Source organism: Nocardia elegans NBRC 108235 (genome assembly GCF_001612845.1).
Classification (GTDB): Bacteria; Actinomycetota; Actinomycetes; order Mycobacteriales; family Mycobacteriaceae; genus Nocardia; species Nocardia nova.
Genome location: NZ_BDBF01000014.1, coordinates 115,343 through 170,219, shown reverse-complemented (window position 1 = coordinate 170,219; position 54,877 = coordinate 115,343). Strand labels below are relative to the sequence as shown.

The window sequence follows — 54,877 nt, the reverse complement described above, 5'->3', positions numbered from 1 at the left end:
GGTGGCCCGCCGCGGCGTCCCGCGAACCCGGCATCGCGTCCGGGTGCGGGGGCAACGCAGAAGATCGCCAAACCGGGCGAGCAGAAACCTCAGGCCACCCAGAAGATCGCGGCCGGAACCCTCGGTGAGGCGATGGCGCAGCGCGGCCCGCGCTCGACCGCGGCCAACCGGTCGGCTCCCGGTGGCGCCGGGACGCGCCCCGGATCCGGTCCGGGCACCGGCGGCCGCCGCGCGGTCGCCGGAGGTACGCCCCCGTCGGGTCCGCCGCCGCGCAAGGGCAACGGCGGCGGTGACGGTCCGGGTGGATCGGCGGGCAGGGGCCCGAAGACCAAGAAGAAATCGCCGTGGCGCATCGTGCGCCGAGCGATCTATGTCCTGGTGGCATTGGCCATCGTGGTGCCGAGCGCGGTCTTCCTGATCGCGTACACGACGGTCTCGATACCCCAGCCGGGCGATCTCAAAACCCCTCAGGTCGCCACGATCCTGGCCTCCGACGGCACCACGCAGATCAGCAGAATCGTTCCGCCGGAAGGTAACCGGACCGACGTCACCATCGACCAGATCCCGCCGCACGTGCGCAATGCGGTGATCGCGGCCGAGGACCGGGACTTCTACTCCAACCCGGGCTTCTCCATCAGCGGTTTCGCCCGCGCCGCGCGCGACAACCTGATGGGCAAGGACACCGCCGGTGGTGGTTCGACGATCACCCAGCAGTACGTCAAGAACGCGATGGTCGGCAATCAGCATTCGCTGAGCCGCAAGATGCGCGAGTTGGTGATCTCGGCGAAGATGGCGCGGCAGTGGAGCAAGGACGACATCCTCACCGCGTATCTGAACACGATTCCGTTCGGTCGCGGCACCTTCGGTATCGACGCCGCGGCCAAGGCCTACTTCGGCAAGTCGGTCGAACAGCTGACCGTCGAAGAGGGCGCGATGCTGGCCGCCACCATCAACCAGCCGTACGGCCTGGACCCGGAGAACAACCCGAAGGGCGCCGAACAGCGCTGGAACTACGTCCTCGACGGCATGGTCAAGGCCGGTTCCGTACCCGCCGCCGAACGCGCCAAGATGGTGTATCCGAAGGTCCTGCCGTCCAGCGCCAACAGCGACAGCGAGAACAAGACCGCGGGCCCCAACGGCTTGATCAAGCGGCAGGTGCTCAGCGAGCTGTCCGAGGCCGGCATCAGCGATACCCAGCTGAACACCGAGGGTCTGCAGATCACCACGACCATCGATCAGAAGGCCCAGCAGGCGGCGATCGATTCCGTGCACAAGAACATGCAGGGTGAACGCGACGAGGTCCGGACCGCGGTCGTCTCGGTCGATCCGAAATCCGGTGCGGTGCGCGCCTATTACGGCGGCGACAACGCGACCGGCTGGGACTTCGCCAACGCCGGGTTGCAGTCCGGCTCGACCTTCAAGGTCTTCGGCCTGGCCGAGAATCTCGAACTCGGCAAGCCGCTGTCGACGATGTACGACAGTTCCGATCTGACCGTCAACGGCATCAAGATCACCAACGCCGAAGGCGAAACCTGCGGTACCTGCACCATCGCCGAGGCACTCAAGCGGTCGCTGAACACCAGCTTCTACCGCATGGAACTGGATATGCCGGACGGCCCGGCCAAGATCGCGGCGATGGCGCATCGGATGGGCATCCCCGACACGATTCCGGGTGTGGGCCAGACCCTGACCGAACCCGATGGTTCCGGGCCGAACAACGGCATCATCCTGGGTCAGTACCAGGTGCGGCCGCTGGATATGGCCTCCGCGTACGCGACCATCGCGGCCTCGGGTGTGTATTACAAGCCGCATTTCGTGCAGAAGGTCGTCACGGCCGACGGTCAGGTGCTGCTCGACCGCGGACAGGTCGCCGGGGAGCAGCGGATCTCCGCAGCGGTCGCCGACAACCTCTCGTCGGCGATGCAACCGATCGCCGCGTCCTCCCGCAACCACGGCCTGGCCGGCGGCCGGCCGTCCGGCTCCAAGACCGGTACCACCCAGCTCGGTGACACCGGTCAGAACAAGGACGCGTGGATGATCGGCTTCACCCCGTCGCTGTCGACAGCGGTCTGGGTGGGTACCGCGGACGGTGTCGCGCTGAAGACGCCCGGCGGCTCGATCATGTACGGCTCCGGCCTGCCGTCGGATATCTGGAAGGACACCATGGACGGCGCGCTCGAGGGCACGCCGAAGGAGAACTTCCCGAAGCCGGCCGCGATCGGCGGTCAGGCCGGTGTGCCGTCCTTCTCGGCGCCCTACACCGCGCCGAGCACCACGCAGCAGGAGTATCAGCCGCCGGTCGTGGTGAAGCCGTCGCAGGTCGAGATCCTGCCGGGCATCACCATTCCGGTGCCGGGCATCCAGCCGAACCCGCGCTCACAACCGCAGCAGAACCAGCCGCAGTCGCAGGACACGGGCCCGCTGCCGGGGCAACCGGTGGCGCCCGCCGACGGCACGTCACCGAGCACCTCCAACTCCGGTGACACCAGCGGCAATTCACGGTCCCAGCGTCCGGGCGCGGGCGTCGGCACCAGTACCGACGGCACAGGAGACGGGTACACCAACAGTCACCGGTAGCCTCGGGTGGCGTGAGTGAACAACAGCCGGTGGCGGCCTCGACGTTCGGTGACGAAGGTGTCGAGACCGCCACCGGTTTCGTTTCCGCGGCGCCCCTCGCGGCGGATCGGAGGTCGGCGGTCCGCCGGGACAAACCCAGCCGCACCGATTCGATGACCGCGCAGTTGAGCAGCACGATCGGGGGCCCGGTCGGCGACCACGCCCTGATCGGCCGGGCCCGCTTCTGGACTCCGCTGCGCATCCTGCTGGCCTTCGCGGTGGTGTTCCTCGCCTTCGGCTGGGCCGGTAAGGCCGGCTGCATCCAGCAGACGACCACCTCGGAGGGCCATCTCACCCTCGACTGGAACAACGGCCGCCAGTACGTGGCCATGTGCTACTCGGATACGGTGCCGCTCTACGGCGCCGAACATCTCGACGAGGGCGCGTTCCCCTACAAGAAGAAGTGGACCGAGGTCGGTCCCGACGGCAAGCTGCAGACCCGGTACATGGAGTATCCGGTGCTGTCGGGCCTCTACCAGTACCTGGCGATGGAGGTCGCCAACATCTGGATGTCGCTGCCGTTGCCGAAGGCGCTGTCGGTGGTGGTGTATTTCAACGTCGTCGCCGTGGGACTGGCACTGGCCTGGCTGGTGACGGTGTGGGCGTCGGCGATGCTCTCGGGCCGCCGCATCTGGGATGCCGCACTGGTCGCCCTCTCACCGCTGGTGCTCGTGCACATCTTCACCAATTTCGACGCCCTGGCAACGGCTTTCGCGGCCACGGGCCTGCTGGCGTGGGCCAGGCGGCGACCGGTCCTGGCCGGGATACTGCTCGGGCTGGGCGGTGCGGCCAAGCTGTATCCGCTGTTGCTGCTGGGCCCGATCGTGGTGCTGTGCCTGCGCGTCGACGGCCGCGACCGCTTGCCGGGCCTGCGAGAACAGCTGCGGCGCAACGGCAACAACGTGATCGGCGCGCTGCGCGACTATCTGGCCGGGGCGCGGATCAGCCCACTGCGCGCGGCGCTGGTGACGGTGGTGTCGGCGGTGCTGGCCTGGCTGGCGGTGAATCTGCCCATCGCCGTGCCGTTCACCGAGGGCTGGTGGGAATTCTTCCGGCTCAACAGTGAACGCCATGCCGATCCTGACTCGCTCTACAACGTGGTCACCTCCTTCACCGGCTGGCAGGGGTTCGACGGACCACTCGCCTCCTCCGACACTCCGACCGCACTGAATCTGGTATCGCTGCTGTTGTTCGCGGCCGCCTGCGCGGTGATCGGCTACATCGCGCTGACCGCCGCCCGCCGGCCCCGGGTCGCACAGCTGGCCTTCCTGGTCGTGGCGGCGTTCCTGCTGACCAACAAGGTGTGGAGTCCGCAGTATTCACTGTGGCTGGTGCCGCTGGCGGTGCTGGCACTGCCGCACCGGCGAATCCTGCTGGCATGGATGACGATCGACGCGCTGGTGTGGTTCCCACGCATGTACTACTACCTCGGCACCGAGGACAAGGGCGTCCCCGAACAGTGGTTCACCAGCGCGGTCCTGATCCGCGACCTCGCGGTCGTGGGCCTGTGCGCGTTGGTGGTCCGCCAGATCTACCGGCCCGACCTGGACCTCGTGCGAAGCGACGGCGCCGACGATCCGGTGGGCGGAATTCTGGACCGCGCGCAGGACCCGGCGCTGCCGTGGTTGCCGTCGGCCCTGCAACCCAAGGCGCCGTATCCGGCCTCTGGCGCGAACACCCGCTCATGGGCCAGGATCGACACATGACCGCATTGAGCGAGCAGGCGACCACCTTCCTCGAGTTGCACCGCCCCGGCGCCCCGGCGATTCTGCCGACCGTCTGGGACGCGTGGTCGGCGAATCTGGTGCAGGCGGCCGGTTTCGCCGCATTGACCGTCGGCAGCCATCCGCTGGCGGATTCGCTGGGCAAATCGGATCAGGAGGGGATGACCTATCCCGAGTCGATGGCCCGGGTTCGCGAGATCACCGCGGCGGTGGACATTCCCGTCTCGGTCGATATCGAATCCGGCTACGGCCTGAAGCCCGCACAACTGATCGACGGACTGCTGGAGGCGGGCGCGGTCGGCCTCAACATCGAGGATTCGGTGCACAGCGAGGGTGGCCGCCTGCGCGAGCCGAGCGAGCACGCCGACTTCGTTGCCGGACTGCGGCAGGCGGCCGATGCCGCCGGTGTGCACGTGGTGGTCAACGCCCGCACCGATCTGTTCCTGCGCGAGGACCAGAACACCCCGGATCGCGTGGAGCGGGTGCTGGAGCGGATGCGGCTGGCGGCCGATGCGGGTGCCGACGTGCTGTATCCGGTGGGCCAGCGTGATCCGGAGATCTTGCGCCGGCTCTGTGCCGAACTTCCGTTGCCCGTCAACGCCATCGGTCTGCCGGATCAGGGCGATCGAGCCTGGTTCGCCGAATTGGGTGTTGCCCGAGTCAGTTTCGGGCCTTTCCTGCAACGCGCACTGAGCACCGAGGCGAACCGGTTGCTGGCACGCTGGCAGTAATCCCGGAACCCCGGCACCGAACCGGGTGCGGTTCTGTGACAATGGAACACGCCGATGCCCGTCGCAACGCATGCCACGAAGCCCGAGATGAGCGAGCCGACGGCATGCGAACGGGGCGGTCATCGGCGCTGTGATTGCCCTTCAAGCGACCCGTTCGTCGCGGTCGGTCCAGGACGGGTAGTCCGTGTATCCGATCGGTCCCCGGCCGTAGAGACCGTCCTCGCGCACCGGTGCCGGCGCTCGCCCGTGCCGAATCCGCGACACGAGATCGGGGTTGGCGATGAAGGCGCGCCCGAAGGACACCAGATCCGCTCGGCCCTCGGCGAGTACCCGCTCGGCCGCCGCCGGTGTGGTCGGCGCGCGGTTCTCGCCGACATTGGCGAGGAGTGTGCCGTTCCAGCGCGGGCGCAGATCGTCGAGCGCCGGATAGTCGTCGTTGTCGGTGAGGTGCAGATAGGCGAGATCTCGCCCGGCGAGTTCACCCACCAGGGCGCGATAGAGCGGCGCCGGATCGGCCTCGCGCATCCCGAACTGCGGATTACCCGGGGACAGCCGGATCCCGACTCGATGCGAACCCGCCACCGCGGCAACGGCATCGGTGACCTCGAGTGCGAATCGCATGCGATTGGAGATCGTGCCGCCGTATTCGTCGGTGCGCAGATTGGTGTTGTCGGCCAGGAACTGATGAACGAGATAACTGTTCGCCCCGTGGATTTCGACACCGTCGAATCCGGCCGCGAGCGCGTTGGCGGCGGCATCGGCGTAATGCTGGACGGCCTGTGCGATCTCGGCGCGGGTCATGGCACGAGGATGCGGCGCCGGGGCCTTCCCGCCGTCGAGCAGGTGGACCGGATCGGATGCCGGCACCGCGGACGGACCGGCCGGCAGGGTGCCGTCGATCCGGGCGAGCGGATGGCCCCACCGGCCACCGTGCATGAGCTGGGCGAAGATCCTGCCGCCCGCGCCGTGGACGGCCTCGGTGACCCGGCGCCATTCGGCGATGTGCGTCTCGGTGGCCAGGCCCGGCACCCACGCCTCGCTCTGCCCGCTGGAATGCGGCCAGATGCCCTCGGTGACAATGAGTCCGGCCTCCGCACGCTGGGCGTAGTAGGTCGCCACATCGGCGGTGGGTGAACCGTCGGGACGGGAGCGCAGCCGAGTCATCGGCGCCATCACGACGCGATTGGGCAGATGCAGGTGGTGTGCGTGATAGTCGGTCAGCAACAGCATGCGCGTACCGTAGAACCTGACATCAATGTGAGGTGCAAGGAGAAACCGGTGCGCATCGGTGAACTGGCACGACGCACGGGCGTCAGCGTGCGGTCGTTGCGGTACTACGAGAGCCAGGGTCTGCTCGCCTCGACCCGGACCTCCGGCGGTCAGCGCGAATACCCTGAGCAGGCGGTGGACCGTGTCGTTCGTATTCAGGAGATGTTCGCCGCGGGACTGCACAGCCGCACCATCGCCGAACTGCTCCCGTGCATCAACGACACCGACGGCACACCCGCGGCGACCGCGACACCGTGGCTCACGGAAACCCTTGCCGCCGAACGCAAGCGCATCGACGCGTGCATCAAGGATTTGGTCCGCACCCGCGACGTGCTCGACGGCGTGATCAGCGCGGCGCAGGGCGAGCCGCAGTAACGCCCGATCGGGCGCGCCCGCACGTCAGGCGGCCACGCCCGCCCGATGCTCCCGGACACCGCCGGGTACCGGCGATGTCGGCTCCCCGACCGACGCGGCATCCCGCCGGGTTCCGGACCGCAGCGAGGCCAGCACCATCCCGATCAGGCCGACGCCGAGGCCAGCAATCGTCAACGGGCGCAACGGTTGTGCGATCAGCAGCCAGGCCAGCACCGCCGTGACCAGCGGGGTGACGAAGAACAGCTTGCCGACACGCGTGGCGTCCCAGCGCCGCAGCATGGCATTCAGCAACAGGAAGCACGCGACGGCGTTGATCGCCACCATCCACACCAGCGAGCCGGCGAACCGAAGGGGATCGGCGATATGGGTACTGCCGCTCGCGAGCATGAAGATTCCGGCCACCGGCGCGCTGACCAGAACGTGCACAGCGGTATTGGTGCGAGGGTCGACCTGCGGCACGAAACGCTTCTGATAGACCGTGCCGAGACTCAGTCCCAGCAGGCCGACCACGCACAGCACCAAACCCGTTGCGGAGAAGTGGGATTGATCGAAGACGGCCAGTCCGACACCGATGCCGCCGACACCGAATCCGATCCATTGCCGCACGGTGACCGACTCCCCGAGCACGGTCCCGGCGAACAGTGCGATCACCACCGGATTCAACCCCTGTACCAGGGAAATCACCGCCGCGGAGACATGATCGGCCATGGCCGTGTAGAAGGCCCCGAACTGCACCATTTGCATGAGCAAGCCGGCGACGGCGACATGCAGGAGTTCCCGGCCACGCGGCCATGACGCCCGCACGGCAACGGCATACGCAGCCAAGGCCACCCCGGCGAAGGCGAAGCGTGCGAACAGCACCACCATCGGCGGCGCCGCGCCGACGCCGATGATGCCGGCGATGAACGCGCTACTCCACATCACGACGAAGGCCGCGGGCGCGGCCGTCTCCATCAGTCGGTTCCGCACGACACCTCCCAAGTAACCGCTTCAACTGGTTATCAACCCTGACATCGGTGCAACTAACCTGTCAAGGGGGTTACTATGGGAAAGGTGTTCACCTTCGTCAGCGGCAACCTGGCCCTGGATTTCGCCGGCACGGTCCAGGAGCGCAACGCCGGTTTCATCGATCTGCTGACGGCTCCCGCCGCACTCGACGAATGGCTGATCGCGGCAGGACTACTGGACTCCGCGGCACAGTGCGACGCGGCCGCGCTCGCGCGGGCGGTCGAACTGCGCGAAGCGGTGTACCGCCTGGCCCTGGCCACGAGCGTCGGCGAGCCGTGGCGCGATGCCGACCGCGTCCTGGTGAATCGGATCGCCGACGGGCCGAAACCCTCGATCGCCCTGCGTGCCGACACCGGCGTGACCCGGCGCGGCGATTGCGATCACGCCCTCGCCCGGATCGCGACCGAGGCGATCGAACTCCTCGGCGGACCCGATCGCGATCGGATCAAACAGTGCGGCCGCGACACCTGCACACGCCTCTACCTCGACACCTCCCGCGCGGGTTCGCGACGCTGGTGCGATATGACGCTGTGCGGCAACCGCGCCAAGAGCGCGTCGTTCCGCGCTCGCCACGGCAAGCCGTAAGTCACCGCGCGGGAACGAGTTCGCGCGCTACCGGCGACACCATCGGCCGGTATCCGCGCGGGCGGGCGCGGACGAACGCGAAGAAGAAGAACACCAGCAGTATCGCGCGTCCCCACACCCCGAACTGCACGAGCTTCTCGTAGAAGTCCGCACCCGTCCCGCTGCCCAGGGCATGGAAGTAGCGGAAGACCCCGATGCCGAGCGCCAGATCGGCCAGCAGATAGGCACCGATCGCCGCCCACGGCACCTCGAGCAGGACGAAGAACGGCAGTATCCACAGCGTGTACTGCGGTGAGTGGACCTTGTGGAACAGCAGGAATCCACACAGCATCGCCGCGCTCACACCCACCCAGGGGTAGTAACCGAGTGCGGGAAAACGCTTCCACCCCAACCAGATAGCCAGCGCGAACGAAACGACCACCAGGATCGGCGAAGCCGTCGCCACGACGTCCTGGAACGACGCCTCCCCGCTCTGCCCCTGCGCGAACATCGGCCGCAGTCCCCAGTACCAGACGGAGTTGGTGGTGATATCGGCCTGGCGCATCTGCTGGAAGATGAACGAGGCCCGCCAGCCGTCGTAGCCGAGCAGCGCGAAGGGCAGGTTGATCGCCACCACCGTCGCGATCGCCGCACCCGCGGCCGCGAGCGCACCGCCCGGGTCGTAGCCGCGGCGGGGGCGATCCGGCCGCGGCTCGCCGAGGTCCGGCTCACCGAGAAATATGTGGAGCATCAGCGGCAGGACGAAGATCCCCGGATACAACTTCAGGCAGAACCCGATGCCCAGCAGGACCGCCGCGGCAATTCCCCTGGTGCGCAACGAATATCGAGTCAGCGTCGTCATCACGTAGACCGCGCCGACCGCCGTGCACACCACCGGGAGTTCCCAGTTGTGGAAGGCGTAGAGCACCAGCGGCGGGCCCACCGACCACAGCAGCGCGACGGCTCCCGACATCCGGCCCAGCATCCAGGCGGTCAGCAGGGCGAACGGCGCCAGCAGCAGGGCCGAATGCAGCAGGAAGCCGGCGTCGTCGTGCACCCCGGCCGCGCCGAGCCACATCAGCAGCCCGCTGAGCACCGGATATTCCACGGCGCCGCCGGTCAGCGTGCCGTCGGGGGTGATGCCGCCGCCGACGTACGGAAACAGATGCTCGTCGATGCCGCGGCCGAGCCAGAGGAACTGGATGTCGGAATAGCAGACCTCGGCATCCTTGATGCGGTCGAAGATCAGACTTCGCCCGTCGCCGTCGAACGGCGCGCCCGCGCAGCGGGCCTTGTTGAGATAGGCGAAGATCAGCGTCACCGCGCAGGCCAGCACAGCGGCCGCGGCCGCGACCCGGCCGGCGGCGCGCGCCCGGACTACGGCATCGGCCACGCGGCCACCTCCGCGGCCACGCCGTCGCCGCCGCCGCGGTCCCAACGATCGGCGGGTCGAATCGGCATATGCACCACGATAGGTGGGCTACCCCGCGAACGGCGTTATTCCCCGGGAAGGAGACCCATTTCGCACCCGGTGCCCCGGATTCGGGCCCGGACCGGCCGTTCATGTAGCCTTATCGGGTTGCTGACGCAACGACCCCTCCTGCCACGGAAAGTCCGTGGCCGTTCACAGTCCACAGGAGGTGATGGGTTCCCGTGCGTCATTACGAAGTGATGGTCATCCTCGATCCGAACCTGGACGAGCGCACTGTCGGTCCGAACTTGGACAAGATGCTCAGTGTGGTCTCGCAGCAGGGCGGCAAGATCGACAAGGTCGACCTCTGGGGCCGCCGCCGGCTGGCCTACGAAATCGAGAAGCGCGCCGAGGGCATCTACGCCGTCGTCGACCTGACCGCCGAGCCGGCCACGGTCAGCGAGCTCGACCGTCAGCTGGGCCTGAACGAGTCGGTGTTGCGCACCAAGGTGCTGCGGCAGGACAAGAAGTAAGACCCCTGGCATACCTGTCGGAAAGCAAACCGCACTTGTCGTTGCCTGGCCTTAGGCTCTAGCGCAACAGGCGAGTGCACAGCTGATCGCACCGGAGACCAGGAGGAACCATGGCAGGCGACACCGTAATCACCGTCATCGGCAATTTGACGGCAGATCCGGAACTTCGATTCACGCCCGCGGGCGCGGCGGTGGCCAATTTCACCGTCGCCTCGACTCCCCGGGTGTTCGACCGCAACGCCAACGAATGGAAAGACGGCGAGGCACTGTTCCTGCGCTGCAACATTTGGCGTGAGGCCGCGGAGAATGTCGCCGAGAGTCTGACCCGAGGCGCTCGCGTGATCGTGAGCGGACGGCTCAAGCAGCGCTCCTACGAAACCCGCGAGGGTGAGAAGCGCACGGTCGTGGAACTCGAGGTCGACGAGGTCGGTCCCTCCCTGCGCTACGCGACCGCGAAGGTCAACAAGACCTCGCGCGGCGGTGGCGGCGGTGGTGGTGGTTTCGGCGGCAATTCCGGCGGCAGTGGTGGGGGCTTCGGCGGCTCCAACGGTGGCAGTCGCGGCGGACAGGGTTCCGCCGGCGACGATCCGTGGGGCAGCGCTCCCGCGGCCGGCTCCTTCGGAGGCGGCCAGATGGACGACGAACCGCCGTTCTGAACGGCTCACATATCGGGGCCCGCGCTATGCGGCTCCCAGGCAAACGGAGTGAAGACCCATGGCCAAAGCACCGGCACGCGAAAAGGTGCTGAAGAAGAAGGCTTGCGCGTTCTGCAAGGACGACAAGAAAGCCAAGAAGGACGGCTCGAGCACCGGGGCCGTCATCGACTACAAGGACACGGCGTTGCTGCGCAAGTTCGTCAGCGACCGCGGCAAGATCCGCGCCCGCCGCGTCACCGGCAACTGCGTGCAGCACCAGCGGGACATCGCCGTCGCGGTGAAGAACTCTCGCGAGGTTGCGCTGCTGCCCTACGTGTCCACGGCTCGCTGAGAACGGGAGGCAGACGATGAAGCTGATTCTGACTGCTGATGTGGACAACCTCGGTGCGCCCGGCGACACCGTGGAGGTCAAGGACGGCTACGGCCGCAACTACCTGCTGCCGCGCGGCCTGGCAATCGTCGCCACCCGTGGCGCCGAGAAGCAGGTCGAGGGCATCCGCCGGGCGCAGGACGCTCGCCGCGTGCGCGACCTGGACCACGCCAAGGAGCTCAAGGCCGCGATCGAGGGCCTGGAGGGCGTGTCCCTGTCGGTGAAGACCGCCGGCACCGGCAAGCTGTTCGGTTCGGTCACCACCGCCGATGTCGCCGGTGCGGTCAAGGCCGCCGGCGGCCCGGTGCTCGACAAGCGCAGCATCGAGCTGCCGAAGTCGCACATCAAGAGCACCGGCAAGCACAACGTCACCGTGCACCTGCACCCCGACGTGATTGCCAAGTTCGATCTGCAGGTTGCTGCCGCGGAGTGATATCCGCTCCGCCGTCCGGCGGGGTCCCGCATCGGTTCGCCGATGCGCTCGCTCCGGACGGTGGATCACAGTTCTTCGAAGACCATCCCCGTAGTCACTGCGGGGATGGTCTTCGCCTGCGCGCGTTCGCCCGGGCCGGACAGGCCCGTCAACGGCTCTTGTCGCATTTCGGGGCGGAATCGGATCCGACACGATAGAGTTGCGAAAGATTTGCTAGATGGTGACGGCAGGCACCGGATCCGGCCACCGACGCATCGTGCGCACTTTTTACCCAGCTCCTGGGGATTTGTGGACAAGTAGCCGAACCGACCGTCTGGAATGTGATCTGCGCCATAGCGTGAGAGAGCGGTGTTTACCCAACACGCCCGGCTGTTCATCTTGAATGACACGCCGACGGGATTTCGATCCACATGTGGGAAATCGAAAAAACGTGGTTCCACCTGGTCATAGCCACTGCGCATACCGGGTTATCCCCAGTTGATGCACAAGGCCTACACAACAGCGGGTGAACTGTGCCCAGTTTATCCACAGTTGTTTCCACAGGACGGTTTGGCGATCCCCAACTCGGTCCCTTAGGTTCTTCCAGGCGCCGTCATCACGCGCCGGGAACGCCGCGGTTCTCGCTGCGAGAAATCGTTAGCTACAGCGGGTTTCCGATCATGGGGTGGCCGCGCCGACGTCCGGTGTGCCATGTTCCGACGTGTCGGTACCCGGGCGTACAACAAGTCATCAATAGGGTCGAAGCCGGGTGGGATCAGGCCGGGTGCGATGAGAGAGGACGGTCGAGTGGCAGTCGTCGACGATCGCGGGCACTCGGACTACAACGATCAGCCCGGCGAGGATTTCGGTCGGCAGCCGCCGCACGATATGGCCGCGGAACAGTCGGTTCTGGGCGGCATGCTGCTCAGCAAGGACGCCATCGCCGACGTCGTCGAGGTCATCCGTCCCGGCGACTTCTACCGTCCGGCGCACCAGGCGGTCTACGACGCGATTCTCGACCTCTACGGCCGTGGCGAACCAGCGGACCCGGTCACCGTCGCCGCCACCCTGGATCGCCGCGGCGAACTCAAACGCATCGGCGGCGCGCCGTATCTGGTCACCCTGACCCAAACCGTGCCGACGGCGGCCAACGCCTCCTACTACGCCGAAATCGTCGCGGAGAAGGCGATTCTGCGGCGCCTGGTCGAAGCCGGCACGCGCATCGTCCAATTCGGCTACGCCGGCTCCGAGGGCCAGGACGTCGCCGAGGTCGTCGACCGCGCCCAGGCCGAGATCTACGAGGTCACCGAACGCCGGTCCACCGAGGACTTCCTGCCCCTGGAGGAACTCCTCCAGCCCACGATGGACGAAATCGACTCCATCGCCAGCCGCGGTGGCATCTCCCTCGGCGTACCGACCGGCTTCACCGAACTCGACGAGGTCACCAACGGCCTGCACCCCGGCCAGATGATCATCGTCGCGGCCAGGCCTGGTGTGGGTAAGGCACTCGCACTCGATACCCCGCTGCCCACTCCGGCCGGCTGGACGACCATGGGTGAGGTGGCGGTCGGAGACCACCTGCTCGACGCGCACGGACGGCCGACTCGGGTCGTGGCCGCCACCGAGACGATGTACGAACGCCCTTGCTACGAGGTGGAATTCTCCGACGGCACGGTGATCGTCGCGGATGCCGAACATCAGTGGCTCACCGAAACACGCGCCTCACGGCGCTCTGCGCAGCAAGCCGCGGCCGGACGCAATCGGTACCGGAATCAGCGGACATTCGCCGAGGTTCGGACCACTGCGGACATCGCCGGAACGCTTCGCTGCGCGACCGCGGACGGGCGTCTCAACCATTCGGTCACCAACGCGGCGGCGCTGCAGCTGCCGGAGCGTGATCTGCTGGTTCCGCCGTATACCCTGGGCGCCTGGCTGGGCGACGGCACCTCCGCCTCCGCCCAACTGACGACCGCGGACCCGGAAATCGTGCTGCGCATCGAGAACGAGGGGCTGATCGCAGTCCCATCGGCGAGCGCCCCGTTGCGCTACAGCCTGCGGTTGCCCGAATCCGACCCCATCGCTACTCGCAACTGCGTTGTGTGCGGGACCGAGTTCGTGCCGTTGACCTCCGAGGTGAAGACCTGCGGCCGATCCTGCGGTGGTCGATCACGATTCGTATCCGCCCCCTCGCCCCGGCCGACCTGCCCGCAGTGTGGCCGACCCTCGACAGGTCTGCGGATGTGCCAGAGCTGCCGCGATACCACCGGCACGGTGCAAGCACGGTTGCGCACCATCGGGGTGCTGGGGAACAAGCACATCCCCAGCGCCTATCTGCGTGCCTCCGAAGCACAGCGGCGGGCGCTGCTGGCCGGTCTGCTCGACACCGACGGCACTGTGACCCACGGCGGTTCGGTGCAATTCACCGTGACGAACGAACGACTGGTCTCCGACGCGGAAGAACTGATCGTCAGCCTCGGATATCGATGCCACCGATCGACCAAGAGCGTTCGCGGACGCACCGCGGACAGTTCGGTGGCGTATACCCTCACGTTCGCCACCGACGACGAGGTGTTCGGTCTGAGCCGGAAGAATCTGCTGCACAAGCAGCGTCGGCGCGCGGCCGGAACGGCCCGCTCGCACTCACGGTTCATCGTCGACGTCCGGCCGGTCCCCAGCGTCCCGGTCCGCTGTGTCGAGGTCGACAACGCCGACCACCTCTACCTGGCCGGGCGCTCGATGGTTCCCACGCACAACTCCACTCTCGGAATGGATTTCATGCGGAGTTGTTCGATCAAGCACGGCTTGGCGAGCGTTATTTTTTCGCTGGAAATGAGTAAGACCGAGATCGTGATGCGTCTGCTGTCGGCGGAGGCGAAGATCAAGCTCGGGGATATGCGGGCCGGGCGGATGAGCGACGACGACTGGACCAAGCTCGCGCGGCGGATGAGCGAGATCAGTGAGGCGCCGTTGTTCGTCGACGACTCGCCGAACCTGACCATGATGGAGATCCGGGCCAAGGCGCGGCGGCTCAAACAGCGCCACGATCTGCGGCTCGTCGTGGTGGACTACCTGCAGCTGATGACATCCGGTAAGAAGGTCGAGTCTCGCCAGCAGGAAGTCTCGGAATTCTCCCGAAGCCTGAAACTGCTGGCCAAGGAGCTGGAAGTTCCGGTGGTCGCGATCAGTCAGCTGAACCGTGGTCCCGAACAGCGAACGGACAAGCGCCCCATGGTCTCCGACCTCCGCGAATCCGGTTCACTGGAACAGGACGCCGACATGGTGATCCTGCTGCACCGCCCCGACGCGTTCGAACGCGACGACCCGCGCGGCGGCGAGGCCGACCTGATCCTCGGCAAACACCGAAACGGGCCCACCGCGACGATCACCGTCGCCCATCAGCTCCACCTCAGCCGCTTCGTGGACATGGCTCGCGGGTAGCGGGCAGCCGCCGCGGCCAGGCGATGTGGTCGACCGAGAGCCACGGTGCGGCGGCGACGGCCGCGGAGGTCATTCCCGCGAAGTCGACGATGTCGCGATGGAGATGGGACTGATCGACGAAACCGGCGTCGGCGGCGACCCGAGCGGGGCGGTGGCCGGCGGCGAGGCGATGGGCCACGTGGTCGAAACGCACCAGGCGGGCGCACTGTTTGGGCGTGATCCCGATCTGGGCGCGAAAGCGCGACCACAGCCGCTGACGGCTCCAGCCGACCTCGGCCGCCAGCGGTTCGATCCGGGCCCGGCCGTGGCTGTATGCCAGTCGCCGCCAAACGAATTCGACCTCCGGATCCACCTCCGGACCGGTGGCGAGTCGCCGAGCCAGTGCGGCGTGCGCGAGCGCAAAGCGCGTATCCCACGACCGGGCGGCCCGCAGTTGCTCCTGGATTCGCGGGGCCTCACCACCCCACAGCTCGCCGAGCCCGACCACCATGCCGTTCAGTTCCGCACTCGCACCGAGCACCGCGTGGGCGATCACGGGCGAGAGCCGGATCTGCAGCAGGTCGACCCCGCGGCCCGAGCCCCGGAGCGCGCCGCGAGGCAGGCCGACCACCAGAGCACCGCCCGTGCGCTCACCGTTCACGACCAGCGCGTCACCGACATCGATGAAAACGGTCAGCGCCGGATACGGAATCATCCGTAACGCGACCGATTCCCCGGCTCTGCCGCGGAACCCGGCCATACTCACTCCCGGCATACCCGGCCCCGCCGGCACCGCGACATCCATCACGGCACCGGCCAGCGACACCGGCTGGACAGGCATGACGCCATGGTACGAGCGATTCATCGATCCGCCGCGCCCGGCGAATTCAGTTCGGACGGTAGCGCGCTCGCAGGTGGAAACGTTCGCCCTGGGGACCGAGGATGCTCAGGAATTCCACCGGGCGGGCGTCGGCGTTGCCGAACCAGTGCGGGAGGTGGGTGTCGAATTCGGCGACCTCGCCGGTGCCGAGTATCAGGTCGTGGTCGCCGAGCACCACGCGCAGTCGGCCGTCGAGCACATACAGCCAGTGGTAGCCCTCGTGCGAGCGCGGCGCCGGCTCGCGGTGGCCGCCCCCGGCGGGCAGGATCTGGCGGAATACCTGCAGGCCACCGGGATTGCGAGTCAGCGGGATGACGGTCATGCCGTCGCGTGTGAACGGTTGCGGATAGACGCGGGGGTCACCGCTCGCCGGGGCGCCGATCAGTTCGTCCAGCGGAATCCGGTAAGCCCGGGCGAGTGCCAGCAACTGTTCGAGTCCGGGTTTGCGCTGCCCGGACTCGAGCCGCGACAGGGTGCTGACCGGAATCGCTGTTCCGGCCGAAAGCTCGGCCAGCGTCCTGCCGCTGCGGCGGCGCAACTCACGCAGCCGTGGTCCCAGCGCTGCCACTACCGGTTCGAACCCGTCGTCCACGCCTTCACCGTGACCGGTGCCGCGCCCCGAACGCAAAGAAATTTGCCGGATCGTCAAAGTGGTCGTCGATCGCGTCAGAGGAAAAGGCCTTATCGCTGCGGGAAGGCTTCGTGTTTACACGTCGCGGTTCAGATCACAGAACTGTTCCGGCTGGTAACACCGGGCCTGTGGTTCCCGACACCTCTCGTGACACACACGGCCCGTCGGGGGGCCTGTCCCGCTTTCTTGTCGGACCGAATTGGGGATCAGGACATGGCTCTTCGCGAGTTCATCAAACGGCACCGCATCGCCTCCGCGGCCGCCGGACCAGCAGTTTTGGGGGTGGCGGCCATTGTCGCGGCCTCGTGGGGCCTGATGGCGACGCCCGAGAGCCGCGATACGCGGCTCACCTCGTCGGTCACCGAATGTCATGACATGGTGACCATCTCGGTGGCCGGTCGCAACGACAGCCCGGACCCGAACAAGACGGCCATGCTGGTCGACGCGAACGGCAATGCGCTGCCGGCGGCGCTGTCGAGTGATTACAGCAGTCACTGGGTCGATCCGGTGGTCAACGCACCCGCCGACAAGGTCGATCCGGGTTCCTATGCCGCGGTGTACATCGCGTATCCGGCGAATATGAGCACCTACGAGCAAGCGGTCGACACCGGTGTGGCCAATGCCGAGAAGGTCATGCACGACATCGCGCAGGCCTGCCCGGACACCAAGTTCTCCATCGTCGGCTACAGCGAGGGCGCCGACGTCGCGCGGCGCGTGGCCATGGGTATCGGCCACGACCAGCCGGGCGCCGACGGCAAATACGATGTCGTCGACCCGAAAAACGTTCTGGGCGTGGTGATTCTGGCGGATGCGGGTCGTACCGCGGGCGATGGCCCGTTCCCCGGCGCCCAGGATCCCAACCATCCCGACGGTTTCGATCAGAACTACCAGAACGGCAACAAGCCGATCTCCGGACAGGGCGCGCTGCCCGACCAGGCCGGCGACTTCGGTGCGCTGAACGGCAAGGTCGCCTCCTTCTGCTCCGAAGGCGACCTCACGTGCGCTGCGCCGCAGAACATTTCGCTGCTGCAGCTGGCCGCGAACGTGGGCCGGCAGTTGAACGTCGACGCCTTGCAGAACGAGGGGCTGACGCCCGCGACGGGTCAGGACGTGGCGGTCACGCTGGGCCGGATCGCGATGAACGCCTTCTCCTACATCGCGTCGCAGCCGAATTGGATGGCCAGTAACGAGACCTTCCTGCAGGTGCTGCTGAAGGTGTCCGAGCCGGGCTACAAGCCGGGCGACAATCCGCCCGCACCCGCTCCGGCACAGTCGATTTCGACCGACCAGATGGCGCCACTGGCCTATCTGCCACAGAAGGTGCTCAACGAGATCATCGGCCTGATCGTCACCAACCAGAACACGATCCCGGTGCTCATGAGTGATCCGTACCAGCTGACCCTGGGCCCCAACGGCACCGGTCACCACTTCGATTACTGGCGCGATTCGGATGCCGCGAACGGCAAGCCGATGACCTCGGCCGAGTATGCGGCGGCGTGGCTCACCCATCTGGCTCAGCAGGCGCAGGCGGGTCAGCAGATCGACCCGAAGTCGCAGCCGACCCAGGCCGACGTCCAGGCGGCGTACAAGACCGTCCAGGACAGCAAGGCTACGGACGCCAAGGCGGCGACCACCACCACGAGCCCGGCGCCCACCACCACTCAGCCCGCGCCGACAACCGCGACGCCGACGACCACCAACAGCAGCACGGCGCCGACCACCACGCAGGCCCCGGCCACCACGACTACCACCGTCGCGCCGGCCGAACCGCCGGCTCGGACGCAGGTCGCGGCCCCGGTCGAGACCACGGCACCGCCCACCACCCAGCCGACCACCACCGAGCCGACGACGACGCAGCCGACCACCACGTCGGCGGCGCCGACCACGACGGCCACGAAGTAGCCGACCCCAGGTGAGCCGACAACGGCCGGACCCGTAGCAACGGGCCCGGCCGTTTCAGTTGGCCGCTCGCTCGGCGAGCATCGCGGCCGCGGTCAGTTCGACCGATCGGACGCGGTCGGCGATATCGGTGGCGTGGTGGACGAGGATCAGCTCGTCGGCGCCGATCGAGGCGGCGAATTCGTCGAGGTAGTCGCGCACTTCGTCGGCGGTGCCGGCGGCGGTGTAGCGCGTCATCGAAGACAGCTGGGCGCCGTTCGGGGAGGCGAGGAAGGCGTCGATCTCCGCGTCGGTGAAGGTCGCCGTGCCGGCGCCGCGGGAGATCATCATGCGGGCGCGGGCCCGGTAGGAGACGGTCTTCTGCGCGATCGCCGCGTCGTGGGTCTCGGCGGCGAACACGTTGGCGCCGGCCATCACATACGGTTCGGAAAGCTGTTCGGAGGCTTGGAACTTCTCGCGGTAGACCTCGACCGCCTGATGGAGTGCGTCGGGTGCGAAGTGCGATGCGAACGCGTACGGCAGGCCGAGATGCGCCGCGAGCTGGGCGCCGAACAGCGAGGAACCCAGAATGTAGAGCGGCACGATGCCTTCCGCGCGCGGCACGGCCTCCACACCGGGGATCCGCGACCGGCCGCTCAGATATCCCTGCAGCTCCAGAACGTCTTGCGGGAACGAGTCGGCCGAATGCGGATCGCGGCGCAGGGCGAGCATCGTCTTCTGATCGCTGCCGGGCGCGCGGCCGAGGCCGAGATCGATGCGGCCGGGGAAGAGCGTTTCGAGAGTGCCGAACTGTTCGGCGATGACCAGCGGGGAATGGTTGGGCAGCATGATGCCGCCCGCACCGAGCCGGATGGTCTCGGTGTGTTCGGCCACATGGCCGATGAGCACGCTGGTGGCGCTCGACGCGATCGAACGCATGTTGTGGTGTTCGGCGTACCAGACGCGCCGATATCCGCTGCGCTCGGCGGCCTGGGCGAGGGCGACGCTGTTGGCGAAACTCTCGCGCGCGGTCGCGCCGGGTGCCACCGACGCCAGGTCGAGGATGGACAGGGCGGTGGGCCCAGTGGCGGTAGGCATGGTCGCTACCTTTCGTACTCGGGGGTGCGTGGATCAGAGCACGCGGTGTAGTCGGTCGGTGAAGTGCCGGATGCGGGCCTCGTCGCGGCGGTAGTACGTCCACTGCCCGCGCCGGGTGGCGATGAGGAAGCCCGCGCGCTGCAGTACCGCCAGATGGGCGGAGATGGTCGAGGCCGACGTTCCGGCCCGCCGCTGGATCAGTCCGACGCAGACGCCGAGTTCGGCCGAATCCTGTTCCAGTTCAGCGAAATTCGCGTGCGGATCCTTGAGCCAGTGCAGGATCTGCAGCCTGGTCCGGTTGGCCAGGGCCTTGCATTCCTCGAGCATCTCGCATTCGGCCTCGCTCACCTCGGCGAGGTCTACCGCGCGGACCGATCCGCTGTCGCGCACATCCACCATCCTTCGGCATTTCGCTAATTAACGAATTTAGGCGCCGGACAGCGGCACGGCACTGTGTCGCTCATCACCCGGGTCGCCGGTCACCCCTGCCGCATCGGCTCCGGCGCCGGCTGCGGTTCCACCGCGGCGTCCGCGTCGACGTATCCGCCTCGGAACAGCAGCAACGGCGTGGCCAGCAACAGCACACCGGCGACGGCGAGTGCGGTGCGCGGGCCGGTGAGTTGCGCCAGCACGCCCCAGAGTGCGGTCAGTATCGCGGTGGTGGCCTTTCCGGTGATCGACCACGCCGTCAGCATGCGTGCCACCACTCCCGGATCCGTGCGCTGCAGGCGGTAGGTCGCCATCACCGGATTGAAGATCCCGATGCTCGCGATGAGACCGGCCTCGACGAGAATCACCAGCACCAGACCATCGAGCCCCGCGGTGATCCCTGCCAATCCGATCGGCCAGCAGGCCCGCAGGCTGCCGGCGACCAGGACGATCCGGCGTTCTCCGTAGCGCCGGACCAGCCAGGGCGACAGCCGGGAGCCGAGCAGGCCCGCCAGGCAGGGGATTCCGAAGGCCAGCCCGTACTGCCAGGTCGGAAAGCCGAGGCGACCGAGCATCAGCACGGCCAGCACCGGCGCGGTCGCCATGATCAGCCCGTTCACGGCGACGGAGTTGAGAAACAGCGGCCGCAGACCGGGATGGGCCAGCAGATAGCGCCAGCCCGCGAACAGATCGGCGGCGCGGGTGCGCGCGGCCTTCCCGCGATCCGGGCGCGGTTCGCCGGCACGGATCGAGCCGAGCGCCGCGGCGGACAACAGATAACTGCACGCGTCCGCGAGGACGGTCGTGACCGGGCCGAACAACCCGATCGCGGTACCGCCCAGCGGCGGTCCCAGCGCGGTCGCGGTCCAGGTGGTGGATTCGAATCTGCCGTTGGCGGCGAGCAGATCCTCCCGCGAGACAACGCTTTTCAGGTAGGCGCCACTCGCCGCGCGGAAGGCGATATCGGCCGCGGCCACCACGACGGAGACGATGAGCAGTTGCGCGTAGCCGAGTACGCCGAAAGCGAAGGCGACCGGAATACTGAGCATGGCGGCGAAGCGCAGCAGATCGGTCGCGACCATCACCGGACGTTTCGGCCGGTACTCGACCCAGGGGCCGAGCGGCAGGGCGAGCACCACGCCGACCGCCAGACCGGCGGCAGCCAGTGCCGAGACCGCGCCCGGTCCGGTGTGCAGCACGCGGATCGCGATCAGGGGTAGCGCATCCAGAGCCAGGTAGGTGCCGAAGGTGCTCACCGCGTAGGCGGACCAGAGCCGGGTGAACGAGGTGCCCAGCGAACGATTCATCATCGAGGGGATCGAAGCAATCGGCCCGGGCGGCGCGCAAACAACCGACACGCGCGCGGCCACAACCGCCGGTTGTATCGCGGTGACACGGATCGGCCGCGGCGACCACCCCGTTCCTGCCCATCGGGATCATCGGTGCCGCGTGGGCGCCGAGCGCTTACCGTGAGCACAGACGAGTGCTGGGAGTGTGCGGTGACGGACTGGAACGAAGAAGTCGATGTACTGGTCGCGGGTTCGGGCGGCGGTTTGGCCGGCGCCTATACCGCTGCGCGGGAAGGACTTTCGGTGGCCGTGGTGGAGGCGACCGAGAAATTCGGCGGCACCACCTCGTATTCGGGCGGCGGCGGAGTGTGGTTTCCGTGCAACCCGGTGCTGCGGCGGGCCGGTGTGGACGACACCTTCGAGGACGCGCTCACCTATTTCCGCGCGGTCGTCGGTGATCGCACACCCGCCGACCTGCAGGAGACCTATATCCGCAACGGCGCCCGGGTGATCGAGTATCTGGAGAGCGACGACAGTTTCGAATTCCAGATGTTCCCGTGGCCGGACTACTTCGGGGCGGCGCCGAAGGCTCGCACCGACGGCAAGCGTCATATCGTTCCGGCGCCCCTGCCCGCCGCGACGCTGGGGGAACTCGCGGCAGCCGTGCGCGGCCCGCTGGGGACCGATCGGCTGGGCGAGCCGCAGCCGAAATATCTGATCGGCGGCCGCGCCCTGGTCGGGCGGTTCCTGCTGGCGCTGTCGAAGTATCCCCACGTCTCGCTGCAGCTGAACACCCCGCTCGTCGAGTTGGTCACCGAGAACGGCGCGGTGGTCGGCGCGATCGTGGAACGCGAGGGCACGCGAGTCGCCATCCGGGCCCGCAAGGGAGTTCTGCTGGCGGCGGGCGGTTTCGAAGGCAACGACGACCTGCGCCGGCGCTTCGGCGTCCCCGGACGAGCGCGGGACACCATGGGGCCCTGGGGAAATCAGGGCAGGGCGCACGAGGCCGGAATGGCGGTCGGCGCCGATACCGATCTGATGGATCAGGCGTGGTGGTCGCCGGGAATGATTCATCCCGACGGCCGTGCGGCGTTCGCGCTGTGGTTCACCGGGGGCATATTCGTCGACGGGGCGGGACAGCGTTTCGTCAACGAATCCGCACCCTACGACCGGCTGGGCCGCGACATCATCGCCCGCCTGGACGAGGGTTCCATGACACTGCCGTTCTGGATGATCTACGACGACAGCGCCGGCCCGGTACCACCGGTGCAGGCCAGCAACGTGCCGATGGTCGATCACGAGGAGTATGTGCGCGCGGGGCTGCGGCACAGTGCGGCGACCCTGGACGAACTCGCCGAGAAGATCGGCGTTCCGGCGCAGGCGCTGGCCGACACGGTGAACCGATTCAACGACTTCGCCGACCGCGGCGTCGACGAGGATTTCGGGCGCGGCGACGAGGCCTACGATCGCGCCTTCTCGGAAGGAAAGTCACCGCTGGTGCCGATTCGGAAGGGACCTTTCCACGCCGCCGCCTTCGGCATCTCCGACCTGGGCACCAAGGGCGGGTTGCGCACCGATACGACCGCTCGGGTGCTGAACGAATCCGGCACCCCGATTCCCGGGCTGTACGCCGCGGGTAACACCATGGCCGCGGTGAGCGGAACCGTCTATCCCGGCGGCGGTAATCCGATCGGGGCATCGGTCCTGTTCAGCCATCTGGCCGCGCTGGATATGGCCGGACGCTAGTCCCCGCCGGCTCTGGGGCGGGCGCGCACGTGGGCGCGCTCGCCCTGTTTGCCGAACAGGCTCAGGAATTCGACGGACTGTTCGTCGGCCGGGCCGAACCAGTGCGGGACGCGGGTATCGAATTCGGCTGCCTCACCGGGGGCCAGCACGAGATCGTGTTCGCCGAGGATCAGGCGGAGACGTCCGTTGAGGACGTAGAGCCATTCGTAGCCCTCGTGGGTCTGCGGATCCGGTTCGCCGCGGCGGTTCTCGGGGTGGATCACCATCTTGTACGCCTGAATGCCGCCCGCGCGCCGGGTCAGCGGCAGCATGGTCATCCCGTGCCGGGTGATCGGTCGCAGATGGATGCGCGGGTCGCCGGTGGGCGGGGCGTCGACGAGTTCGTCGAGCGTGACGCCGTGGGCCCGGGCCAGCGGCAGCAGCAGTTCGAGGGTCGGTTTGCGGTCGCCCGATTCCAGGCGGGACAGGGTGCTCACCGAGATGCCGGTCGTCGTGGACAGATCGGCGAGCGTGGTCTGGCGTTGTTGCCGCAGTGCGCGCAGCCGCGGGCCCACGGCGTCGAGCGCTCGGTCCAGGTTCTCGTCCATGACCCCAGTTTGCCATTTCAGCAAAGATGTTTGCCATGTTCTTGGTGTATCCGGCACGGTGGACGCCAGGAGGTGGTCATGGTGACCGATGAGCTGAACAGCGACTACGACGTGGTGATCGTCGGCGGTGGAGCAGCGGGGTTGAACGGCGCGTTGATGCTGGCACGGGCGCGCCGATCGGTGGCGGTGGTCGACGCCGGCGCCCCCCGCAACGCCCCGGCCGACGGGGTGCACGGACTGCTCGGCCGGGAAGGGATGCCGCCGGCGGAACTGCTCGCCCGCGGCCGCACCGAGGTGCGCGGCTACGGCGGGCACATCGTGTCCGGTGAGATCACCGGCGCTGTCCGCGAGGACGGCGAATTTCACCTCGAACTCGCCGACGGGCGGACCGTGCGGGCGCGCCGCCTGCTGGTGACCACCGGCTTGGTCGACGAGATTCCGGATATCGCGGGCCTGCGGGAACGCTGGGGCCGCGATGTCGTGCACTGCCCGTACTGCCACGGATGGGAGGTCCGGGACCGCAGGATCGGGGTGATCGCCAACGGCCCGATGTCCGTCCACGGCGCGCTGCTGTTCCGGCAGTGGACCGACGATGTCGTCCTGTTCACCCACACCATGGACGCACCCGGCGGCGAGGAGGCGGAAAAGCTTGCCGCGCGGGGCATTCCGGTGATCACGGGGGAAGTGGCGGCGCTGGAGGTCGCCGGAGACCACATCACCGGTGTGCGGCTCGCCGACGGAACGGTGGTGGCACGCGAGGTGATCACCGTCGGCCCGCGCATGGTCGCGCGATCCGAGATCCTTCGCAAACTCGGCCTCGAGCCTGTCGACCATCCCTCGGGCGCAGGCGAATACATCGCGACCGATGCGATGGGCCGCACCGACGTTCCGGGTGTGTGGGCGGCGGGCAATGTCACCGACCTGAGCGCACAGGTGGGTGCGGCGGCCGCCGCGGGCGCGTTCGCGGCCGCGCAGATCAATGCCGATCTGGTGGAGGAGGAGACGCGCCGGGCGGTGGAACGGCATCGACGCGGATTCTCCGCCGACGATGAGAGGAAGCTCGCCGACCGCGTGCTCGGTGATCGGCGCCACGGCCTGTGAACTCGCACCCCACCGAAGGAGTCGACATGAGCGGCAGCCATCCGACCGGCGGCGACACGACCGGTGATCACGCACACCACGAGCATCGGCACGGCTCCGCCGGGCGTGAATTCGACCGGCACTATTGGGAACAGCGTTATCACGGCGCCGGTTCGGCGTCGGAGAGCGAACCCAATCCCCACCTCACCGGCGAACTCGCCGGCCTGCCGCCCGGCACGGCCCTGGACGCCGGCTGCGGTGAGGGCGCGGAGGCGATCTGGCTGGCCCGGCAGGGCTGGCGGGTCACCGCCGTCGACATCGCGGCGGCGGCCGTCGCGCGCGGCCGGGAGCGCGCCGATCGGGCCGGCCGCGACATCGCCGGCCGAATCGATTGGCACGCAGCGGATATGACGCGGTGGGAGGCGGGCGAGAACCGCTTCGATCTGGTCTGCGCATGCTACGTACACCCGGTCGATTCGAACGACGCCCTGTTCGAGCGCCTGGCCGCCGCCGTGGCGCCGGGCGGAACACTGTTCATCGTCGGCCACGCCCCCGGTGATCACGAGTCGGCCGCTCACACCTCCGCTTCCCACGTGCACGTCACCGCCGGGCAGATCGCCGCCGGATTGGCGCCGGATCGCTGGGATGTCCAGCTGGTCGAGAGCCGGACCCGATCGGTCGTCCGTTCGAGCGGGGAGTCGATCACACTGCGGGACAGCGTTTTCCGAGCCCGGAAGCGTTGACCACCGCCGGATCAGCGGCGCTCGTGGAGCAGGAGCAGACCGTAGGCGGCGATGGTCTGGGAGTCGGTGATCTCGCCGGTGCGGATCATCCGTTCCACGACGCCGCGGTCGAACCACTGGGACCGCATGTCCTGTTCTTCGGGTTCGCGTTCGGGTTCGCCCGCGGTGAGACCGGTCGCCAGGTAGGCGTGGCCGCGTTGGGCCAGCGTGGCGGGAGCGGCGTCGAGAATGCCGAGGTGGGTCAGGTCGGTGGCGCGCAGACCGGTCTCCTCGCGCAGTTCGCGGCGGGCGATTTCGACCGGGTCGTCGGACTCGCCACCCGGCAGCGCGCCCGCCGGGAACTCCCAGCACCGTTGTCCCAGTGGGTATCTGAACTGCTCGACCAGATGCAGGCGGTCGCCCTCCAGCGGCACCACCACCGCGAATTCCGCCCGGTGGACCACGCCGTAGATGCCGGTGGAGCCGTCGGCGCGGCGAATACTGTCCTCGCGGACCTCGATCCAGGGATTTCGATACACGATGCGGGAGGTGAGCGTCCTCATCCGTCCGCCTCCCGGTGCTGCGTCGAGGTGGCCATGCCGCGACCCTACGCGCCGAAACCCGGAAGGGTCCGGGCTCGGCGTGGGTAGGCTGCCGGAGTGAGTGCGAATTCCGATGCGGTGGCGGCCGCATACGACGAGGTGGCGGAGCTCTATACCAACCTCTTCCGGGATGCGATGGTGAACGCGCCGGTCGATCGGGCGATGCTGGGGCTGTTCGCGGAGTTGGCGCAGGCCGAGGACCGCGGTCCGGTGGCAGACCTGGGATGTGGTCCGGGCCGGATCACCGGATATCTGGATGGGTTGGGGCTGAACACCTTCGGGCTCGACGCCTCGGCGGAGATGATCCGGATGGCCCGCGAGGTCCATCCGCATCTGCGATTCGAACAGGGCTCGATGGAGAAGCTGGACGTCGCCGACGGCGGGTTCGGCGCAATTGTGGCCTGGTACAGCATCATTCATATGCAGCCGGAGCAATTGCCGGATCTGTTCGCGGAATTCGCTCGCGCTCTGGCCGCCGGGGGTTATCTGATGCTGGCGTTCCAGGCGGCCGACGACGGCGCCGACCGGCAACCGTACGACCACAAGGTGGCGCCGGTGGTGCGGTGGTCTCCCGAACGCCTCACGCAGATGCTGCGGCCGCACGGGTTCGTCCCGGTGACCCGGATGGTGCGACCCCCGGAACCCGACGAGCGGTGCCCGCACGGATATCTGCTGGTGCGCAAGTCCGCGACACCCGGCGGATCGGACGCGGGTCGCGCGGATTCGTGATATCCAGGGCTGATGCGCGACCCCTATGACGTCGTCATCGTCGGCGGCGGGCACAACGGGCTGGTGGCCGCGGCGTACCTGGCGCGCGCCGGACTGTCGGTACTGGTCCTCGAGCGGCAGGACCATACCGGTGGAGCGGCGGTGTCGGAGCGGGTGTTCGCCGGGATCGATGCGCGACTGTCGCGGTATTCGTACCTGGTGAGTCTTCTTCCGGATCGGATCGTCCGGGATCTGGATCTGCGGTTCCGGACCCGCGAGCGGCGGATCTCGTCGTACACGCCGGTCGGCGACACCGGGTTGCTCGTCGATACGGCCGATGCCGGACGAACCCGCGAGAGCTTTCGCCGGGTCACCGGATCCGATGCGGATTTCGAGGCGTGGCAACGGTTCTACGCGACGACCACGCGGGCAGCGCAGCGGATCTTTCCGACCATGCTGCGGCCGCTGCCCACCCGTGCCGAACTACAGCGAGTGCTCGACGATCCGGACGCCTGGGAGATGCTGTTCGAGCGGCCGCTCGGCGAAACCGTCGAGGCGCGATTCCGGGACGACACCGTGCGCGGCGTGGTCTTCACCGATGCGCTGATCGGCACGTTCACGCACGCGCACGATCCGGAGTTGCGGCAGAATCGCTGCTTCCTCTACCACGTGATCGGCAACGGGACCGGCGAGTGGAACGTGCCGGTCGGCGGGATGGGCGCGCTGACCGATGCCCTCGCCGATGCGGCGCGGCGGGCGGGTGCGCGGGTGCGCACGTCGTGCACGGTGACCGGGATCGACACCGACGGCGACACAGCGCAGGTCCGGTTCGACACGCCGGACGAATCCGGTCTGGCCGATGCCCGCCACGTCCTGGTCAACGCGGCACCCGCGACCCTCGCCCGGCTGTTGGGCGAGCCGGTCGACGTGCTGCCCGAGGGCAGTCAGTTCAAGGTGAACATGCTGCTGCGCCGGCTCCCCCGGCTACGCACCGAGATCGATCCGCACGCGGCGTTCTCGGGCACCTTCCACATCGCGGAGGGTTACGACCAGCTCGAACGGGCCTACCGCGAGGCGGCCGGTGGGCGATTCCCGAGCGCCCCGCCGTCGGAGATCTACTGCCATACGCTGACGGATCCGTCGATTCTCGGTTCCGAGGCCGCCGAACAGGACATGCATACACTGACCCTGTTCGGTTTGCACACTCCGGCAACTCTTTTCGAGAACGGATCACGCGACGAGCTGCTGGCTTCGACGCTGCGACAGCTGGATGCCGTTCTGGCCGAGCCGCTTTCCGGCTGTCTCGCCACGGATGCGAACGGCGATCCGTGTATCGAGGCCAGAACGCCGTTGGAATTGGAGGCCGAACTCGGCCTGCCACGCGGCCATATCTTTCACGGCGACTTGGATTTTCCGTTTCGCACCGACGATGATTCCGCGCCCGCCGCTCGCTGGGGAGTCGGCACGGGCCATCGCAACATCTTCCGGTGTGGTGCCGGCGCGGTCCGCGGCGGTGGCGTGAGCGGAATCGGCGGTCACAACGCGGCCATGGCGGTACTGGAGATTATGGGCCGCACCGCCCCCGCGGCGGACTAGCATTACCGACCGATGCCCGGCGGACAGGAGAACCGCATGCGCACCCATCGCATCTTGGCCAACCTTCGAGTGGCCGATATCGAGGCCGCCCGCGATTTCTACACCGAATTCCTCGGCCTGAGCACCGAGGAATTCGATCTGGGCTGGGTTGCCCGCTACACGTCCCCGGAGACGGGCGCCGCCGTCCAGCTCGTCACACAGGACGCGGCCGCGCCCGCGGACTCCGTCGCGTCGGTGCTGGTGGACGACGTCGACGCCGCCTATGCGCAGGCGCAACGCCTCGGCTACGAGATCGTCCATCCCCTCACCACCGAGCCCTGGGGAGTTCGCCGGTTCCTGGTCCGCGCCCCGGACGGCAACGTGCTCAATATCGTCCGCCACCGCGAATGAGTGGCGGGCCGGTCAGCCGAAGCTGGGCCGCACCACCGAATTGCTGGTGACCCGATAGGTGGCGAGGAGGACGCCGTTGTCGAGCACCTCGGATTCGGCGAGGGCGAGGGTGGCTTCCGGCTCGACGGACTCGAACAGCCGCAGGCCGCTGCCCAGCAGGACGGGGTAGACGACCAGGCGGTACTCGTCGACCAGTTCGTGTTCGCGCAGGTACTTCACCAGCGATGCGCTGCCGAAGACCAGCAGGTTCTGCTCGGTCCGCAGTTTCGCGATGCCGGCGGCGAGATCGCCCTCGACGCGCTGAGCGTTCCACTCCAGATCGCGCAGCGAATCGGTCGCCACATACTTGGGCATGCTGTTCATCTTGTCCTTGTACGCACCCTCTTCCGGGTGGTCCGGCCAGGACGCGGCGAACATCTGATACGTGGTGCGGCCCAGCAGCAAGGCGTCGACCGCCTCCAGCTCACCGGATTTGTACTTCGCGATGCCGTCGCACCAGAAGGGTGCGGTCCACAGCGGATCCTGGATGAATCCGTCCAGCGAAACGAACTCGGCGACAACGATCTTCCCCATGATTGACCTGCTCCTCTGCAACCTGTCACCGGCCCGGTCGGCCGATGCGTTCGAACCATGAAGACGGGACGAACAACGCTAACTAATCGGTGCGCAGAAAAACGCGGTGCGGAGAAATACGGCGGATCAGCTCACCGTGGGGAGGTGGGTGCGAGGTTCGGTCAGCCATTGCAGCCAATGCGGGCCGATCATGGCCGCCAGCTGCTCGTAGCCCGGCGCGCCGGGGTGGTAGCCGTCGCCGTCGCGCAGTTCGCGCATCCAGATGTCGTTGTGACGCAGCGGTTGGTGAACGCGAAGATACTGAACCTGTTCGCGGGAGCACATTTCGGTGAATCGATCGTCCAATTCGATTGTGCGCGCGTTCTGTTCGTCGTCGATGCAGGGCGGCGGCGCGACCACCAGGACGGTCCAGTCGAGTTCGGCGCAGCGGCGCAGCATGCGGCGGAGGTTGGCCGCGGACTCGTCGGCCGGCACCCGGATCGCCTCGTTTTCCCGCAGCGTGTCATTGACGCCGAAGGAGAAGACGACCCGCGCGTCGACCTCGCCGGATAATCGCTGTCCGCATTCGGCCTCCCAGCGGGCGGCGATATCGGAGGAGGTCTGGCGTCGCACCCCGAGGTTGTAGTAGGTCAGCGGAATTCCGGCCGCTGTCGCACGTCCGGCGAGCCGGCCCGCCCAGCCGAGACACTGCGGATCTCCCAGTCCCGCAACCAGAGAATCTCCCACGAAACAGACCCGAACGTCGCGCACCACCGGGTGATGGTTGCACAAACCGGGACGAACTCGGCGCGGTACCGGGAAGGCAATAAGATCGGCGGGTAGTCCGGGAGGGAGCTTGTATGTTGTCCGAGGCGCCGTTGCCGCGGTGGTTCATCGATCTGCTGGCACATCGGCGATGGATTCGCCGCACCCGCCCCTTCCCCCACGTCTACGTCCGCGACGTCTTCGTCGCCGAGTTCTACCAGCGGCTCGCGGTCGAATTCGAACGGGTGCGCACCGATCGCCAGGACCTGTTCGGTCCGGTTGCCGCGGGCTACGGCGCCTCCGGCGCGAGCCTGACCCGGATGCGCAACGGACCGCTCGAGGTCTTCCTGTCGCGCGCCTGGCACGACCTGATCGCACGAGTCGCGGGCGTCCCGGCCAGCGGCGACGTCGAGGGCTCACTTCACCATCACCCGCCGGGGAGTCCGCGCGGCTGGCCGCACCACGACCTCACCCCGGCCTGGTTCCCGGGGGCGGCGCCCGGGCCGGACACGGTCGGCCTGCCGGGCGACGATATCGATCTGAAGTCCGGCGCCCGGCCCGCGGGGGTGCCGGCGCGTGAAATGGTGCGCGCGGTCGCGGTGCTGTTCTATCTGGGCAACAGCGAATGGCAGCCGGGCGACGGCGGCGAGACGGGACTGTTCGCCGATATCGGCGCCGCGGAGCCGACACCCACGGTGGTCGTTCCGCCGCTGGACAATTCGATGGTCGTCTTCGAATGCACGCCGCGGTCCTGGCACACCTTCCTCGGCGCCAACACCGCGGCCCGCAACAGTGTGGTGATGTGGTTGCACCGGCCGAAGGAGCAGGCGGCGAGCCGCTGGGGAGGGGACCGCATTGTCCAGTGGTGACAGCCGTCGAGTGTGCCTGCTCACCGGGGCGGGTGGGCGATTGGGCGATGCGTTCTGCCGCGCGTACTACCGGGACTACGACATCGTGGCCGTCTGCCGCAATCGGGTTCCGGCCGCGCCCTCCCAGGAGGAATGGTTCATCGATCCGCTGGAACCCTGGCAGCCTGTTCCGGAGAACGACTCCCGCATCTTCGTCGTGCGCGCCGATCTGCGCCGCGAGGGCGAGGCCGAGCGAGTGGTGGATCTGGCACTGGCGAAATTCGGCGCGGTCGATCTGCTGGTCAACAATGCGGCGCAGCTGGATCTGCAACCGAACGGCCTCGTCGACGGCGACACCGCCCTCGACGCGCTCGCCCCGCAGTTCGCGATGAACGTCGAGGTGCCGCTGCGACTGGCGACGCGGCTCGCGCAGCGTTGCTGGCTGCATCGCGGCGACGAGAATCGGGCGCGCAATCGCAATATCGTCAACGTCTCGAGTTTGTCCGGATCCCGGGTCTACTCCGGCGGGCAGGCCGTATATTCCGCGACCAAGGCCGCGCTCGACCACTTGACCAGGCATATCGCCGCGGAATTCGCCGAATTCGGGGTCCGCGCGAATGCCGTCGCCCCCAATTCCTTTCCCGCGCTGGTGCCGACGGAGCTGGTCGCGGCCGCGATCGCCGAACTCGATACCGGCACCATGACCGGCGCTATCTTCAGCATCGGCGACACCGACGCACCCGTCACGGCCGGCTCGGGACCGCCCGGGTGACGCTGCGCCCTGCCGGTCCGCGAAGACCCGGGCGCTCGCGCGGTGGCCTCGGCCCGAGCGAGCGGAGATCCGGACGCGGAACAGCCACCCGAGTGCGGTCGGCTCGGGTGGAGTACGCGCACGCCCACCTGCGCGAACCCGGGGAACGGCGTGTTGCCGACGGGCGCTCGGACGGCCTCCTGCATACTCACACCCGAGCCGACCCAGGGACCGACGCAGCTCCCTCGATCCGAAAGTTTCGATACGACATGCGAGTAGACGGGCGGGAGATCCCCGTCTCCGGCAGTCTGCTGCAGCCGCGGATCAGGCGGACCAGCGACATCATTCGCGTGGTGCTGTCCGCCCTGCTGGTAGCGGTGGTGGTCGCCGGATCGCTCGTCACCCGGCCGCGCTGGGAAGCCCTGGAGCGATCGGTCTCCGACATCGTCGGCTTCCTCACGCCCGAACAGTCCAACCTGGTCTATCTGCTCTACGGCATCGCGATTCTGGCATTGCCCTTCGCGATTCTCGTTCGCCTGATCTTCCGGATGCAATGGAAACTGCTCAGCGGCTACGTCACCGCGGGCCTGATCGCGGTCCTGGCGCTGTCCATCACCGAATCCGGAATCTCGGCGCCGCAGTGGCATCTGGCGGTGCCACGCCAGCTCGACACGTTCCTGTCGCAATTTCTCGACGATCCGCGCTGGATCGCGATGTTGGCCGCCGGATTGACCGTGGCCAGTCCCTGGCTGCCGGCATCCTGGCGGCGGTTGTGGTGGGCGCTGTTGATCGCGTTCGTGCCGCTGCACCTGTTCGTGAGTCTGGTGGTGCCCTCGCGGGCGATGTTCGGGCTCGCGGTGGGCTGGTTCGTCGGTGCGGTGATCGTCCTGCTGGTCGGCACTCCGGCATTGGAGGTGCCGCTGGAGGCCGCCGTCCGGGTGCTGGCCGGCCGCGGATACACCGTCACCGGATTCACCGTGCTGCGCCCGGCCGGTCCCGGACCGCTGCTGCTGAGCGCCGACACCGGGCCGCATCGCCAGCTGATCGTGGAGATGTACGGGCAGAATCAGCGCAGCTGGGGAATGTTGCGGCAGGCCCGGCGCTGGCTGACCTTCCGCAGCAGCGAACGCACCCCCGCCTTCGCCTCGATGCGCCGCGCGGTCGAGCATCGCGCACTGATGGGTATCGCGCTCGGCGATCTGGGACTGGCCAGCAACAAACCGCTGACGGTGGCCGCGCTGAGCCGCGGCTGGACCCTGTACGCGCACACCGCGCCCCGGGGCCGGCAGCTGGCCCCCGGCGACAGTGAGGTGGTGCTGACCAACGTCTGGCGGTCACTGCAGAACATGCATCGCGCCCAGATCACCCACGGCGATCTGCGGGTCGAGGAAATCCGCATCGCCGAGGGGCGGGTGCTGTTCGGCGGCTTCATGGCGGCGGAATTCGGCGCCTTCGACTCCCGCTTCTCCGCCGATATCGCGCAGCTCTTGCTCACCACGAGTTCCCTGTTCGGGGCGGAAACGGTGGTGGCCACCGCCATTCACGTGCTGGGGGAACAGGCGGTGCTCGACGCCTCGCGCCGGCTCACCAAGAACGGAATCGGCACCCAGGTCCGCAAATCGGTGCCCGACAGCGGCGAACTGATGAAAACGGTCCGCGCCCAAGTACTTCAGCAGACCGGTAAGGATCGGATCGAGGCCGCGCGGATCACCCGCTACTCGCGCAACCAGATCGTGCAGCTGGTGCTGCTGATCGCGCTGGTGTACGTGGCCTACCCGTTCATCAGCCAGGTGCCGACCTTCTTCACCGAACTGCGTACCGCGAACTGGTGGTGGGCGTTGCTGGGGTTGACGATTTCGGCCGCCACCTATGTCGGCGCGGCGATGGCGCTGTGGGGATGTGCCGGGACCTCGGTGAATTTCCGCAAGCTGCTGGGCATGCAGGTCGCCAACACCTTCGCCGCGACCACCACGCCCGCCGGGGTCGGCGGGCTGGCGCTGAGTGTCCGATTCCTGCAGAAGAGCGGCCTGGGCACAGTGAAGGCGACCGCGGCGGTGGCACTGAACCAGGCGGTGCAGGTGATCACGCACGTGGTGCTGCTGATCGTCTTCAGCGTGGCCGCCGGTGTCTCGGCGAACCTGGAACATTTCGTGCCGAGTGCGACCGTGCTGTATCTGCTGGCCGGCGGTCTGCTGGGCGCGGTCGGTGCGGCCATGTTCGTGCCGACGGTGCGGCGCTGGCTGCGCAACGAGGTGCGACCGCAGCTGGCGGAGGTGGTCGCGGAACTGCACACGCTCTCGCGTGAACCGAAACGGCTGCTGATGATCGTCGGCGGCTGCGCGACCACCACGCTCGGCGCGGCGGGCGCGCTGTGGGCGGCCATCGAAGCATTCGGCGGCGCAACGACATTCGTGACCGTGACGGTCGTGACGATGATCGGCGGGACGCTGGCCTCGGCCGCACCCACGCCCGGTGGTGTGGGCGCGGTGGAGGCGGCGCTGATCGGTGGTCTGGCCGCCTTCGGCGTGCCCGCGGCGATCGGCGTGCCGGCCGTTCTGCTGTACCGGGTACTGACCTGCTGGCTGCCGGTCTTCTGCGGCTGGCCGCTGATGAACTGGCTCACCAAGCACGACATGATCTGAGCCGCACGCCGATTCGCACCAGTCGCGGGACAAACCCCCGGCCGCGGGCCGATACGGCGACGAGCCGCCGAGTGTCGACTCGGCGGCTCGTTCACGACCGGGTACGCGGCGTAGGTCCTGCCTCGCACGTGCCGGGCATATCCCCTGCCCGAAGGTCAGCCCGCGTATTCCTTGCGCAACTGCACCTTCACCACCTTGCCGCTGGCATTGCGCGGCAGCTCCGGCACGATCACCAGATCCTTCGGATGCTTGTACCGGGCCAGGTTCTCGTTGAGGAACGGGGTCAGCTCCTCGAGGGTCAGCGTTTCGCCGTCGAGCAGCGCGACCACGGCCACGGGCACCTCGCCCCACTTCTCGTGGGCCCGGCCGACCACCGCGGCCTCGTGGATCTTCGGATGCGCGAACAGCACATTCTCCACTTCGGCACAGTAGATGTTCTCGCCGCCGGAGATGATCATGTCCTTCTTGCGGTCGACCACCCAGACGAAGCCCTCCTCGTCCTGGCGAACCAGGTCACCGGAGTGGAACCAGCCGCCGGCGAAGGCTTCCGCGGTCGCCTCGGGCTTGTTCCAGTAGCCCTGCATCATGGTCGGCCCGCGGTAGACGATCTCGCCGATCTCGCCCGGCGCGACATCGTTCATCTCGTCGTCGACGACGCGGCTCTGGATGGTCGGGATGGGCTTACCGACCGAGCCGAGTTTGCGCAGCGCGTCCTTGCCCTCGAGTACGCAAGTGATCGGCGACATCTCGGTCTGGCCGAAGACCGCGACGTTCTGCGCGTTCGGGAAGCACTCGGCCATCGCCCGCAGCACGGTCTCCGAGGCGGGCGCCGCTCCCCAGCTCAACGTCTCCAACGCCAGCTTGCGCTCCTTGACCGTCGGATCCTCGCAGATCAGCTGCCACTGGGCGGGGACACAGAAGGCGGTGGTGGCCTGTTCGGCCTCGATGGCGTCGAGGAATTCGGTCGCGTTGAACGCGCCGAGCGGATGCAACACGGTCTTGGAGCCGAGCATGAACGCCGGGGCAAGGGAGCCCAGTCCGGCGATGTGGAACAGCGGCGAGGTGCAGAAGCCGATGCTGTCGGGGGTAGCGTTCATCGCCCGAATGCAGGTCAGCGCCTGGGCATTCAGATTCTCGTAGGACAGGATCGCACCCTTGGGGCTGCCGGTGGTGCCCGAGGTGTACATGATCAACGCCGGAGTGTCCTCCGGAATGTCCTGCGGCACATGGGGTTCGCCGGTCTCGGCGAGGAAGTCGTCGTAGCCGATGACGCCCTCGCCCGTGGTGCCGCCGATGACGACGCAGGTACGCAGCGCCTCGCTCTGCGCCATCACACCGGTGGCCAGCGGCTGCAGCAGCGAGTCGGTGACGATCGCCGCGGCCCCCGAATCGGCCACGATGTAGGCGACCTCGGGCGGGGTGAGCCGGAAGTTCACCGGTACCGCGATCGCGCCCAGCGCGTTGATGCCGAACACGGCCTCCAGGTACTCGGTGTAGTTGAGCGCCAGAATCAGCACCCGGTCGCCGAAGCCGACACCGCGCCGAGCCAGAGCATCGGCGAATTTCAGTGACCGCTCGTGCAGCTGTTTCCAGGTGGTGTCCTGCCCGCGGAACCGGATCGCCACCGCGTCCGGGCGCATCAGCGCATGCGTGGCGAGCTGGTTGTTCCAGTGGTTTCGACGCGACCGGATCGGTTCGTCGGTCTGGACACCGGTGGTCATGCAGGAACTCCTCTCGGACCGTCGGAGTTCGCCACCGAATGGGCCCGGTGGCGTCGACGGCTGAACCAACAGCGAGAATAGCAACTAACTTTTTGCCGTGACAAGGGTTACATACGAGAATCCCGGTTCACCGAACATTCGCGATACCGCGCCAACTCATGGCGATAACCTGGGTTTTTGGCTGATTTCACCATGACCTCAGTTCGCGCCCCTTCGAGAGTTTCGTAGCAAACTGCCGCTCACATCCTGTTGTCTCCGACGCGGTCGCCATGCCAGTATCGAGCCATCCGGGCAGGCCCGGCTCGCACGCGGCCAGGCACCCGAGGGGCGGCAGTCTGTGCACACACCGGCATCGAAGGGTGCCGGAGATGCCGGGCGCGTCGCCCCGAGTCGTACCGCGGCCAGGAGGACAACCAGATGTTGCGCACCAGATTCACCGAGATGTTCGGTATCGAACACCCGATCGTGCAGGGCGGCATGATGCACGTCGGCCGCGCCGAACTCGTGGCGGCGGTCGCCAACGCCGGGGCGCTCGGTTTCATCACCGCGCTCACCCAGCCGACCCCCGACGATCTGCGGCGCGAGATCGAGCGCACCCGGCAGCTCACCGACAAGCCGTTCGGCGTCAACGTCACGATCCTGCCGTCGATCAACCCGCCGCCGTACCAGGAATACGTTCAGGCGATCATCGAATCGGGCGTGAAGATCGTCGAGACCGCGGGCAGCAACCCGGAGCCGTTCCTGCCGTACTACAAGGAAGCCGGAATCAAGGTGCTGCACAAGTGCACCAGCGTCCGGCACGCGCTCAAGGCGCAGAAGATCGGCGTCGACGGCGTGAGCATCGACGGTTTCGAATGCGCCGGCCACCCGGGTGAGGACGACGTGCCCGGCCTGATCCTGATCCCGGCCGCCACCAAGGCGCTCGACATCCCGGTCATCGCGTCGGGTGGTTTCGCCGACGCCCGCGGCTTGGTCGCGGCGCTGGCCCTGGGCGCCGACGGCATCAACATGGGCACCCGCTTCCTGTGCACCGAGGAGTCCCCGGTGCATCGGAAGGTGAAGGAACAGATCGTCGCCCACACCGAGCGTGATACCCAGCTCATCTTCCGCACCATGCACAACACCGCCCGGGTGGCCGACAACGAGATCAGCCGCAAGGTGGTCGAAATCGAGGCCGCCGGAGGCAAATTCGAGGATGTGCGCGATCTGGTCGCCGGAGCCCGCGGCCGCCGCGTCTTCGACGAGGGCGACCTGGACGCCGGCATCTGGTCGGCGGGACAGGTGCAGGGTCTGATCGACGACATCCCCACCTGCGCCGAGCTGATCTCGCGCATCGTGGACGAGGCGGAGACGCTGATCAACGCGCGACTGGGTTCGCTGGTCGTCTGATCGGCGGGCGGGGCGAGCCGCGACCGGCATGGGTCGCGGCTCGTCTCGTCACTCTCGCCCCTGTGGCCTCAGCCGTCTCGACCTCTTCACCGGGCCCCGACTTGTCGGCATAATCGCTGGGGAACCTGCACTACGCGGGACACCCGCACCCGGTCGGCACTGTGAGCCGCTGCGCGAATCGCGCTCACATGCCACCCGACCGTCGTGCGACAGCGCCGGATACGGGGAGGACATGGCGGTGGGGCAGCGGGAACGGATCGGCACCTCGGCGGACGCGGCGGTCGCCGCCGTCGCGCACATGCTGGGCGCCGCACCCGAATCCGTCTCCACCACAGTGCCTTTCACCGATCTGGGCCTGAGCTCCGCGCAGCTCGCCCGCCTGGCCGGCGTGCTGGAAGATGCTCTGGGCGTGGAGATCTCGCTCACCGAGCTCTACGACAACCCGGATATCGAGCGGCTCGTCGACCATCTCGAGCGCCGATGACAGCCGCCACGCCACCGATATCGATCATCGGTATCGGATGCCGAGTACCGGGCGCTTCCGGCGTGAACGAATTGTGGCGCTTGCTGATCGAGAGCCGCAGCGGAGTCGGCGACCCGCCGCCGGGGCGCGACGGCGCGGGCCGCGGCGGCTATCTGGATTCGATCACGGAATTCGACAACGACCGGTTCTCGATCTCCGATCGCGAAGCGGCCCTGATGGATCCGCAACAGCGGCTGGCGCTGGAGGTCGCGGTCGAAGCGATCGACGATGCCGGAATCGGCTATCGGCTGAGCGGGTCGGATACCGCGGTTCTCTTCGGCGCCTGTGGTTTCGACCACGGAGCGGTCGTCCTCGGCAGCGGCGGACAGGACGCGCCCTACGCGGTGACCGGGTCCGCGCTGAGCATCATCGCCAATCGGATCTCGTACGCACTGGATCTGCACGGACCGAGTGTGGTCCTCGACAGCGCGTGTTCGTCCTCGCTCGCGGCGGTGGACCTCGCCGTGCGGTTGCTGGCCGACGACGCCGTACCGTACGCCATCGTCGGCGGCGTGAATCTCGCGCTGCTGCCGCACACTTCGCAGTATTTGGAACAGGGTGGCTTCCTCGCCGCTGACGGGCGGTGCAAGCCGTTCGACGCGACCGCCGACGGATACGTTCGCGGCGATGGGGCGACCGTGCTGGTATTGCAGCGCACGGCCGACGCGCAACGTGAGGGCAATCGGAGCTACGCCGAGATCATCGGCGCCGCAGTGGGTTCCGACGGCCGATCGAACGGTCTCTACGCCCCGAACGGGCGCGCGCAACAACAGGTGATCCGCACAGCGTGGGCACGCGCCGGCCTGGATGTCCGCTCCGCCGGATACTTCGAATGTCACGGCACCGGAACACCGGTCGGCGATGCGGTGGAGATCGAGGCGCTGGCCACCGTACTCGATGCGCCGGGTGGCGCGGTGAAACCGTATGTCGGATCGATCAAATCGAATATCGGCCATCTGGAGGCGGCGGCCGGGGTGACCGGGCTGGCCAAGGTAGCGCTGTGCCTACACCACGGAACCATCGTGCCCACCATCCACTTTCAGCGCGAGAATCCGCTGCTGCGATTGTCCGAACGCGGCCTCCGGGTGCCGGGTGAAGTGGTCGGCTGGCCCGCGGAGTCCGGCATGCCGCGATGCGCGGGCGTCAGTTCGTTCGGATTCGGCGGCACCAATGCGCATGTGGTCCTGCGGGAGGTGGAGCCGGGACCGGGGCGCGAGGTGCGGCCTCCCGTGCTCATCGGCCTTACCGGTCGCGACGAGGACGAACTGCGTGACACCGCGACCGTTCTGGCCGGCGGCGAGATGTCGCTGTCCACCCTGGCGGCAACCGGACGCGCACTGCCCCAACCGGTTCGGGCCGCGATCGTGGCGGACGAGCCCGACGATGCGGGCGACGCACTGCGCGCGGTGGCGAGCGGCTCCCGTTCGCCGGCCCTTCTCGGAGTCGGTGGGCGACGGCGCGGACGCGTGCTTTTCCTGTTCTCCGGACAAGGGGGTCAGCATGCGCACATGGGGCGCGAGCTGGCGGCCCGGTATCCCGAATACGCCCGTGCGGTAGCCGAAGCGGCCGACGCCGTGGCGAATGCGGGCGGGCCGCGAGTGTGGACGCCCCGCCACGGCTTCGCCGACGGCGTCGGCGCCACCGAGACGGTGCAACCGGCGCTGTTCGTCTACCAGGTGGCGCTGGCCCGGTTGCTCGCGGCGTGGGGAATCGAGCCGGATGCGGTGGCCGGGCACAGCCTCGGCGAAATCGCGGCCGCGGTGATCGCGGGAGCCCTGTCCCTCGACGATGCCGCGCATCTGGTCACCGTGCGCTCGCGGGTGCTGGGCCGGCTGGCCGGGCAGGGCATGATGGCGCTGCTCGAGGCGACACCGGATCAAGCGCGGCGGCTGGTCGAGCCCTTGCGCGCGGAGGTCGCGGTGGCGGCGGTGAACGGGCCCCGGGCGGTGGTGGTCTCCGGGACCACGCGATACATGGAGACATTGCTGCGGCGAGCGCGGCGGCGGCAGTACTACGTACGACCCGTGCCGGTGGACTTCGCCGCGCACAGCCCGCAGGTTCGCGCGCTCGCCGACGAATTCACCACCGCGCTGCGAGCGCCGGCGCCGCGGGCGCCCCGCGTGCCGGTGTTCTCGACGGCACGATCCGGCCGGGTGATCGATTCCGCCGCGATGGATACCGACTATTGGATCGACAACCTCTGTGGCACCGTCGATCTGGACGCGGCCGTCGAATCCGCCGTGGGCCGGGGCTACACCTCGATCGTGGAGATATCACCGCATCCGGTGCTGGCGCCGGCCGTGCGCGACCATCCCGAACTGGCCGACGCCGTCTTCTCGGCCGCGCATCGCGACGGCGAGGTCACCGCCCTGCTCCGCACCGTCGGTGCCATGTATCTGCGAGGGCGTGATGTCGATTGGTCGATCCAGGGTGCGACGGCCGGTCCGGCGGTCGAACGGCGTTGGCGGCGAAGAACTTTCCCGTTGCTCACCCGGACCGCGACCGATCCCGGCCGCGAACGACTGGACGATCACGTGGTGAACGGTGTGCCGACCGTGCCCGCCGCGTATTGGATTCGGCGCCTGCTGGATTCGGTTCCCGGACCGATCCGGCTGGCCGATTTCGCGGTTCACGAACGCACGGACATCGCGGATCTCGCCGCAGTCGGCTACCGCAGCGGATCGGATCTGCGCGTACTGCTGGGGCCGGTGTCGCTGGCCTCGGCGCGGGCGGAGACAGCCGCCTCGCCCGCCGACATTCTCGGGTGGATGCGTACGGTGGACGACCATCGCACCTCCGCCACGACAGCGGACGAACTCGATGTCGACGAGTTCTATACGTCCTTGCGCACCCGTGGACTCGACTACGGTCCGCGCTTCCGGACGCTTGCCGCCGTGCGTGCCGGAATCCGCAGCGCCGTCGGAGTTTTCGATTCGATCCCGCTGACCACGGCCGCGCTCGACGGCTGCTTACAGCTGATCGCCGCCGCCGGCCGGGAAGTCCTGCCCCCAACCGGGCCTGCGGTTCCGGTAGCCATCGGGTCGGTATGGCTTTCCGATGCCCCCCGTGTGCTGCTGACCGAGGCGCACGCGTTCGTGCGCGGGCACGAACCGGGCGGGCTGCTGTGCGACGTCATCGCGGTGGACCGGGACGATGCCCCGGCAGTGGCACTGATCGGCGTGCGAATCGCATTCGCGGACAAGGCTTTCGACACGCGGCAAGCGGCGAGAGACCCATCCGGCCACACGGTCGTCTACCGGCCGCCTGGAAACGCCGACGTCGACGGCGACCGTCCCGACGCTGCCACCGATGACGGTCTATACGCCCAACCCCAGATGAATCGCGCGGTGGTACCGGACGATGCGCCGCGTGAACCCGCCAGTGCCGGTGTCGTTTTCGAAGACGCCGTCGGCTCGGGAATGAACCTGCTTCTCGGGCGCACCGCCGCGCGCGGACGAGCCGAGTACGACGCGACGGTCGCCACCGCACCGGAATGGGCGAACTCCGTACTGCGCGAGGAACAGTGGATTGCCTTGCCGTTCTCCGCGGAAGCCGCGCGGGCGGTGCACCCGGCCATGGAGCGGGCGTCGGTCGTCGGAGAATCGCGCCTCGCGAAGTCGATCGCCCGCGCGCTGGACCGGCACCTCCCCGCCGAGCGGATCGCCCGGGAGCCCGGCGAGTCGACGGCCTTGGCGGCGGCAGCGGCACCGGGATCGGCGCCCACTGCGGTGGTGTTGGTCTGGGCGGAAGCACTCTCGGCGCCGCGGCACGACGCGTTCGGCGCGGGAACCGACGCGAGTCCGGTCGTCCCCGCACTCGAGCGAGCCTTGCGCGTCCTGCAGCAGGTGATCGCCGCGGAAACGACGGCGAGCCTCACCGTGGTGCTGCGGGATCCGGCATCCGTCGAACACAATGCTGTCGCCGCGCTGGTCCGGACCCTGCAGTTGGAATCCGGCCGACCGGTGCGCCTGATCTGGTCCGACGAATCGGGCGCCGACATCGTGCGCGAGCTCGTGCTCGACTCCCGGGGGCCGGCGGAAGTGCGCGTGGAAGGTGCGCGGACGCTGATGCGGCGGTTCCGGCGACTCGGGGGAGCAGGCTCCGGGGTCCCGATCTGCGCCGACGGCACCTACGTGGTCACCGGCGGGCTCGGCGCGCTGGGGGCCGCCGCGGTGCGGTGGCTGCTCGAGCAGGGAGCCCGCGATGTGGTCGTCCTGACCCGGCGCCCGCGGCCGCTGCCGCCGCTGCTCGACGGCGCCGAGGACCGCGTGGTGGTCGTGCGCTGTGATGTCGCCGATCGCGCGGACCTGGCCAACGCCCTCGACGACATCCGAGCGTGTGGATCGACTATCCGAGGACTGGTGCATGCCGCCGGTGTGCTGCAGGACGCCGAATTCGACCGCGTGACAGGCGAATCGCTGGCCTTGCACTTCGAACCGAAAGTGACCGCGGCCGTCTCGCTGCTCGAACTGACGGCGAGCGACCCGGTCGACTTCACCCTCCTGTTCTCCTCCGCCACCGGTCTGTTCGGGGCGCCCGGACAGGCCGCGTACGCCGCCGCCAATGCGGCAGTGGATGCGCTGGCGCACGCCGCCACCGGCCGACCGGTGACCAGCATCGCCTGGGGCAGCTGGGACGCCGGGCTCGCCCGCTCCGCCGGAGGCGCCGCACATCTGCGGACCGCCGGCATCACCCCCTTCGATGCCGCTCGCGGCATGTCCGTGCTGTCCGCGATTCTCGGCCGTCCGCAGGCGGTGGTGCTCGCGCTGGACTACACGCCCACCGACGACTCGGGACCGGTCGCGGCCAGACTTCGCGAGGCGCTGGCTCCCGCGGGTTCGCTCGGGGCCGATCTGCCGGGTGGGCGCTCGCCGGGCTCGGCAAACACTGCGGCCGACAGACGTCTGTCCCGAGTTGCCGACGCGGGCGAGGATGTACAGCGAATCGTGCGCGCCACGGTCGCGAACGTACTGTCGCGCGACGTCGAATCCATCGACCCCGAAGCCGATTTCGCGTCACTGAATCTGTCCTCGCTGCTGGCCATAGATCTGCGACGCCGTCTGGAGCACCGGCTGGGAATCCGGATCGCCACCGCCGAGCTGTTCGACAACCCCTCTGTCACGGCGTTGTCGACCGCGTTGGCGCTTCGAATGCCGCGCCAGGAGCGACGATGATCAATTGCTTGGCGGCGACCGTCGCGGACCGGGCAGCGAAAACACCGGACGATCCGGCCTTCACCGTGCTGTCGTACCCGGGCGGTCGGCGTACGGAGGTCACCGTCGCGGTATCCGAATTACACAGTGCGACAGGAGCATTGGCCGAGAAGATTCGTGAGCGGACATCGCCCGGTGATCGTGTCGCGATCCTGTGCGAGCACGGTCTCGACTATGTCGTCGCCTTTCTCGCCTGCCTCTACAGCGCCCGCACCGCGGTTCCGCTGTTTCCGATGGCGATGCGCCGCAATGCCGAACGGTTACGGACGATCCTCGTCGACGCCGAGCCGCGTCTGAGTCTCGTCTCGCCACGCTTGCCGACCGGCACGCCCGAATGTCCGGATGCCGACGCCATGCCGCACGGCGAACTCCTGACGGTGGATGTGCACGTCGGCACCGGCGACGTCCGAGTGGATCCGGCCGGCGCGCATCCCGCCTACCTCCAGTACACCTCCGGCTCCACCACTTCGCCTGCGGGAGTGTGCATCACCCATGCCAATCTCGCGGCGGCACTCGATCAGTTGCGTACGGCCCTGGCACCGGCCGACGACCGTCCGATGGTCACCTGGTTGCCGTTCTTCCACGATATGGGCCTGGTTTTCGCCCTGTCGCTGCCGCTGTATCTGGGCGTTCATGCGATCACGATGCCACCGGCCGACTTCGCCAAACGCCCGATCCGATGGTTGCGCGCGTGCAGCGACTATCGTGCCGCCGCGACCGCCAGCCCGAATTTCGGTCTGACACTGGCCGTTTCGGGCACAACGGCGGCGGAACGCGACGGTCTCGATCTGTCCTCGCTGGATCTGCTGCTCAACGGGGCCGAACCGATCCGCGCCACCGCGCTGGACGCCTTCACTCGCACCTTCGCCCCGTACGGATTCCGTCACCGGGCCCATACCGCGGGATACGGCCTGGCCGAGGCAACCCTTCCGGTGACCATCTCGCGCCCGGAGGCGGAACCGGTATGCGTCGACTTCGACCGCGCCGCCCTGAGCTCGGGCCGGGCGACCGTTGCGTCCGCGCGCCACGACGGTATCGCGCTGGTCGACTGCGGCCGTCCCGCCGGGCAAACCGTGCGCATCGTCGATCCCGTGACGCGCATACCGTGCGACGACGGTGCCGTCGGTGAGATATGGGTGCGGGGTCCGAATGTCGGCGCGGGGTATGCGGGGCTGCGCGAGCGGACCGCGGACACCTTCGGCGCGGTGCTCCCTGGACAGTCCGGAACGTGGCTGCGCACCGGAGATCTCGGTTTCCTCCACGACGGGGGGCTCTACATCGCGGGCCGCCTGCGCGACACGATCGTCATCGACGGCCGCAACCATTTCCCCGCCGATATCGAAGCCACCGCCGCCGACTCCGCGCCCGAACTGCGTCCCGGGCATATCGCGGCGTTCGGGGTCGATACCGGTGAGCGCGAGGACCTCGTGGTCCTCGCCGAGGTGGTGAGCCCACCGGCCGCCGTGAGCGATATCGGCCGGCGGGTCCGGGCCGCGGTGGCGACTGTGCACGGCATCGCACCGGCGGACGTGCTGTTGCTGCCGCGCGGCGCGATTCCGAAGACCTCGAGCGGAAAGGTGCGCCGGGGCGAATGCCGCACTCGCTATCGGGCAGGGGAGTTCAGCGAGGAATTCGGCACCGACGCGGGCGCCCTCCGCGCCAACTCAGGTCGAATCCCGGCCGAGTAGCCGATCGGTTTCGCGGCGTTCGCGCTTGGTGGGCCGTCCGGCGCCGCGGTCGCGCTTGGGCATCGCGGCGACGATTTCCGGTGCGGGTGGCGGAGGGCTCTTGTCGATATAGCATTGCGTCGCAATCGAAGCGCCGACGCGTTTCACGATCGGTCGGACCACGACGACGATGCGTTCGGCCCCGGCATTGCGGACCCGCACCTCATCACCGGGCTTGATCTGATGAGCGGGTTTGACCGTCGTGCCGTTGACACGCACATGACCGCCGCGGCACGCGGTGGCCGCGGCGGATCGAGTTTTGAACAGCCGGACAGCCCAGATCCAGGAGTCGACCCGAGCTGTAGCTGGTTGTGCCTGTTCCAGTTTCGCTCCTCACAGTAGGCCCGGCGGATTACCGCCGGGCCGTGCTGTCGAGCGAAAACGACTAGGCGACGCGGCGTGCGGTGACGATCGAGTCGGGATCCAGATGCGCGTAGCTGACGGTCTCACCCGACTGCGGCGCCTGGAGAATCTTGCCATCCCCGGCGTACATGGCCACGTGGCCGCCGCCGTTCTGGATGACCAGGTCGCCCGGCTTCAGGTCCTGGAAGGCGACCGGCTTACCGACGTGCGACTGTTCGAAGCTGGTACGCGGCAGCTGAATTCCGGCCTGCTTGTACGCCCACTGCACCAGACCGGAGCAGTCGAAGTTCGCCGGACCGGAGGCGCCCCACACATAGTCGGCGCCGATCTTGCTGCGCGCAGCGTCGAGAGCGACGTCGCCGACACCGTGCTGCTGCTGCGACTGGCCGAACATGCCACTCATCGGGTTCTGCGCGGCGTTGGGGATGCTGGGCGCGATCGCCTGCGAGCTCAGCGCCTGCTGAACTCCCTTGATTTGATCCGCGTGATCGGCGAGCACCTGGTTCGCCTGGCTGACCTGCTGGTCGAATTCCGAACCCAGCGGAACGTCGAAGTTGCCGACGCCGGGAACGTTGATCGTGGCCGCCATGGCCGGAATCGCCGGAATCGCACCGGTTGTGGCCGCTACTGCGCCGCAGACCAGCGCACCCTTGACGGAATTCGGCAGCCGAGATTCCCGTTGCAGACTGTGTTTACCCACCGAGCTGAGTCTCCTGTTTCTTCCTTGCCCACGCGCCGACCGGGTTAGCTGACGGGTTCGGACCGGGAAGATCGGCCCTACCCCATCGACCTTGCGACCGAAGAGGATTCACCCCAGTAACCTGGGTCCCCGGTTCAGCGATCGAGCTGCCCACTCGACTGCTGATTAGGCGGTGACTCAGCGGGCCGCCCCTCTAATGAAGCGACATACTCCGCGAAGTCACGAAGAGATTACGACGGCTCGGTGTTGTTGTCCACCCCACACGACGGCGTGTCTGCCCGCGTGTCGCCAAAACGCCAGGACCACCCCCGATTACAGCCCGGCGAATCCATCTGCTATGGAGATCACGGCACGGTATCCACGGCTCTGCCCTCGTTATCGAAACGAGTCGCCGGGGCGTTACATCCGTGGCATTTCATCGGCGGCGCTACATCGGCGACCGATTCACGCCTCACCGCGCGGACGGACCGCGCGCTCGAGTTCCGCGATGCGTCCCCGCGCGTCCGCCATTTCTGTTTCCAGCCGGCCCAGGGCGATCACGAGCGGACCGACCGCCAGATCGGCCACCAGTTGCGGATCGTCGTACCCCTGCGCGATCGCGTGCAGGATGTTGTCGCGAATCTGCCGGGCGACGCTCGCTCCGGCCGGCACGTCCCAGGACCCGACGACCTCGGCCACCGTGGGGTTCGGCCGATCGCCGGACTGCTGATCTTCCGAATCGGTGGACATGACCCCTCCTGCGGACATTTCGGACCTCGATCAGCCACCAGCGTAGAGAGCCCCTCGCGCCCGGTCATCCCCGCACAGCGGCTGCCATTCGCTCGGATAGCGCAATCTAGGACATCCCCTATATATCCCGAGATTTCGGTGCGAACGCGCTACGGTGTCGGGGCATGGACCCCGTGCGGAATCCGTATGCCCCGGGCGCCGGCCAGCGCCCGCCCGAACTCGCCGGGCGCGACAAGCAGCTCGACGCGTTCGACATCGTGCTCGAACGTATCTCGCGCGGGCGCCCCGAACGCAGTGTGATGCTCACCGGACTCCGCGGCGTGGGAAAGACCGTGCTGCTCAACCAACTTCGGTCCACGGCCCGCTCGCGCGGCTGGGGGACCGGCAAACTGGAGGCTCGCCCGGATCAGGAATTGCGGCGCCCGCTGGCATCGGCGCTGCATATGGCGGTGCGCCAGATCGCGGTCGCCCACCGCAATCCCGAGATGGTCGACGATTTCCTGGGCATCCTCAAGGCCTTCGCCCTGCGCGCGACCGCCGACAAGGGGATGCGGGAACGCTGGCAGCCCGGCATCGACGTCCCGGCCGTCACCGGGCGCGCGGACTCCGGTGACATCGAGATCGATCTGGTGGAGTTGCTGCTGGAGGCCGCCCAGCTCGCCCGCGATATCGGCGTGGGCATCGCCGTGTTCATCGACGAGATGCAGGATCTGGGACCGGCCGATATCTCCGCGATCTGCGGCGCCTGCCACGAATTGAGCCAGGAGACAGCGCCGTTGATCGTGGTGGGCGCGGGCCTGCCACATCTACCGGCCGTCCTCTCGGCCTCCAAGAGCTATTCCGAGCGCCTTTTCGGTTACCACCGCATCGACCGACTCGATCGCGATTCCGCGGACCGCGCGCTGATCGCCCCCGCCGAGCGCGAGGCGGTGGAGTTCACCGAGGAGGCCCTGAAAGCCTTGTACGACAAGGCAGATGGGTACCCCTATTTCGTCCAGGCCTACGGTAAGGCCACGTGGGATGTGGCCGCCCGCAGCCCGATCGGCGCCGAGGATGTGGAACTGGCGGCCCCCGCGGCCGAGGAGGAGTTGGCGGTCGGGTTCTTCGGCTCCCGCTATGAACGAGCAACCCCAGCCGAGCGCGAGTACATGCGGGCGATGGCCGATCTGGCCGGCGACGACGGGCCGGTGCCGACCGCGGCGGTCGCCCAGGAGCTCGGCCGCAAACCCGCGTCGCTGTCTCCGGCCCGGGACGGACTCATCAAGAAGGGGCTGATCTACTCCGCCGAGCGGGGCACCATCGGCTTCACGGTGCCGCATTTCGGGCGGTACCTGCGCGGCGTGCAGTAATTCTTCGCCCGCCGATTTAGCCGGAGGCCTACCGGCGGGTAACCAAGCCTTCTACACTCAAATGTGATCCTGATCACGTTTCGAGGGAGGGTCCCATGGCAACAGCCGCGAAAGTTCACGCCACCGAAGAGCAGGCCCGCGCACTGGTCGAGGAGTCGCGCGAAAGTACCTGGGCCAAACCGTCGTTCGCCAAGCAGATGTTCCTCGGCCGGTTCCGGCTCGACCTGATTCATCCGTATCCACAGCCGGCTCCCGACGACGCGGCGCGGACCGAGGCCTACCTGGAAAGGCTGCGGGCCTTCTGCGAGACGCTGGACGGGTCGGTCATCGAGGCCGAATCGAAGATCCCCGACGACTACGTTCGCGGCCTGGCCGAACTCGGCTGCTTCGGCCTCAAGATCCCCCCGGAGTACGGCGGGCAGGGCCTGTCGCAGGTCGGCTACAACCGGGCGCTGATGCTGGTCGGCTCGGTCCACGCGAGCCTGGGCGTGCTGCTCTCTGCGCATCAGTCGATCGGCGTGCCGGAACCGCTGAAGTTGGCCGGCACCGAGGAACAGAAGCGCGAATTCCTGCCCCGATGCGCGCGGGGCGCGATCAGCGCCTTCCTGCTGACCGAACCGGACGTCGGATCCGACCCCGCCCGGATGGCGAGTACCGCGACCCCGACCGCCGACGGCGAGGCCTACGAACTCGACGGAGTGAAGTTGTGGACCACCAACGGTGTGGTCGCCGAACTGCTGGTGGTGATGGCGAGAGTGCCGAAGGGGCCCGGACATCGCGGCGGGATATCCGCCTTCGTGGTGGAGGCCGACACGCCCGGCATCACCGTCGAGCGCCGCAACGCCTTCATGGGTCTGCACGGGATCGAGAACGGTGTCACCCGCATGCACAAGGTCCGGGTGCCGGCGCGCAATCTGATCGGACGCGAGGGCGACGGCCTGAAGATCGCGCTGACCACGCTCAATGCCGGACGGCTGGCGATTCCCGCGCTGTGCACCGCGGCGGCGAAGTGGTCGCTGAAGATCAGCCGCGGCTGGTCGGCGGCGCGCGTGCAGTGGGGCCGCCCGGTCGGTGAACACGCTGCGGTCGCGTCGAAGATATCCTTCGTCGCCGCAACCGCTTTCGCGCTGGAGGCGGTGCTCGAGCTGTCCGGGACCATGTGCGACGAGGCGCGCAACGACATCCGCATCGAGGCCGCACTGGCCAAACTGTGGGCCTCCGAGATGAGCTGTCGCATCGCCGACGAGCTGGTGCAGATACGCGGCGGGCGCGGCTACGAGACCGCCGCCTCCCTGCGCAGTCGGGGTGAGCGCGCGGTGCCGGCCGAACAGCTGGTGCGCGATCTGCGAATCAATCGGATCTTCGAAGGCTCCAGCGAGATCATGCGGCTGCTGATCGCCCGGGAGATGGCCGATGCGCACATGGCCGCCGCGGGCGCACTCGTGGACCGTCATGCGGCGTTGAAGGACAAGGCCACCGCAGCGGTCGGGGCGAGTGGCTTCTACGCGAAGTGGTTCCCGCAGTTGGCGGTCGGCCGTGGCACACTCCCGGCCGGATATACCGAATTCGGCCCGCTGGCAACGCATCTGCGTTTCGTCGAGCGCATGTCGCGCAAGCAGGCGCGCGAACTGATGTACGCGATGGCGCGCTGGCAGGCGAAACTCGAATACCGGCAGGGGTTCCTGGGCCGCCTCGTGGATATCGGCGCGGAACTGTTCGCCATGTCGGCGGCCTGCGTTCGGGCGCAGGCCATGCGCGCCGAGGACAGCCGGGACGCGGCCGCGGCGACGGAACTGGCCGATACCTTCTGCCGCCAGGCCCGGTTGCGGGTGGAGGCCGCCTTCGCCGCGCTCTGGGACAACACCGACGACGCCGACACCGCGCTGACTCGGCAGGTGCTCGAGGGCCGCTACGAATGGCTGGAATCGGGCGTGCTCGACCCGAGCGAGGGCACCGGCCCGTGGATCGCGGAATGGGAATTCGGGCCGTCCACCGAGCACAATCTGCTCACCCCGTTCCTGCCGTCCACGCGCGCGGCGGCCGACGCGTAGCGATCCATCGGGAAATCTAGGGCTGTCTAGCTTCAACGATCGAGAGCCTTAGATTTCCCGATGAAACGTCGCTCAGCCGAGATTGCCGAAGAAGGTGCGCAGGTCCGCCGCGTATGCCCGCGGTTGATCCATCGCGATGAAATGGTGCCCGGGCGGATTGCCCTCGGGCCAGTGCACAACCCTCGCGGTGCGCTCGGCGAGCCGCCGGATACCCGGCGCACCGCTGTATACCCCGGTCGGGACCTGCGCCGAACCGGTGGGCCAGGCGAAGCTGGTGCTGTCGTAATACGACCACGCGGACGTGCCGAAACTCTGGGTGAACCAGTAGATGCTCACGCAGGTCAGCAGCGCATCGCGGTCGATCGCCGCCTCGAGCGAGCCGGCGGCGCTGAAGTCGGTGTACTTCTGCACCATCCAGGCCAGTGCGGCGGCGGGTGAATCGTTCCATCCGATCGAGAAGGTCTGCGGCGCCGCACGCAGCAGAGCGTGATGGTCGACGCCGTTGACCCAGTCCGCCGCCATCATCGCCTCGTAACCGGCCCGTTCGGCGTCGGTCAGGATCGGGAGATCGACCTCGGTAGGAAAGCCCAGACCGGCGGTGATGTAGAGCCCGGCCACCCGGTCCGGCGCTGCCTCAGCCATCGCGGTGCCCACGTAGGTGCCGAGATCTCCGCCCTGGACGCCGTACCGCTCGTAGCCGAGCCGGCGCATCAGCTCCACCCACATCCGTCCGACGCGCTCGGTGCTCCACCCGGCTTCGGCAGGCGCCGCCGAGAATCCGTATCCCGGCACCGACGGTACGACCACATGGAAGGCCCGCGCGGGATCGCCACCGTGCGCCCGGGGATCGACGAGAAGATCGACGAGATCGGCGAATTCGGCGAAGGTGTTGGGCCAGCCGTGGTTGAGCACCAGGGGCAGCGCCTCGGGTTCGGGCGAGCGCACATGCAGGAAATGCACATCGAGACCGTCGATCTCGGTGCGGTATTGCGGGAACCGATTGAGCCGGGATTCCTCTGCCCGCCAGTCGTATTCGGTGCGCCAGTGCTCGGCCAGCTCGCGGAGCCGAGCCACCGGGACGCCCCGGCTGCCGTCCGCGCCGGGCAATTGCGGCGCCCACCGTGTCCGGGCGAGGCGTTCGTGCAGATCATCGATGTCGGACTGCGGAATATCGATGCGGAAGCTGCGGATCTCTGCGCTCATAAACGCCACGCTATGGGCAATATAGGCCAGATTACGTCCTAGTACGGCGGGACGCTCTCGATCGTTTTCTACGCCTGTCTACAGAAGTCGGTAGATGCGCGAAGATTCTCCCGATCATCGCCCCGCCGGATCGTCGGCGTCCCAGCGGCAGCAATTGTGCAACTTCTGCATAACACCAGTTTAGAGCGGTTAACACGACGGCAATCAATGACGACATCCGGGCAGGAACGGACTCTGCAGGAGGACGTCATGTCCACGACGATCGCCACCCGCGTCACCGTCTGCGCCGACGACGGCACCCCGCTGGCCGCCTGGACCTTCGGCCCGGCCACGGCCTCGGTGACGGTGGTGTTCGTCCACGGTCACTGCCTGCGGACCGAATCCTGGTGGTTCCTGCGGGATGAGCTGCTGCGGCAATGGGGCTCGGACACCCGGATGGTGTTCTACGACCACCGCGGTCACGGCGATTCCGCCGGCGCCGATCCCGCGACCTACACCATCGACCAGCTGGGCCACGATCTCGACGCGGTCCTGCGCGCGGTCGCGCCGACCGGTCCGGTGGTGCTGGTCGGCCATTCCATGGGTGCGATGGTGGTACTGGCCTACGCTCGCCTGTTCCCGGCCACGATCGGCACCCGCGTGGTCGGCGTCGGGCTGATCGCCGGGGCGGCCGCCGGTATCACCGCGGTGGGGCTGGGCCGATTGCTCAACCGGCACACCGTGACGTCACTGCGGGTCGCGGTACAGCGAGCGCCGCGGGCGCTACAGGTCTCGAAGCGATTGGGGCGCCGCGTTTTCGAGCCGATGGTGCGCGAAGCGAGTTTCGGCTCGCGGCGGGTGAATCCACGCATGGCCGCTCTCGCCACCGCGATGCTCAACGACACCCCACTGCCCACCATGGCCTACTTCCTCGATTCGCTCATCCGCTTCGACGAGACGCCGACGCTGCGACTGCTGTCGGATCTACCGGCCCTGGTCCTCGGCGGATCGGCCGACATCATGATTCCGTTCGCGCATTCGGTGGTACTCGCCGCGCAACTCGGCCGTTCGGAACTGGTCCGGCTCGACGGCGCCGGGCACAGCGTGATCCTGGAACGCGCCGCGGAAGTGGCCGTGGCCGTCGCGGCACTCGTGGCCCGCGCGCTCGGAACGTCGGCCGGGACCTCCGAGAGCCGTCCGGCCGTCACGGCCGTACTTCCGATTCTCGCACCTCTCGGCGAGGTGGAGCCGCCCTCGGTGACGGCGACCCTGCCCGCCGCCGGATGAGACTCGGATCCGACGCAGGTGACGAGATCTTTTTCCATGGGCGACGAGCCAGAACGCAAATGATCACGTAATGTGTTGTAGATCACGATGTGCGGTCCGTCACAGGTTTGATCTTGCCCTCGGGCGAGATCCGAGCCGGTGATCGGCCCGGAAGCACCAGGAGGTTTCGATGACACGCAGTGAGATCGCTGAACTGCGCTTCGCAGTCGGACAGCTCCGGCAATGCGTCGGCGCGTTGCGCACCCATTACGGAGATGCCAATTCGGTCCGCCGGCTGGAGAACGATCTCGAACGACTCACCATCGATGCCGAGGAGTTCGAACACACCCCACCACCCGAGGTGGACAGCCGCCGCCAGCAGGAGGTCATCTACGTGCCGGACAGCAAGTCCGACGAGGCGGCATGGATGGGCGCGCAGGACGAAGGCCTCGGCTTCCACTCGCGGCCGCGCACCAAGTAACCGGACATTCACCAGCAGCACGGGCTGTCGCGGCGGCTGCCCATTCCGCCGTGACGGCGCTGCGGCCCGTCGGTTCCCACCCCACCGTATTCGCGAAGAAGGTCCGAAGTAGCTCGTCATTCACTCGTTGCACCGCTGCCGTCGAGCACCCAGAAAATGTGGCGCAAATCATAGGACGGGGCGGCGATAGATCTTGCCTGGACCGGCCTCGAGTCATAGCCCGGTTGTCGTATGGTGCTCAGCATCACATTCGACGCCGGAGGTAACGATGACGTTCCACGGGGTAGACCAGCGAGGCGGCTTGCAGTGAGCGCAGCACCGACACGCGCCCCCGAGGCGGGCACGGGAGTTTTCAGCAAAGGCCGGGCGGCCATTTCCACACGCACTCTGCGTACCGACCGATGGTGGGTCCCCCCACTGCTCACGGTGCTCGGACTGGCCGCATTCATCATCTACGCAACCGTGAGAGCCTTTGTGCGATCGGCATATTGGGTCTCCGATTACCACTATCTGACGCCGTTCTACTCACCGTGCGTGAGTACCTCGTGCGTCGAAGGTTCGAGCCACTTCGGGCACTGGGTCGGCGACCTGCCGATGTGGATTCCGCTCGGTTTCCTGGTGCTGCCGTTCCTTCTGCTGTTCCGGTTGACCTGCTACTACTACCGCAAGGCCTACTACCGCGCGGTGTGGTTCTCGCCGCCGGCCTGCGCGGTCGCCGAACCGCACGGCAAATACACCGGTGAGACGCGGCTTCCGCTGATCATCCAGAACGTGCACCGCTACTTCTTCTATGTCGCGGTCGTCGTGTCTGTGGTCAACACCTACGACGCGGTCATGGCGTTCCACGGCAAGGACGGCGGCTTCGGCTTCGGCCTGGGCAACATCGTCCTGGTGGTGAACGTCGTTCTGCTGTGGGCATATACGATCTCGTGCCACTCCTGCCGGCATATCACCGGCGGCCGTCTCAAACACTTCTCCGCCCATCCGGTGCGCTACTGGATGTGGACGCAGGTGTCGAAGTTGAACACACGGCACATGCAGCTGGCGTGGACCACGCTGGCCACCCTGGCGATCACCGACTTCTACATCATGCTGGTCGCCAGCGGGACCATCTCCGATCCGCGTTTCGTCGGCTGATTCCGGCGACAGATTACGCCATAAAGCCCAATTCCTCAGTGTCCCAGGAGTATTCGTTTCATGCCTGAAGTCGAACGGCACAAGTACGACGTCGTCGTGATCGGTGCCGGTGGCGCCGGCCTGCGTGCGGTGATCGAGGCGCGCGAACACGGTCTGTCGGTGGCGGTGGTGTGTAAATCGTTGTTCGGCAAGGCCCATACGGTCATGGCCGAAGGCGGTTGCGCCGCCTCGATGGGCAATGCCAACGAGAAGGACAACTGGCAGACGCATTTCCGCGACACCATGCGCGGCGGAAAATTCCTCAACAACTGGCGCATGGCCGAACTGCACGCCCAGGAAGCGCCCGACCGGGTGTGGGAGCTGGAGACCTACGGTGCGCTGTTCGACCGGACGCCCGACGGGCGGATCAGTCAGCGCAACTTCGGCGGGCACACCTATCCCCGCCTCGCCCACGTCGGCGACCGCACCGGCCTCGAGATCATCCGCACCATGCAGCAGAAGATCGTCTCGCTGCAGCAGGAGGACTATGCCGCGACCGGCGACTACGAGGCACGGATCAAGGTGTTCGCCGAATGCACGATCACCGATCTGCTCAAGGACGGCGACGCCATCTCCGGCGCCTTCGGGTACTGGCGGGAGTCCGGGCGGTTCATCCTGTTCGAGACTCCGGCGGTCGTGCTGGCCACCGGCGGGGTGGGCAAGTCCTACAAGGTCACCTCGAATTCGTGGGAGTACACCGGCGACGGCCACGCGCTCGCACTGCGCG

47 protein-coding genes and 1 riboswitch (1 of these 48 only partly in view) are annotated in these 54,877 nt (G+C 67.8%); of the genes, 30 read left to right on the top strand and 17 right to left on the bottom strand.

Annotated elements, in window-relative coordinates:
• From NE2_RS12380 to NE2_RS12370, 3 genes are all read left to right on the top strand, one after another.
• A partial coding sequence (locus NE2_RS12380) for a transglycosylase domain-containing protein (protein ID WP_063026046.1) occupies positions 1-2,577 on the top strand: 2,577 nt, incomplete at its 5' end.
• Between the two features lie 29 nt (positions 2,578-2,606).
• A complete protein-coding gene (locus NE2_RS12375) occupies positions 2,607-4,322 on the top strand; it encodes a glycosyltransferase family 87 protein (RefSeq protein ID WP_063026066.1) in 1,716 nt (571 codons plus the stop codon).
• On the top strand, positions 4,319-5,071 hold the full coding sequence (locus NE2_RS12370) for an isocitrate lyase/PEP mutase family protein (protein WP_063026045.1): 753 nt from the start codon (positions 4,319-4,321) through the stop codon (positions 5,069-5,071). Before NE2_RS12375 ends, NE2_RS12370 begins: the two co-directional genes overlap by 4 nt.
• 141 nt (positions 5,072-5,212) lie before the next feature.
• Here NE2_RS12370 and NE2_RS12365 read toward each other — a convergent pair whose 3' ends face one another.
• Entirely contained in the window at positions 5,213-6,301 is a 1,089-nt protein-coding gene (locus NE2_RS12365) for an alkene reductase (RefSeq protein ID WP_063026044.1), read from the bottom strand.
• A gap of 48 nt (positions 6,302-6,349) precedes the next feature.
• Between NE2_RS12365 and NE2_RS12360 the strand changes: the two genes are divergently transcribed.
• Positions 6,350-6,715 carry a MerR family transcriptional regulator gene (locus tag NE2_RS12360; protein ID WP_063026065.1) on the top strand — a complete coding sequence of 122 codons (366 nt, stop codon included), beginning with the start codon at positions 6,350-6,352 and terminating at the stop codon, positions 6,713-6,715.
• A 24-nt stretch (positions 6,716-6,739) separates the two neighbouring features.
• Here NE2_RS12360 and NE2_RS12355 read toward each other — a convergent pair whose 3' ends face one another.
• Positions 6,740-7,684 (bottom strand): DMT family transporter, encoded by a 945-nt coding sequence (locus tag NE2_RS12355; RefSeq protein ID WP_233429758.1) that lies wholly within the window; start codon positions 7,682-7,684, stop codon positions 6,740-6,742.
• A 75-nt stretch (positions 7,685-7,759) separates the two neighbouring features.
• Here NE2_RS12355 and NE2_RS12350 point away from each other — a divergent pair, with 75 nt between their 5' ends.
• Positions 7,760-8,308 carry a CGNR zinc finger domain-containing protein gene (locus NE2_RS12350; protein WP_063909371.1) on the top strand — a complete coding sequence of 183 codons (549 nt, stop codon included), beginning with the start codon at positions 7,760-7,762 and terminating at the stop codon, positions 8,306-8,308.
• 1 nt (position 8,309) lies between these two features.
• On the opposite strand, the gene NE2_RS12345 is transcribed toward NE2_RS12350, so the two are convergent.
• Positions 8,310-9,680: a glycosyltransferase family protein gene (locus NE2_RS12345; protein ID WP_063026042.1), complete on the bottom strand. Its 1,371-nt coding sequence runs from the start codon at positions 9,678-9,680 to the stop codon at positions 8,310-8,312.
• 260 nt (positions 9,681-9,940) lie between these two features.
• Between NE2_RS12345 and rpsF the strand changes: the two genes are divergently transcribed.
• From rpsF to dnaB, 5 genes are all read left to right on the top strand, one after another.
• A complete protein-coding gene (gene rpsF, locus NE2_RS12340; RefSeq protein ID WP_030514152.1) occupies positions 9,941-10,231 on the top strand; it encodes a 30S ribosomal protein S6 in 291 nt (96 codons plus the stop codon).
• A 110-nt stretch (positions 10,232-10,341) separates the two neighbouring features.
• Positions 10,342-10,887 (top strand): single-stranded DNA-binding protein, encoded by a 546-nt coding sequence (locus tag NE2_RS12335; protein WP_063026041.1) that lies wholly within the window; start codon positions 10,342-10,344, stop codon positions 10,885-10,887.
• 58 nt (positions 10,888-10,945) lie between these two features.
• Positions 10,946-11,218 carry a 30S ribosomal protein S18 gene (gene rpsR, locus NE2_RS12330; RefSeq protein ID WP_063026040.1) on the top strand — a complete coding sequence of 91 codons (273 nt, stop codon included), beginning with the start codon at positions 10,946-10,948 and terminating at the stop codon, positions 11,216-11,218.
• A 16-nt stretch (positions 11,219-11,234) separates the two neighbouring features.
• Complete coding sequence (gene rplI / locus NE2_RS12325) at positions 11,235-11,690, top strand: 50S ribosomal protein L9 (RefSeq protein WP_030514150.1); 456 nt, start codon at positions 11,235-11,237, stop codon at positions 11,688-11,690.
• 786 nt (positions 11,691-12,476) lie between these two features.
• Complete coding sequence (dnaB, locus tag NE2_RS12320; RefSeq protein WP_063026039.1) at positions 12,477-15,107, top strand: replicative DNA helicase; 2,631 nt, start codon at positions 12,477-12,479, stop codon at positions 15,105-15,107.
• Here the strand turns inward: dnaB and NE2_RS12315 are convergent.
• Both NE2_RS12315 and NE2_RS12310 read right to left on the bottom strand, forming a co-directional pair.
• Positions 15,076-15,927, bottom strand: coding sequence for an AraC family transcriptional regulator (locus NE2_RS12315; RefSeq protein WP_063026038.1), 852 nt, complete (start codon positions 15,925-15,927; stop codon positions 15,076-15,078). The two genes, dnaB and NE2_RS12315, sit on opposite strands and share 32 nt — an antisense overlap.
• A 46-nt stretch (positions 15,928-15,973) precedes the next feature.
• Complete coding sequence (locus NE2_RS12310) at positions 15,974-16,558, bottom strand: helix-turn-helix domain-containing protein (protein ID WP_063026037.1); 585 nt, start codon at positions 16,556-16,558, stop codon at positions 15,974-15,976.
• Positions 16,559-16,810: 252 nt separating this feature from the next.
• On the opposite strand from NE2_RS12310, the gene NE2_RS12305 reads away from it, so the two are divergent.
• Complete coding sequence (locus NE2_RS12305) at positions 16,811-18,499, top strand: cutinase family protein (protein WP_063026036.1); 1,689 nt, start codon at positions 16,811-16,813, stop codon at positions 18,497-18,499.
• A gap of 54 nt (positions 18,500-18,553) precedes the next feature.
• On the opposite strand, the gene NE2_RS12300 is transcribed toward NE2_RS12305, so the two are convergent.
• The 3 genes from NE2_RS12300 to NE2_RS12290 all read right to left on the bottom strand — a co-directional run bounded on the left by NE2_RS12300 (position 18,554) and on the right by NE2_RS12290 (position 21,312).
• Positions 18,554-19,573: an LLM class flavin-dependent oxidoreductase gene (locus NE2_RS12300; protein ID WP_063026035.1), complete on the bottom strand. Its 1,020-nt coding sequence runs from the start codon at positions 19,571-19,573 to the stop codon at positions 18,554-18,556.
• Positions 19,574-19,606: 33 nt separating this feature from the next.
• Positions 19,607-19,963: an ArsR/SmtB family transcription factor gene (locus NE2_RS12295; protein ID WP_233429757.1), complete on the bottom strand. Its 357-nt coding sequence runs from the start codon at positions 19,961-19,963 to the stop codon at positions 19,607-19,609.
• Between the two features lie 89 nt (positions 19,964-20,052).
• The gene (locus NE2_RS12290) at positions 20,053-21,312 is read right to left on the bottom strand and encodes an MFS transporter (protein ID WP_063026034.1); all 1,260 of its coding nucleotides are present in this window, start codon (positions 21,310-21,312) and stop codon (positions 20,053-20,055) included.
• 189 nt (positions 21,313-21,501) lie between these two features.
• Between NE2_RS12290 and NE2_RS12285 the strand changes: the two genes are divergently transcribed.
• Positions 21,502-23,037, top strand: a complete 1,536-nt coding sequence (locus NE2_RS12285; protein WP_063014405.1) for an FAD-binding protein — start codon at positions 21,502-21,504, stop codon at positions 23,035-23,037.
• On the opposite strand, the gene NE2_RS12280 is transcribed toward NE2_RS12285, so the two are convergent.
• Positions 23,034-23,624 carry a helix-turn-helix domain-containing protein gene (locus NE2_RS12280; protein ID WP_063014320.1) on the bottom strand — a complete coding sequence of 197 codons (591 nt, stop codon included), beginning with the start codon at positions 23,622-23,624 and terminating at the stop codon, positions 23,034-23,036. The two genes, NE2_RS12285 and NE2_RS12280, sit on opposite strands and share 4 nt — an antisense overlap.
• Positions 23,625-23,702: 78 nt before the next feature.
• Between NE2_RS12280 and NE2_RS12275 the strand changes: the two genes are divergently transcribed.
• Positions 23,703-24,725, top strand: coding sequence for an NAD(P)/FAD-dependent oxidoreductase (locus NE2_RS12275; protein ID WP_063026033.1), 1,023 nt, complete (start codon positions 23,703-23,705; stop codon positions 24,723-24,725).
• A gap of 26 nt (positions 24,726-24,751) precedes the next feature.
• Entirely contained in the window at positions 24,752-25,447 is a 696-nt protein-coding gene (locus NE2_RS12270) for a class I SAM-dependent methyltransferase (protein WP_084493990.1), read from the top strand.
• A gap of 11 nt (positions 25,448-25,458) precedes the next feature.
• Here the strand turns inward: NE2_RS12270 and NE2_RS12265 are convergent, their stop codons facing one another.
• A complete protein-coding gene (locus NE2_RS12265; protein ID WP_063026032.1) occupies positions 25,459-25,989 on the bottom strand; it encodes an NUDIX domain-containing protein in 531 nt (176 codons plus the stop codon).
• A gap of 96 nt (positions 25,990-26,085) precedes the next feature.
• Between NE2_RS12265 and NE2_RS12260 the strand changes: the two genes are divergently transcribed.
• From NE2_RS12260 to NE2_RS12250, 3 genes are read left to right on the top strand one after another with little or no spacing between them, the layout of a single operon-like run.
• A complete protein-coding gene (locus NE2_RS12260) occupies positions 26,086-26,757 on the top strand; it encodes a class I SAM-dependent DNA methyltransferase (RefSeq protein WP_063026031.1) in 672 nt (223 codons plus the stop codon).
• A 12-nt stretch (positions 26,758-26,769) separates the two neighbouring features.
• Positions 26,770-28,332 (top strand): phytoene desaturase family protein, encoded by a 1,563-nt coding sequence (locus NE2_RS12255; protein WP_063026030.1) that lies wholly within the window; start codon positions 26,770-26,772, stop codon positions 28,330-28,332.
• 36 nt (positions 28,333-28,368) lie between these two features.
• Positions 28,369-28,722 carry a VOC family protein gene (locus NE2_RS12250; RefSeq protein ID WP_063026062.1) on the top strand — a complete coding sequence of 118 codons (354 nt, stop codon included), beginning with the start codon at positions 28,369-28,371 and terminating at the stop codon, positions 28,720-28,722.
• A gap of 12 nt (positions 28,723-28,734) precedes the next feature.
• On the opposite strand, the gene NE2_RS12245 is transcribed toward NE2_RS12250, so the two are convergent.
• Together NE2_RS12245 and NE2_RS12240 are read right to left on the bottom strand one after the other, a co-directional pair.
• Complete coding sequence (locus NE2_RS12245) at positions 28,735-29,295, bottom strand: dihydrofolate reductase family protein (protein WP_063026029.1); 561 nt, start codon at positions 29,293-29,295, stop codon at positions 28,735-28,737.
• Between the two features lie 126 nt (positions 29,296-29,421).
• Complete coding sequence (locus NE2_RS12240) at positions 29,422-30,021, bottom strand: GDSL-type esterase/lipase family protein (RefSeq protein WP_233429756.1); 600 nt, start codon at positions 30,019-30,021, stop codon at positions 29,422-29,424.
• A 113-nt stretch (positions 30,022-30,134) separates the two neighbouring features.
• Between NE2_RS12240 and NE2_RS12235 the strand changes: the two genes are divergently transcribed.
• From NE2_RS12235 to NE2_RS12225, 3 genes are all read left to right on the top strand, one after another.
• Positions 30,135-30,908: a 2OG-Fe(II) oxygenase gene (locus NE2_RS12235; protein ID WP_063026027.1), complete on the top strand. Its 774-nt coding sequence runs from the start codon at positions 30,135-30,137 to the stop codon at positions 30,906-30,908.
• A complete protein-coding gene (locus NE2_RS12230; RefSeq protein ID WP_233429755.1) occupies positions 30,895-31,659 on the top strand; it encodes an SDR family NAD(P)-dependent oxidoreductase in 765 nt (254 codons plus the stop codon). Before NE2_RS12235 ends, NE2_RS12230 begins: the two co-directional genes overlap by 14 nt.
• Positions 31,660-31,907: 248 nt before the next feature.
• Positions 31,908-34,280: a lysylphosphatidylglycerol synthase transmembrane domain-containing protein gene (locus NE2_RS12225; protein ID WP_063026025.1), complete on the top strand. Its 2,373-nt coding sequence runs from the start codon at positions 31,908-31,910 to the stop codon at positions 34,278-34,280.
• A 155-nt stretch (positions 34,281-34,435) separates the two neighbouring features.
• Here NE2_RS12225 and fadD5 read toward each other — a convergent pair whose 3' ends face one another.
• Positions 34,436-36,001 (bottom strand): fatty-acid--CoA ligase FadD5, encoded by a 1,566-nt coding sequence (fadD5, locus tag NE2_RS12220; protein WP_063026024.1) that lies wholly within the window; start codon positions 35,999-36,001, stop codon positions 34,436-34,438.
• A gap of 417 nt (positions 36,002-36,418) precedes the next feature.
• On the opposite strand from fadD5, the gene NE2_RS12215 reads away from it, so the two are divergent.
• The 4 genes from NE2_RS12215 to NE2_RS12200 all read left to right on the top strand — a co-directional run bounded on the left by NE2_RS12215 (position 36,419) and on the right by NE2_RS12200 (position 44,814).
• A complete protein-coding gene (locus tag NE2_RS12215; RefSeq protein ID WP_030514128.1) occupies positions 36,419-37,390 on the top strand; it encodes an NAD(P)H-dependent flavin oxidoreductase in 972 nt (323 codons plus the stop codon).
• Positions 37,391-37,622: 232 nt separating this feature from the next.
• Complete coding sequence (locus tag NE2_RS12210; protein WP_063014346.1) at positions 37,623-37,874, top strand: acyl carrier protein; 252 nt, start codon at positions 37,623-37,625, stop codon at positions 37,872-37,874.
• Positions 37,871-43,087, top strand: a complete 5,217-nt coding sequence (locus NE2_RS12205) for a type I polyketide synthase (RefSeq protein ID WP_084493982.1) — start codon at positions 37,871-37,873, stop codon at positions 43,085-43,087. Before NE2_RS12210 ends, NE2_RS12205 begins: the two co-directional genes overlap by 4 nt.
• Complete coding sequence (locus NE2_RS12200) at positions 43,084-44,814, top strand: fatty acyl-AMP ligase (protein WP_063909370.1); 1,731 nt, start codon at positions 43,084-43,086, stop codon at positions 44,812-44,814. The genes NE2_RS12205 and NE2_RS12200 overlap by 4 nt, the downstream gene beginning before the upstream one ends.
• On the opposite strand, the gene NE2_RS12195 is transcribed toward NE2_RS12200, so the two are convergent.
• The 3 genes from NE2_RS12195 to NE2_RS12185 form a co-directional block, all read right to left on the bottom strand.
• Positions 44,791-45,177, bottom strand: a complete 387-nt coding sequence (locus NE2_RS12195) for an RNA-binding S4 domain-containing protein (protein WP_063026022.1) — start codon at positions 45,175-45,177, stop codon at positions 44,791-44,793. The genes NE2_RS12200 and NE2_RS12195 overlap by 24 nt on opposite strands.
• Positions 45,178-45,238: 61 nt before the next feature.
• Positions 45,239-45,916 carry a C40 family peptidase gene (locus tag NE2_RS37505; protein WP_030514123.1) on the bottom strand — a complete coding sequence of 226 codons (678 nt, stop codon included), beginning with the start codon at positions 45,914-45,916 and terminating at the stop codon, positions 45,239-45,241.
• Between the two features lie 18 nt (positions 45,917-45,934).
• Positions 45,935-46,098: riboswitch (cyclic di-AMP (ydaO/yuaA leader) on the bottom strand.
• Positions 46,099-46,360: 262 nt separating this feature from the next.
• Positions 46,361-46,645, bottom strand: a complete 285-nt coding sequence (locus tag NE2_RS12185; protein WP_063026021.1) for a hypothetical protein — start codon at positions 46,643-46,645, stop codon at positions 46,361-46,363.
• Between the two features lie 164 nt (positions 46,646-46,809).
• Here NE2_RS12185 and NE2_RS12180 point away from each other — a divergent pair, with 164 nt between their 5' ends.
• Both NE2_RS12180 and NE2_RS12175 read left to right on the top strand, forming a co-directional pair.
• On the top strand, positions 46,810-47,994 hold the full coding sequence (locus NE2_RS12180) for an ATP-binding protein (RefSeq protein ID WP_030514121.1): 1,185 nt from the start codon (positions 46,810-46,812) through the stop codon (positions 47,992-47,994).
• 95 nt (positions 47,995-48,089) lie between these two features.
• Positions 48,090-50,045 carry an acyl-CoA dehydrogenase family protein gene (locus NE2_RS12175; protein ID WP_063026020.1) on the top strand — a complete coding sequence of 652 codons (1,956 nt, stop codon included), beginning with the start codon at positions 48,090-48,092 and terminating at the stop codon, positions 50,043-50,045.
• Between the two features lie 72 nt (positions 50,046-50,117).
• Here NE2_RS12175 and NE2_RS12170 read toward each other — a convergent pair whose 3' ends face one another.
• A complete protein-coding gene (locus NE2_RS12170; protein ID WP_063026019.1) occupies positions 50,118-51,248 on the bottom strand; it encodes an epoxide hydrolase family protein in 1,131 nt (376 codons plus the stop codon).
• Positions 51,249-51,497: 249 nt separating this feature from the next.
• Here NE2_RS12170 and NE2_RS12165 point away from each other — a divergent pair, with 249 nt between their 5' ends.
• The 4 genes from NE2_RS12165 to NE2_RS12150 form a co-directional block, all read left to right on the top strand.
• Positions 51,498-52,514 carry an alpha/beta fold hydrolase gene (locus tag NE2_RS12165; RefSeq protein ID WP_084493988.1) on the top strand — a complete coding sequence of 339 codons (1,017 nt, stop codon included), beginning with the start codon at positions 51,498-51,500 and terminating at the stop codon, positions 52,512-52,514.
• Between the two features lie 169 nt (positions 52,515-52,683).
• Entirely contained in the window at positions 52,684-52,974 is a 291-nt protein-coding gene (locus NE2_RS12160) for an Rv0250c family protein (RefSeq protein ID WP_030514117.1), read from the top strand.
• Positions 52,975-53,280: 306 nt separating this feature from the next.
• Positions 53,281-54,111, top strand: a complete 831-nt coding sequence (sdhC, locus tag NE2_RS12155) for a succinate dehydrogenase subunit SdhC (RefSeq protein ID WP_062966449.1) — start codon at positions 53,281-53,283, stop codon at positions 54,109-54,111.
• Positions 54,112-54,171: 60 nt separating this feature from the next.
• Positions 54,172-54,877: the 5' end (the start) of a fumarate reductase/succinate dehydrogenase flavoprotein subunit gene (locus NE2_RS12150; protein ID WP_063026018.1), read on the top strand. The gene runs 1,235 nt beyond the window's last position; the window shows 706 of its 1,941 coding nt (coding positions 1-706); it begins with the start codon at positions 54,172-54,174; its stop codon lies off the right edge, out of view.

What these genes read in the sequence shown, in the direction of transcription:
- fadD5 (WP_063026024.1), bottom strand. Translation starts at nt 36,001, where the DNA reads ATGACCACCGGTGTCCAGACCGACGAACCGATCCGGTCGCGTCGAAAC.
- NE2_RS12280 (WP_063014320.1), bottom strand. Translation starts at nt 23,624, where the DNA reads ATGGACGAGAACCTGGACCGAGCGCTCGACGCCGTGGGCCCGCGGCTG.
- NE2_RS12300 (WP_063026035.1), bottom strand. Translation starts at nt 19,573, where the DNA reads ATGCCTACCGCCACTGGGCCCACCGCCCTGTCCATCCTCGACCTGGCG.
- NE2_RS12205 (WP_084493982.1), top strand. Translation starts at nt 37,871, where the DNA reads ATGACAGCCGCCACGCCACCGATATCGATCATCGGTATCGGATGCCGA.
- NE2_RS12170 (WP_063026019.1), bottom strand. Translation starts at nt 51,248, where the DNA reads ATGAGCGCAGAGATCCGCAGCTTCCGCATCGATATTCCGCAGTCCGAC.
- NE2_RS12250 (WP_063026062.1), top strand. Translation starts at nt 28,369, where the DNA reads ATGCGCACCCATCGCATCTTGGCCAACCTTCGAGTGGCCGATATCGAG.
- NE2_RS12215 (WP_030514128.1), top strand. Translation starts at nt 36,419, where the DNA reads ATGTTGCGCACCAGATTCACCGAGATGTTCGGTATCGAACACCCGATC.
- NE2_RS12335 (WP_063026041.1), top strand. Translation starts at nt 10,342, where the DNA reads ATGGCAGGCGACACCGTAATCACCGTCATCGGCAATTTGACGGCAGAT.
- NE2_RS12365 (WP_063026044.1), bottom strand. Translation starts at nt 6,301, where the DNA reads ATGCTGTTGCTGACCGACTATCACGCACACCACCTGCATCTGCCCAAT.
- NE2_RS12160 (WP_030514117.1), top strand. Translation starts at nt 52,684, where the DNA reads ATGACACGCAGTGAGATCGCTGAACTGCGCTTCGCAGTCGGACAGCTC.
- NE2_RS12265 (WP_063026032.1), bottom strand. Translation starts at nt 25,989, where the DNA reads ATGAGGACGCTCACCTCCCGCATCGTGTATCGAAATCCCTGGATCGAG.
- NE2_RS12270 (WP_084493990.1), top strand. Translation starts at nt 24,752, where the DNA reads ATGAGCGGCAGCCATCCGACCGGCGGCGACACGACCGGTGATCACGCA.
- NE2_RS12290 (WP_063026034.1), bottom strand. Translation starts at nt 21,312, where the DNA reads ATGATGAATCGTTCGCTGGGCACCTCGTTCACCCGGCTCTGGTCCGCC.
- NE2_RS12235 (WP_063026027.1), top strand. Translation starts at nt 30,135, where the DNA reads ATGTTGTCCGAGGCGCCGTTGCCGCGGTGGTTCATCGATCTGCTGGCA.
- NE2_RS12210 (WP_063014346.1), top strand. Translation starts at nt 37,623, where the DNA reads ATGGCGGTGGGGCAGCGGGAACGGATCGGCACCTCGGCGGACGCGGCG.
- NE2_RS12180 (WP_030514121.1), top strand. Translation starts at nt 46,810, where the DNA reads ATGGACCCCGTGCGGAATCCGTATGCCCCGGGCGCCGGCCAGCGCCCG.
- rplI (WP_030514150.1), top strand. Translation starts at nt 11,235, where the DNA reads ATGAAGCTGATTCTGACTGCTGATGTGGACAACCTCGGTGCGCCCGGC.
- NE2_RS12175 (WP_063026020.1), top strand. Translation starts at nt 48,090, where the DNA reads ATGGCAACAGCCGCGAAAGTTCACGCCACCGAAGAGCAGGCCCGCGCA.
- NE2_RS12305 (WP_063026036.1), top strand. Translation starts at nt 16,811, where the DNA reads ATGGCTCTTCGCGAGTTCATCAAACGGCACCGCATCGCCTCCGCGGCC.
- NE2_RS12315 (WP_063026038.1), bottom strand. Translation starts at nt 15,927, where the DNA reads ATGCCTGTCCAGCCGGTGTCGCTGGCCGGTGCCGTGATGGATGTCGCG.
- NE2_RS12165 (WP_084493988.1), top strand. Translation starts at nt 51,498, where the DNA reads ATGTCCACGACGATCGCCACCCGCGTCACCGTCTGCGCCGACGACGGC.
- NE2_RS12370 (WP_063026045.1), top strand. Translation starts at nt 4,319, where the DNA reads ATGACCGCATTGAGCGAGCAGGCGACCACCTTCCTCGAGTTGCACCGC.
- NE2_RS12350 (WP_063909371.1), top strand. Translation starts at nt 7,760, where the DNA reads ATGGGAAAGGTGTTCACCTTCGTCAGCGGCAACCTGGCCCTGGATTTC.
- NE2_RS12185 (WP_063026021.1), bottom strand. Translation starts at nt 46,645, where the DNA reads ATGTCCACCGATTCGGAAGATCAGCAGTCCGGCGATCGGCCGAACCCC.
- NE2_RS12255 (WP_063026030.1), top strand. Translation starts at nt 26,770, where the DNA reads ATGCGCGACCCCTATGACGTCGTCATCGTCGGCGGCGGGCACAACGGG.
- NE2_RS12200 (WP_063909370.1), top strand. Translation starts at nt 43,084, where the DNA reads ATGATCAATTGCTTGGCGGCGACCGTCGCGGACCGGGCAGCGAAAACA.
- NE2_RS12245 (WP_063026029.1), bottom strand. Translation starts at nt 29,295, where the DNA reads ATGGGGAAGATCGTTGTCGCCGAGTTCGTTTCGCTGGACGGATTCATC.
- NE2_RS12225 (WP_063026025.1), top strand. Translation starts at nt 31,908, where the DNA reads ATGCGAGTAGACGGGCGGGAGATCCCCGTCTCCGGCAGTCTGCTGCAG.
- rpsR (WP_063026040.1), top strand. Translation starts at nt 10,946, where the DNA reads ATGGCCAAAGCACCGGCACGCGAAAAGGTGCTGAAGAAGAAGGCTTGC.
- NE2_RS12275 (WP_063026033.1), top strand. Translation starts at nt 23,703, where the DNA reads ATGGTGACCGATGAGCTGAACAGCGACTACGACGTGGTGATCGTCGGC.